This window comes from Paractinoplanes durhamensis, from assembly GCF_016862175.1.
In the GTDB taxonomy this organism is placed as follows: domain Bacteria; phylum Actinomycetota; class Actinomycetes; order Mycobacteriales; family Micromonosporaceae; genus Actinoplanes; species Actinoplanes durhamensis.
This window is the reverse complement of record NZ_BOML01000070.1, coordinates 1-55017: the sequence shown is the minus strand read 5'-3', so window position 1 is coordinate 55017 and position 55017 is coordinate 1. Positions and strand designations below refer to the sequence as shown.

Annotated in this window: 56 protein-coding genes and 1 pseudogene (1 of these 57 only partly in view); 24 read left to right on the top strand and 33 right to left on the bottom strand. The window is 71.4% G+C overall.

All coding sequences use genetic code 11. The features are described 5' to 3' along the window. Together Adu01nite_RS40865 and Adu01nite_RS40860 are read right to left on the bottom strand one after the other, a co-directional pair. Positions 1–770: the 5' portion of an SDR family oxidoreductase gene (locus Adu01nite_RS40865; protein WP_203734732.1), read on the bottom strand. It extends 4 nt beyond the left edge of the window; the window shows 770 of its 774 coding nt (coding positions 1–770); the start codon lies at positions 768–770; the stop codon falls past the left edge of the window. Continuing rightward, complete coding sequence (locus Adu01nite_RS40860) at positions 767–1957, bottom strand: acyl-CoA dehydrogenase family protein (RefSeq protein WP_203734731.1); 1191 nt, start codon at positions 1955–1957, stop codon at positions 767–769. Before Adu01nite_RS40860 ends, Adu01nite_RS40865 begins: the two co-directional genes overlap by 4 nt. 77 nt (positions 1958–2034) lie before the next feature. Here Adu01nite_RS40860 and Adu01nite_RS40855 point away from each other — a divergent pair, with 77 nt between their 5' ends. The 5 genes from Adu01nite_RS40855 to Adu01nite_RS40835 are packed head-to-tail and all read left to right on the top strand — an operon-like array spanning position 2035 to position 7585. After that, entirely contained in the window at positions 2035–3630 is a 1596-nt protein-coding gene (locus tag Adu01nite_RS40855) for a FadD3 family acyl-CoA ligase (RefSeq protein ID WP_203734730.1), read from the top strand. Then, positions 3623–4459, top strand: coding sequence for an enoyl-CoA hydratase (locus Adu01nite_RS40850; RefSeq protein WP_203734729.1), 837 nt, complete (start codon positions 3623–3625; stop codon positions 4457–4459). The genes Adu01nite_RS40855 and Adu01nite_RS40850 overlap by 8 nt, the downstream gene beginning before the upstream one ends. Continuing rightward, positions 4456–5556, top strand: a complete 1101-nt coding sequence (locus Adu01nite_RS40845; RefSeq protein WP_203734728.1) for an acyl-CoA dehydrogenase family protein — start codon at positions 4456–4458, stop codon at positions 5554–5556. Before Adu01nite_RS40850 ends, Adu01nite_RS40845 begins: the two co-directional genes overlap by 4 nt. Beyond that, positions 5553–6563: an acyl-CoA dehydrogenase family protein gene (locus Adu01nite_RS40840; RefSeq protein WP_203734727.1), complete on the top strand. Its 1011-nt coding sequence runs from the start codon at positions 5553–5555 to the stop codon at positions 6561–6563. The genes Adu01nite_RS40845 and Adu01nite_RS40840 overlap by 4 nt, the downstream gene beginning before the upstream one ends. After that, a complete protein-coding gene (locus Adu01nite_RS40835; protein ID WP_203734792.1) occupies positions 6560–7585 on the top strand; it encodes an acyl-CoA dehydrogenase family protein in 1026 nt (341 codons plus the stop codon). Before Adu01nite_RS40840 ends, Adu01nite_RS40835 begins: the two co-directional genes overlap by 4 nt. Here the strand turns inward: Adu01nite_RS40835 and Adu01nite_RS40830 are convergent. Further along, positions 7470–8504, bottom strand: coding sequence for a tetratricopeptide repeat protein (locus tag Adu01nite_RS40830; protein ID WP_239133094.1), 1035 nt, complete (start codon positions 8502–8504; stop codon positions 7470–7472). The two genes, Adu01nite_RS40835 and Adu01nite_RS40830, sit on opposite strands and share 116 nt — an antisense overlap. Positions 8505–8655: 151 nt before the next feature. Here Adu01nite_RS40830 and Adu01nite_RS40825 point away from each other — a divergent pair, with 151 nt between their 5' ends. The 3 genes from Adu01nite_RS40825 to Adu01nite_RS40815 all read left to right on the top strand — a co-directional run bounded on the left by Adu01nite_RS40825 (position 8656) and on the right by Adu01nite_RS40815 (position 10666). Then, positions 8656–9384: a hypothetical protein gene (locus Adu01nite_RS40825; RefSeq protein ID WP_203734726.1), complete on the top strand. Its 729-nt coding sequence runs from the start codon at positions 8656–8658 to the stop codon at positions 9382–9384. A 65-nt stretch (positions 9385–9449) separates the two neighbouring features. Continuing rightward, positions 9450–9845: a hypothetical protein gene (locus Adu01nite_RS40820; protein ID WP_203734725.1), complete on the top strand. Its 396-nt coding sequence runs from the start codon at positions 9450–9452 to the stop codon at positions 9843–9845. 173 nt (positions 9846–10018) lie between these two features. Beyond that, the gene (locus tag Adu01nite_RS40815; protein ID WP_203734724.1) at positions 10019–10666 is read left to right on the top strand and encodes a hypothetical protein; all 648 of its coding nucleotides are present in this window, start codon (positions 10019–10021) and stop codon (positions 10664–10666) included. Positions 10667–10670: 4 nt separating this feature from the next. Here the strand turns inward: Adu01nite_RS40815 and Adu01nite_RS40810 are convergent, their stop codons facing one another. Then, positions 10671–11078, bottom strand: coding sequence for a YkvA family protein (locus tag Adu01nite_RS40810; protein WP_203734723.1), 408 nt, complete (start codon positions 11076–11078; stop codon positions 10671–10673). A 290-nt stretch (positions 11079–11368) separates the two neighbouring features. Here Adu01nite_RS40810 and Adu01nite_RS40805 point away from each other — a divergent pair, with 290 nt between their 5' ends. Further along, positions 11369–11707, top strand: a complete 339-nt coding sequence (locus Adu01nite_RS40805) for a YnfA family protein (RefSeq protein WP_203734722.1) — start codon at positions 11369–11371, stop codon at positions 11705–11707. A gap of 6 nt (positions 11708–11713) precedes the next feature. On the opposite strand, the gene Adu01nite_RS40800 is transcribed toward Adu01nite_RS40805, so the two are convergent. The 6 genes from Adu01nite_RS40800 to hsaA all read right to left on the bottom strand — a co-directional run bounded on the left by Adu01nite_RS40800 (position 11714) and on the right by hsaA (position 16674). Next, a complete protein-coding gene (locus Adu01nite_RS40800; RefSeq protein ID WP_203734721.1) occupies positions 11714–12397 on the bottom strand; it encodes a cation efflux transmembrane domain-containing protein in 684 nt (227 codons plus the stop codon). Continuing rightward, positions 12397–12726: an ArsR/SmtB family transcription factor gene (locus tag Adu01nite_RS40795; protein WP_203734720.1), complete on the bottom strand. Its 330-nt coding sequence runs from the start codon at positions 12724–12726 to the stop codon at positions 12397–12399. Before Adu01nite_RS40795 ends, Adu01nite_RS40800 begins: the two co-directional genes overlap by 1 nt. A 506-nt stretch (positions 12727–13232) precedes the next feature. After that, a complete protein-coding gene (hsaB, locus tag Adu01nite_RS40790; protein WP_203734719.1) occupies positions 13233–13790 on the bottom strand; it encodes a 3-hydroxy-9,10-secoandrosta-1,3,5(10)-triene-9,17-dione monooxygenase reductase subunit in 558 nt (185 codons plus the stop codon). Next, positions 13787–14686 carry an iron-dependent extradiol dioxygenase HsaC gene (gene hsaC, locus Adu01nite_RS40785; RefSeq protein WP_203734718.1) on the bottom strand — a complete coding sequence of 300 codons (900 nt, stop codon included), beginning with the start codon at positions 14684–14686 and terminating at the stop codon, positions 13787–13789. The genes hsaB and hsaC overlap by 4 nt, the downstream gene beginning before the upstream one ends. Next, on the bottom strand, positions 14683–15495 hold the full coding sequence (gene hsaD, locus Adu01nite_RS40780; RefSeq protein ID WP_203734717.1) for a 4,5:9,10-diseco-3-hydroxy-5,9,17-trioxoandrosta-1(10),2-diene-4-oate hydrolase: 813 nt from the start codon (positions 15493–15495) through the stop codon (positions 14683–14685). Before hsaD ends, hsaC begins: the two co-directional genes overlap by 4 nt. Before the next feature lie 6 nt (positions 15496–15501). After that, positions 15502–16674 carry a 3-hydroxy-9,10-secoandrosta-1,3,5(10)-triene-9,17-dione monooxygenase oxygenase subunit gene (gene hsaA, locus Adu01nite_RS40775; protein ID WP_203734716.1) on the bottom strand — a complete coding sequence of 391 codons (1173 nt, stop codon included), beginning with the start codon at positions 16672–16674 and terminating at the stop codon, positions 15502–15504. Positions 16675–16749: 75 nt separating this feature from the next. Between hsaA and Adu01nite_RS40770 the strand changes: the two genes are divergently transcribed. From Adu01nite_RS40770 to Adu01nite_RS40760, 3 genes are read left to right on the top strand one after another with little or no spacing between them, the layout of a single operon-like run. Continuing rightward, positions 16750–17859, top strand: coding sequence for a 3-ketosteroid-9-alpha-monooxygenase, oxygenase component (locus Adu01nite_RS40770; RefSeq protein ID WP_203734715.1), 1110 nt, complete (start codon positions 16750–16752; stop codon positions 17857–17859). Next, positions 17856–18092, top strand: coding sequence for a hypothetical protein (locus Adu01nite_RS40765; RefSeq protein ID WP_203734714.1), 237 nt, complete (start codon positions 17856–17858; stop codon positions 18090–18092). The genes Adu01nite_RS40770 and Adu01nite_RS40765 overlap by 4 nt, the downstream gene beginning before the upstream one ends. Beyond that, positions 18092–19054: a ferredoxin--NADP reductase gene (locus Adu01nite_RS40760; protein ID WP_203734713.1), complete on the top strand. Its 963-nt coding sequence runs from the start codon at positions 18092–18094 to the stop codon at positions 19052–19054. Before Adu01nite_RS40765 ends, Adu01nite_RS40760 begins: the two co-directional genes overlap by 1 nt. Here the strand turns inward: Adu01nite_RS40760 and dmpG are convergent. The 4 genes from dmpG to Adu01nite_RS40740 are packed head-to-tail and all read right to left on the bottom strand — an operon-like array spanning position 19041 to position 23281. Then, positions 19041–20042, bottom strand: a complete 1002-nt coding sequence (gene dmpG, locus Adu01nite_RS40755) for a 4-hydroxy-2-oxovalerate aldolase (protein WP_203734712.1) — start codon at positions 20040–20042, stop codon at positions 19041–19043. The two genes, Adu01nite_RS40760 and dmpG, sit on opposite strands and share 14 nt — an antisense overlap. Beyond that, positions 20027–20896, bottom strand: a complete 870-nt coding sequence (locus tag Adu01nite_RS40750) for an acetaldehyde dehydrogenase (acetylating) (RefSeq protein WP_203734711.1) — start codon at positions 20894–20896, stop codon at positions 20027–20029. Before Adu01nite_RS40750 ends, dmpG begins: the two co-directional genes overlap by 16 nt. Continuing rightward, a complete protein-coding gene (locus tag Adu01nite_RS40745) occupies positions 20893–21717 on the bottom strand; it encodes a 2-keto-4-pentenoate hydratase (protein ID WP_203734710.1) in 825 nt (274 codons plus the stop codon). The genes Adu01nite_RS40750 and Adu01nite_RS40745 overlap by 4 nt, the downstream gene beginning before the upstream one ends. Next, complete coding sequence (locus Adu01nite_RS40740) at positions 21701–23281, bottom strand: FAD-binding protein (RefSeq protein WP_203734709.1); 1581 nt, start codon at positions 23279–23281, stop codon at positions 21701–21703. Before Adu01nite_RS40740 ends, Adu01nite_RS40745 begins: the two co-directional genes overlap by 17 nt. A gap of 54 nt (positions 23282–23335) precedes the next feature. On the opposite strand from Adu01nite_RS40740, the gene kstD reads away from it, so the two are divergent. Further along, the gene (kstD, locus tag Adu01nite_RS40735; RefSeq protein ID WP_379138585.1) at positions 23336–24973 is read left to right on the top strand and encodes a 3-oxosteroid 1-dehydrogenase; all 1638 of its coding nucleotides are present in this window, start codon (positions 23336–23338) and stop codon (positions 24971–24973) included. Beyond that, positions 24973–25776, top strand: a complete 804-nt coding sequence (locus Adu01nite_RS40730) for a MaoC/PaaZ C-terminal domain-containing protein (RefSeq protein ID WP_203734707.1) — start codon at positions 24973–24975, stop codon at positions 25774–25776. The genes kstD and Adu01nite_RS40730 overlap by 1 nt, the downstream gene beginning before the upstream one ends. On the opposite strand, the gene Adu01nite_RS40725 is transcribed toward Adu01nite_RS40730, so the two are convergent. The 5 genes and pseudogenes from Adu01nite_RS40725 to Adu01nite_RS40710 form a co-directional block, all read right to left on the bottom strand. After that, a complete protein-coding gene (locus Adu01nite_RS40725) occupies positions 25763–26890 on the bottom strand; it encodes a lipid-transfer protein (protein ID WP_203734706.1) in 1128 nt (375 codons plus the stop codon). The two genes, Adu01nite_RS40730 and Adu01nite_RS40725, sit on opposite strands and share 14 nt — an antisense overlap. Beyond that, positions 26887–27240 (bottom strand): MaoC/PaaZ C-terminal domain-containing protein, encoded by a 354-nt coding sequence (locus Adu01nite_RS48245; RefSeq protein ID WP_239133101.1) that lies wholly within the window; start codon positions 27238–27240, stop codon positions 26887–26889. Before Adu01nite_RS48245 ends, Adu01nite_RS40725 begins: the two co-directional genes overlap by 4 nt. Before the next feature lie 12 nt (positions 27241–27252). After that, a pseudogene (locus tag Adu01nite_RS40720) lies at positions 27253–28101 on the bottom strand (bifunctional MaoC family dehydratase N-terminal/OB-fold nucleic acid binding domain-containing protein); the annotation flags it as partial. After that, positions 28098–29231, bottom strand: a complete 1134-nt coding sequence (locus Adu01nite_RS40715) for an acyl-CoA dehydrogenase family protein (RefSeq protein WP_203734791.1) — start codon at positions 29229–29231, stop codon at positions 28098–28100. The pseudogene Adu01nite_RS40720 and the gene Adu01nite_RS40715, both read right to left, overlap by 4 nt. Next, positions 29216–30190, bottom strand: a complete 975-nt coding sequence (locus Adu01nite_RS40710; RefSeq protein ID WP_203734704.1) for an acyl-CoA dehydrogenase family protein — start codon at positions 30188–30190, stop codon at positions 29216–29218. The genes Adu01nite_RS40715 and Adu01nite_RS40710 overlap by 16 nt, the downstream gene beginning before the upstream one ends. Positions 30191–30298: 108 nt before the next feature. Between Adu01nite_RS40710 and kstR the strand changes: the two genes are divergently transcribed. Continuing rightward, positions 30299–30907 (top strand): cholesterol catabolism transcriptional regulator KstR, encoded by a 609-nt coding sequence (kstR, locus tag Adu01nite_RS40705; RefSeq protein ID WP_203734703.1) that lies wholly within the window; start codon positions 30299–30301, stop codon positions 30905–30907. 3 nt (positions 30908–30910) lie between these two features. Here kstR and Adu01nite_RS40700 read toward each other — a convergent pair whose 3' ends face one another. Beyond that, entirely contained in the window at positions 30911–31342 is a 432-nt protein-coding gene (locus Adu01nite_RS40700) for a type II toxin-antitoxin system Rv0910 family toxin (RefSeq protein WP_203734702.1), read from the bottom strand. Positions 31343–31430: 88 nt separating this feature from the next. Between Adu01nite_RS40700 and Adu01nite_RS40695 the strand changes: the two genes are divergently transcribed. Then, a complete protein-coding gene (locus tag Adu01nite_RS40695; RefSeq protein ID WP_203734701.1) occupies positions 31431–32084 on the top strand; it encodes a PaaI family thioesterase in 654 nt (217 codons plus the stop codon). A gap of 6 nt (positions 32085–32090) precedes the next feature. Here the strand turns inward: Adu01nite_RS40695 and Adu01nite_RS40690 are convergent, their stop codons facing one another. The 8 genes from Adu01nite_RS40690 to Adu01nite_RS40655 form a co-directional block, all read right to left on the bottom strand. After that, positions 32091–33446: a beta-xylosidase gene (locus Adu01nite_RS40690; protein WP_203734700.1), complete on the bottom strand. Its 1356-nt coding sequence runs from the start codon at positions 33444–33446 to the stop codon at positions 32091–32093. Between the two features lie 151 nt (positions 33447–33597). Then, on the bottom strand, positions 33598–35874 hold the full coding sequence (locus Adu01nite_RS40685; protein WP_203734699.1) for a beta-glucosidase family protein: 2277 nt from the start codon (positions 35872–35874) through the stop codon (positions 33598–33600). 11 nt (positions 35875–35885) lie between these two features. Further along, positions 35886–36887 carry a hypothetical protein gene (locus tag Adu01nite_RS40680; RefSeq protein ID WP_203734698.1) on the bottom strand — a complete coding sequence of 334 codons (1002 nt, stop codon included), beginning with the start codon at positions 36885–36887 and terminating at the stop codon, positions 35886–35888. Next, on the bottom strand, positions 36884–38185 hold the full coding sequence (locus tag Adu01nite_RS40675) for a family 4 glycosyl hydrolase (RefSeq protein WP_203734697.1): 1302 nt from the start codon (positions 38183–38185) through the stop codon (positions 36884–36886). Before Adu01nite_RS40675 ends, Adu01nite_RS40680 begins: the two co-directional genes overlap by 4 nt. A 6-nt stretch (positions 38186–38191) precedes the next feature. Further along, positions 38192–38941 carry a 6-phosphogluconolactonase gene (locus Adu01nite_RS40670; RefSeq protein WP_203734696.1) on the bottom strand — a complete coding sequence of 250 codons (750 nt, stop codon included), beginning with the start codon at positions 38939–38941 and terminating at the stop codon, positions 38192–38194. A 4-nt stretch (positions 38942–38945) separates the two neighbouring features. After that, a complete protein-coding gene (locus Adu01nite_RS40665; RefSeq protein WP_203734695.1) occupies positions 38946–39746 on the bottom strand; it encodes a carbohydrate ABC transporter permease in 801 nt (266 codons plus the stop codon). 14 nt (positions 39747–39760) lie between these two features. Beyond that, positions 39761–40681, bottom strand: a complete 921-nt coding sequence (locus Adu01nite_RS40660) for a carbohydrate ABC transporter permease (protein ID WP_239133093.1) — start codon at positions 40679–40681, stop codon at positions 39761–39763. A 2-nt stretch (positions 40682–40683) separates the two neighbouring features. Beyond that, on the bottom strand, positions 40684–42036 hold the full coding sequence (locus Adu01nite_RS40655; protein WP_203734694.1) for an ABC transporter substrate-binding protein: 1353 nt from the start codon (positions 42034–42036) through the stop codon (positions 40684–40686). 139 nt (positions 42037–42175) lie between these two features. On the opposite strand from Adu01nite_RS40655, the gene Adu01nite_RS40650 reads away from it, so the two are divergent. Next, complete coding sequence (locus Adu01nite_RS40650; protein ID WP_203734693.1) at positions 42176–42892, top strand: GntR family transcriptional regulator; 717 nt, start codon at positions 42176–42178, stop codon at positions 42890–42892. A 4-nt stretch (positions 42893–42896) separates the two neighbouring features. On the opposite strand, the gene Adu01nite_RS40645 is transcribed toward Adu01nite_RS40650, so the two are convergent. The 4 genes from Adu01nite_RS40645 to Adu01nite_RS40630 are packed head-to-tail and all read right to left on the bottom strand — an operon-like array spanning position 42897 to position 47894. Then, on the bottom strand, positions 42897–44030 hold the full coding sequence (locus Adu01nite_RS40645; RefSeq protein WP_203734692.1) for a glutamate--cysteine ligase: 1134 nt from the start codon (positions 44028–44030) through the stop codon (positions 42897–42899). Between the two features lie 5 nt (positions 44031–44035). Further along, entirely contained in the window at positions 44036–45898 is a 1863-nt protein-coding gene (locus Adu01nite_RS40640; protein ID WP_203734691.1) for a HEAT repeat domain-containing protein, read from the bottom strand. A 1-nt stretch (position 45899) separates the two neighbouring features. Then, positions 45900–46955, bottom strand: a complete 1056-nt coding sequence (locus tag Adu01nite_RS40635) for an NAD(P)-binding domain-containing protein (RefSeq protein WP_203734690.1) — start codon at positions 46953–46955, stop codon at positions 45900–45902. 39 nt (positions 46956–46994) lie between these two features. After that, a complete protein-coding gene (locus Adu01nite_RS40630; protein WP_203734689.1) occupies positions 46995–47894 on the bottom strand; it encodes a LysR family transcriptional regulator in 900 nt (299 codons plus the stop codon). An 84-nt stretch (positions 47895–47978) separates the two neighbouring features. Between Adu01nite_RS40630 and Adu01nite_RS40625 the strand changes: the two genes are divergently transcribed. The 5 genes from Adu01nite_RS40625 to Adu01nite_RS40605 all read left to right on the top strand — a co-directional run bounded on the left by Adu01nite_RS40625 (position 47979) and on the right by Adu01nite_RS40605 (position 52339). After that, positions 47979–48827: an NAD-dependent epimerase/dehydratase family protein gene (locus Adu01nite_RS40625; RefSeq protein WP_203734688.1), complete on the top strand. Its 849-nt coding sequence runs from the start codon at positions 47979–47981 to the stop codon at positions 48825–48827. Positions 48828–49314: 487 nt separating this feature from the next. After that, on the top strand, positions 49315–49617 hold the full coding sequence (locus Adu01nite_RS40620) for a MerR family transcriptional regulator (RefSeq protein WP_203734687.1): 303 nt from the start codon (positions 49315–49317) through the stop codon (positions 49615–49617). Between the two features lie 99 nt (positions 49618–49716). Then, complete coding sequence (locus Adu01nite_RS40615; protein WP_203734686.1) at positions 49717–50649, top strand: MetQ/NlpA family ABC transporter substrate-binding protein; 933 nt, start codon at positions 49717–49719, stop codon at positions 50647–50649. Beyond that, positions 50650–51678, top strand: a complete 1029-nt coding sequence (locus Adu01nite_RS40610; RefSeq protein WP_239133092.1) for a methionine ABC transporter ATP-binding protein — start codon at positions 50650–50652, stop codon at positions 51676–51678. It begins immediately after the preceding gene. Between the two features lies 1 nt (position 51679). Then, on the top strand, positions 51680–52339 hold the full coding sequence (locus Adu01nite_RS40605; protein ID WP_203734685.1) for a methionine ABC transporter permease: 660 nt from the start codon (positions 51680–51682) through the stop codon (positions 52337–52339). 6 nt (positions 52340–52345) lie between these two features. On the opposite strand, the gene Adu01nite_RS40600 is transcribed toward Adu01nite_RS40605, so the two are convergent. Continuing rightward, positions 52346–53371, bottom strand: coding sequence for an LLM class flavin-dependent oxidoreductase (locus tag Adu01nite_RS40600; RefSeq protein WP_203734684.1), 1026 nt, complete (start codon positions 53369–53371; stop codon positions 52346–52348). 88 nt (positions 53372–53459) lie between these two features. On the opposite strand from Adu01nite_RS40600, the gene Adu01nite_RS40595 reads away from it, so the two are divergent. Beyond that, on the top strand, positions 53460–54182 hold the full coding sequence (locus tag Adu01nite_RS40595) for a glutathione S-transferase C-terminal domain-containing protein (protein WP_203734683.1): 723 nt from the start codon (positions 53460–53462) through the stop codon (positions 54180–54182). Between the two features lie 12 nt (positions 54183–54194). Further along, a partial coding sequence (locus Adu01nite_RS40590) for an MFS transporter (protein ID WP_203734682.1) occupies positions 54195–55017 on the top strand: 823 nt, incomplete at its 3' end.

Below are 55017 nucleotides of genomic sequence, written 5' to 3'. Positions count from 1 at the left end.
GGATGCTGACTGCTCACCGAGATCACCTCGCCGGTGAGGTAGGACGAATAGTCGCTGGCCAGGAACGCCACCACGGTCGCCACCTCCCACGGCTGCGCGGCCCGCCCGAACGCCTCCCGCCGGGCCAGCTCGGCCAGCTCGGGCTCGCTCATCACCCTGCTCAGGAACGGATGCTCGGCGAGGCTCGGCGCCACCGCGTTGACCCGGATGCCGTGCCCGGCCACGTCGAGCGCGACGCATCGGGTGAACGCCATGACCCCGGCCTTCGCCGCCGCGTAGTGCGCCTGCCCGGCCTGCGCCCGCCAGCCCAGCACCGAGGCGTTGTTGACCACCACCCCGCCGTCACCCTGCGCGATCATCTGCCGCAGCGCGGCCCGGGTGCAGCGAAAAGTGCCGCTCAGCGTGACATCGAGGACCCGCTCCCACTCACTGTCGGTCATCTCGGTGACCGCCCGCCGGCCGCCCAGCCCGGCGTTGTTGATCATCACATCGATCCGCCCGAACTCCTCGGCCGCCCCCGCCACCAGCCCACGCACGGCATCGTCATCGGTGACATCACAGACCAGGGTCAAAACCTTTTTCCCGTACGCCTCCGTCAGCCGAACGCCCGCCTCCGCAAGCCGCCGCTCGTGGTTGTCGCTGATCACCACCAGGGCGCCCTCGACCAGACATCGCTCGGCGATGGCAGCTCCGATCCCGGTGCCGGCCGCCGCGGTCACCACGACGACCTTCCCGTCGAGGAGCCCGTGCCCGGCCGGCGGGGCGATCACCGGCGGTCCTGGCGGGGCAGGCCGAGGACCCGCTCGGCGAGGATGCCGCGCTGGATCTCGTTGGAGCCGCCGTAGATGGTGTCGGCCCGGCTGAACAGGAACAGCCGCCGCCAGCGGTCGGCCTCGTCGTCGCCGGGCGCGGCGGCCACCCCGCGCGGCCCGAGCACGGTCATCGCCAGCTCGCCGAGCCCCTGCCGCCACCGCGACCAGAGCAGCTTGATCACCGTCGCGGTGCCGGCCGCGGGCGGCGCGGCCAGCACCCGCAGGGTGTGCGCCCGCAGCACGGTCAGGTCGATCCAGGCCCGGGTCAGCCGCTCGCGGACGGCCGGGTCGTCGGCCACGCCGGTGCGCCGGGCCAGCGCCACCAGGTCGTCGAGATCACGCTGGAAGCCGACCTGCTGCCCGACGGTGGCCGCGCCGCGCTCGAAGCCGAGCGTCGCCATCGCCACCCGCCAGCCCTGGCCGGGCTCCCCCACCACCAGGTCGCGCTCGGTGCGCGCCTCGTCGAAGAAGACCTCGTTGAACTCGCTGTCCCCGGTGAGCTGCCGGATCGGCCGCACCGTGATCCCGGCCTGGCGCATCGGCACGAGCAGATAGGACAGCCCGGCGTGCCGGGACGCCCCGTCGGGGACCGGCGCGGTGCGGACCAGCATGAAACACCAGTCGGCCACGTGCGCGAGCGACGTCCACACCTTCTGCCCGGTGATCACCCACTGGTCGCCGTCGAGCCGGGCGCGGGTGGTGACCGCGGCCAGGTCGGAGCCGGCCCCGGGCTCGGAGTAGCCCTGGCACCACAGCTCGGTGGCCGTGGCGATCCCGGGCAGGAACCGCTGCCGCTGCGCGGGCGTGCCGAGCGCGATGAGCGTGGGCCCGACCATGGTGAGCCCGATGTGGTCGACCCGGCCGGGGGCACCGGACCGTGCGTATTCCTCGTGGAAGATCACCTGCCGCGCCAGCGACGCGCCCTGCCCGCCGTGCTCGGCCGGCCAGGCCAGGGTGGACCAGCCCGCCGCGGCCAGCCGTCGGGCGAACTCCGAGCGCTGCTCGAAGGCCTCATTTTCCCGGCCGGCGCCACCCGCACCGCGCAGATCGTCGGTGACATTGGCGGCGAACCAGTCCCGGATCTCGCGCCGGAACTCCCGGTCTTCGTCCACTGGCGTCGCCTCCTGCTCCACGCGTACGCTCACCCTACCAAGCACTTGCTTGGTTTCGCATCCACTGTTCTGGATCTTCGAGAGGCAGTGCTGGATCTTCAGGAGGGCTGGTGGACTCGACGATTCCGGCCGCCATAACCAGCGCGGCCCGTGCGTTCGGTTCGTCGCCGGCCCTGGTCGAGCCGGGCGCCGAGCGGCTCGACTACGAGCAACTCCTCGCCGAGGTTCGCCGGGTGGCACGGGCCCTGATCGCCGCCGGATTGCAGCCGGGCGACCGCCTGGCGCTCTGGGCGCCGAACTCCGCGCAGTGGGTGCTGGCCGCGCTCGGCGCGAGCTACGCCGGCGTCACCCTGGTGCCGGTCAACACCCGGTTCACCGGCGTCGAGGCGCTCGACGTGATCCGGCGCAGCGGCGCCCGTGGTCTGGTCGTGGTCGGCCCGTTCCTCGGCACCGACCGGCTCGCGGCCCTGCGCGCCGCCGCCGCGGGCTCACCACTTGCCGGCCCTGACGTCCAGCTCCCCGCGGGCACACCACTTCCCGGCCATGACGTCCAGCTCCCCGCGGGCACACCGCTTCCCGGCCTGATCGTCCAGCTCCCCGGCGGCTGGCCCGAGTTTCTGGCCGGCGGCGACGCGATCGACGATCGGGAGGCCGACGCCCGCGCCGCCGCGGTGGAGCCCGACGCGGTCGCCGACATCCTCTTCACATCGGGCACGACCGGCCGCAGCAAGGGCGTGATGAGCGCGCACCGGCAGTCTTTGGCGGTGGCCGCCGCCTGGGCCGGCATCGCCGGGTTGACCCCCGACGACCGCTACCTGGTGGTCAACCCGTTCTTCCACAGCTTCGGCCTCAAGGCCGGCATCCTGGCCTGCGTGGTCAGCGGCGCCACCATCGTGCCGCAGGCGGTGTTCGACGTGCCGCGCACGCGGGCGCTGATCGGCGCCGAACGGATCACCGTGCTGCCCGGCCCGCCCACCCTCTACACCAGCCTGATGGACCACCCCGACGCCGACCGGGCCGACCTGGCGAGCCTGCGCCTCGCGGTGACCGGCGCGGCCACCGTCCCGCCGGCCCTGGTCGACCGGATGCGCAAGGAGCTGGGCGCCGACGTGCTCACCGCGTACGGGCTGACCGAGGCGGTGGTGGCCACCATGTGCCGGCCCGGCGACGACGCGCGAACCGTGGCTGAGACCTGCGGGCGGGCCGCCGCCGGCTTCGAAGTGCGGATCGCGGAGTCCGGTGGGGAAGTGTTGCTGCGCGGGCCCAACATGATGCTCGGCTACCTGGACGACCCGGACGCCACCGCCGCCGCGATCGACGCCGACGGGTGGCTGCACACCGGCGACATCGGCCGGCTCGACGACAACGGCTACCTGACGATCACCGACCGGCTCAAGGACATGTATATCTGCGGCGGCTTCAACGTCTACCCGGCCGAGGTGGAGCGCGCCCTGGCCGCGCTGCCCGGGGTGGCCGAGTCCGCGGTGATCGGGGTCGCCGACGCCCGGCTCGGCGAGGTCGGCAAGGCGTTCGTGGTGGGCCGCCCCGGCCACCCGCTCACCGAGCCCGAGGTGATCGAGTTCTGCCGGGGCCGGCTGGCCGGCTACAAGGTGCCGCGCTCGGTCGAGCTGCGCGCCGAGCTGCCGCACAACGCCTCCGGCAAGGTCCTCAAATACCTGCTGCGGACGGAGGCGGCCGATGGCTGACGAGGTGCGCTACGAACGCCGCGGCGTGGTCGCGCTGGTGACGATGAACCGGCCGCGCTACCGCAACGCGCAGAACTCGGCGATGACGTACGCCCTGGACGCCGCGTTCACCCGGGCCGTCGACGACGACGAGGTCCGGGTGATCGTGCTGGCCGGGGCGGGCGAGCACTTCTCGGCCGGCCACGACATCGGCACCCCCGAGCGGGACGCCGACATCGAGTTCCCCCGGCGCGCGGCGATCTGGTGGGACCACACCGGCAAGGAAGGTGCCGACCGCCGCTACGCCCGCGAGGTCGAGGTCTACCTCGGCATGTGCCGGCGGTGGCGGGAGATCCCGAAACCGGTGATCGCCATGGTGCAGGGTGCCTGCATCGCCGGCGGCCTGATGCTGGCCTGGGTGTGCGACCTGATCGTGGCGGCCGAGGACGCGTTCTTCGCCGACCCGGTGCTGCGGATGGGCATCCCCGGCGTCGAGTATTTCGCGCATCCGTGGATGCTCGGCCCCCGCTTCGCCCGCGAGGTGCTGTTCACCGGCGACCGCTTCGACGCCCGCCGGGCGTACGAGATCGGCATGGTCAATCGCGTGGTGCCGCGCGCCGAGCTCGAGCCCGCGGTGCTCGCGCTGGCCGAGCGGATCGCCGCGATGCCGCCGTTCGGCCTCGCCCTGGCCAAGCGCGCGGTCAACCAGTGCGAGGACCTGATGGGCATGCGAGCCGGCATGGACTCGGTCTTCGGCCTGCACCACGTCGCGCACGCGCACAACGCCGAGGTCACCGGCAACCCCCTCGCCGGCCTCGACCCGGCCGCCATGAAGAAAGCCTCCTCATGAACCTCGACCTGCCCGCGGAGGCCGTCGCCTTCCGGGCCGAGGTGCGCGCCTGGCTGGCCGCGAACGTCCCGGCCGAGCCGCTGCCCAGCGTCGACACCCCGGCCGGCGACGCCGCGCACCGCGCCTGGGAGCACCGGCTGGCCGACGCGGGCCTCGCGGTGGTGTCCTGGCCGGAGCGCTACGGTGGCCGGGCCGTCCCGCCGCTGCACGCCCTGCTGTTCGACGAGGAGTACCACGCCGCCCACGCCCCGGCCCGGATCGGCCAGAACGGCCTGTTCCTGCTCGCCCCGACCCTGCTCGCGCACGGCACGCCGGAGCAGCGCGACCGCATCCTGCCGCCGATGGCCCGGGCCGACCAGGTGTGGGCGCAGGCCTGGTCCGAGCCGGAGGCCGGCAGCGACCTGGCCGCCATCCGCTCCCGGGCCCAGCGCGCCGAGGGTGGCTGGCTGTTGTCCGGCCAGAAGACGTGGAGTTCGCGCGCGGTGGTGGCCGACCGGGCGTTCGGGTTGTTCCGCTCCGACCCCGGCGCCGGTCGGCATCGCGGTCTCACCTACCTGATGTTCGACCTGCGCGCCCCCGGGGTGACCGTGCGGCCGATCCGGCAGCTCGACGGCGACCCCGGCTTCGCCGAGATCTTCCTGGACGACGTGTTCGTCCCCGACGCGGACGTGATCGGCGAGCCCGGCGACGGCTGGCGGGTGGCGATGAGCACCGCCGGGCACGAGCGCGGCCTCAGCCTGCGCGCCCCCGGCCGGTTCATGGCCGCCGCCCAGCGCCTGATCGAGCTGTGGCCGGAGCACGAGGAGCAGGCCCTGCGGGATCGGGTCGTGGATGCTTGGATCGGCGCCCAGGCGTACCGGATGCGCGCCTTCGCCGCCCTCGACTCCCCCGCCGAGGCGAGCTTCACCAAGCTGTTCTGGTCCGAGCTGGACGTGTCCCTGCACGAGACCGCGCTCGACCTGCTCGGCCCGCACGCCGAGACCGACGCGGCGTGGACCGACGGCTATCTGTTCGCCCTGGCCGGCCCGATCTACGCGGGCACCAACGAGATCCAGCGCGGCATCCTCGCCCAGCGCGTGCTCGGACTCCCTCGATGAAGCTCGTCCCCTCCCCCGAGCAGACCGATTTCGCGGCCGCGCTGCACGACCTTCTGTCCGCGGCCGCGGTGCCGGACGCCGCCGCCAGCTGGGCGGCCGGCGACCACGCCCCCATCCGGCAGATCTGGTCCCGGCTGGCCGAGGCCGGGGTAACCGCACTGGCCGTCCCGGCCCGCTGCGGTGGCCTCGACGCCACCCCGGCCGACCTGGTCATCGCCGCCGAAGAGCTGGGCCGCCACGCATTCCCCGGCCCGGTCGCCGAGTGCCTCGCGGCCGTACCGACCCTCCTGGCCGCCCTCAGCGAGACGGACCTCAACGACACGACGGGTCGCCGCTCGGCGACGCCCGGTCGCTGGCTGTCCGACCTGGCCGCCGGCCGTGTCCTGGCGACCCTGGCCGCACCGCCGTGGCTGCCCTACGCCGCCGACGCGGACGCCGCCGACCTGGTGCTGCTCGCCGACCGGGACGAGGTCGGCGTGGCCCGCCCCGGCGCGGCTCACGCCTCGATGGACCACACCCGGCGCCTGTTCGAGGTCTCCCCGGCCGGCCCGCGGACGCCGTGCCCCGCGATCGGCCGCGCCCTCGACTTGGGCGCGCTCGTGTGCGCCGCCCAGCTGCTGGGCGCCGGCCGGGCGTTGCTCGAGGCGGCGGTGTCCCATGCGCGGGCCCGGGTCCAGTTCGGCCGTCCGATCGGCTCGTTCCAGGCCATTCAGCAGCAACTGGCCGACGTCGCGGTCGGCCTGGAGTTCGCCCGGCCGCTGCTGCACGCGGCCGCGGTGACGATGGCCGCCCGGGACGTCTCGGCCGCCAAGGTGGCCTGCTCGGACGCGGCGTGCCGGGCCGCCCGGGTGGCGCTGCAGGTGCACGGCGCGATCGGCTACACGCAGGAGCACGACCTGGGCCGCCGGCTGACGAAGGTGCGGGCGCTGAGCCTGGCCTGGGGCACCCCGGCGGACCACCGCGCCCGGGTGATGGCGGAGCTGACCAAGGGGGCCGCATGGAACTGACCGAGGAGCACCGGGCACTGCGCGACGCCGTACGCGGCCTGTTGTCGGGGTATTCCACCCGGGTGGCGGTCGAGCAGGAGGCCGGGTTCGACGCCGGCCTCTGGCAGCGGCTGTGCAAGGAGATCGGGGTGGCGGGTCTGGCCGTGCCGGAGTCGTACGGCGGTGCCGGAGCTTCCCTGCTCGAATCGGTCGTGGTTCTTGCTGAATGGGGGCGGGCGCTTACCCCCGGGCCGATGCTGGGCTGCGGGGTGCTCGCCACCCAGGTGCTTCTGCGCGCCGGTGATGCGGAAGCCTGCGAACGCCTCCTGCCGGGCATCTGCGCCGGCGACCGGATCGCCGCGCTGGCCTGGCAGGGCGATGTCTCCGCTGACGGCGGGCGGCTGACCGGCGAGGCCCAGCAGGTGCTCGACGCCGAGGCCGCGGAGGTCCTGCTGGTGGTGGCGGGTGGGGCGCTCTGGGAGGTGGATATATCCGAGGTCACGGTGCAGGCAGCCGACGTGCTCGACTCGACCCGGCGGCTGGCCTTGGTCGGGCTGGCCGACGTGCCGGGGCGTCGCGTCGGGGGCGACGATGGTCTGGGGCCGTGGCTGCGCGACTTGGCCTGTGTAGCGCTCAGTGCTGAGCAGGTGGGGGCGGCGGCTAAGGCCTTTGAGGCCACCCATGAGTATGTGCAGCAGCGGGTCCAGTTCGGGCGGCCGATCGGGTCGTTCCAAGTTTTGCAGCATCGCCTGGCCGAGGCATATCTTCGGTTGGAGGCGGCTACTACGGCCTCGTGGACTGCGGCGGAGGCATTCGTCGCTGGATCGCCCTCGGCTTCGACGCTGGCTGGGATGGCCAAGGTTTACTGCTCGGAGGCTCTGCAGGCGGTTGCTGCTGAGATGGTTCAGATGCATGGCGGGCTGGCGATCACCTGGGAGCACGACGCTCATTTGTATCTGCGTCGCTCGTACGCATCTGCTCAGCTCTTCGGGTCGCCTGCCTTTTATCTTGACCGGTTGGGGTCGGCGCTTCTTGCTGGTTGAAGACCTTGAAGGCTCTGCCCTCAAACTCCCGGCCGAGCGCTCGGAGACCGGCCGAGGTGGGTGGGTGGGCCGGTTTGGGCGGTCTGCTCGCGGCCAAGGTGTCTCCGCCCTCCGCGGCCTGGCGGAAGTGTCGCTCGGCACCGGTCAGGTCGCCTTGGCTTTCGAGCAGGTTCGCGAGGTTGTGGTGTGCGTGCGTGTCGCCGAGCTCTGCGCCTGCCCGGTAGGCGGCTTCGGCAGCCGCATCGTCTTCCAAGACATCGGCGTATAGGTTTCCCAGCGGAACCATGCTTTCGGTTTCGCCCAACTCCATGCCGCGCAGGAACACTCGGCGCCCCTCCTCCACACGCCCGGTCTCCACCAGCAGGCTGCCTAGGTCCGCGCGGGCCGAGGGGTAAAGCTCCGCTGCGGCGCGCAGGGCAGGCTCGAGGGAAGGGTCGAGGCTCGTGCACCACCGCCAGCAGGCCAGCACCGCTGCGGCCAGGTTGTTGCCCGCTGCCTCGGCGCGTTCCATCGCTTCGAAGGCTGCGGGACGCTCACCCTGCTCCCGCAGGGAGAAGGCCAGTGAGACGGCGCCGGCGCTGTCGCCAGCCCGCTCGGCCTGTTCGTACGCGCGCATCGCGCCGGCCAGGTCGCCGAGGTCGTCCAGCACCATGCCGAGGTTCAGCCACGCATCGGTCTCGCCACGCTCGAGGGCAAGCTCGTAGGCGTCCACCGCCTCCGTCAAGCGTCCCTGCCCAGCCAGGCTGTTGCCGAGGTTGAACGCGCCGGCGGCCTCGCCTAGCTCCGACACCCGCCGGAAGCAGTACTCTGCGCCTTCGGCCTCGTCGCTGTCCGCGAGGTCGCACCCGATGCTGAGCAGTTCGTCAACATCGGAGGTCGCCTGCGCCTGGCGCAGCAACCGAGCTGAGGTCGTCTCCACGATCTTGATCGTGCCTCACGTGGCCGCCGATGCGCGAACGAGAAAGCACTGGTCGAACGCCGCGAATCGCGGAAACCGGTGTTGATCAACGATTAGCGTGCGACCAGTGCGCGAGATCGCAGGGGGGGCAAACGTGCCGGGTAGCGTTGCAGTGGGGCCGTCCGGGCTGATCGTCCGGGAGGGCGATCTCGTCGAGGCGAGCGGCCCGGTCGAGGCAGGTTCGAGGATGTGCTCGCCGGCCCCGGACCCCCTCCTGTTCGACACTCCCTGCCGGTGGGGCATCCAGGTCCCGGGCGTCGAACCGACGCCCGGCGCGACAGTGCGCGGGCGGTGGCACCCGGGCCGGCTGTCCGACATCCAGCGGATGCCGTACTCGCCCCCGTCGACCGGCCGGCTCGGGGATCCCGATATGCCGCCGGACACCCCGCCGTGCCCGGCACCCGCCGGTGGTTGGCGCGACGGCGAGGACTGGTCCGACGAGCCGGTCCGCGACTACGTACGCGCACATGCCGAGCAGTTCGCCGAGCCGTTCGCGACCCACGTCGGGAACGCCCGCGTCCTGGTGGTCGAGGTGGTCAGCGGCGACGTGGACCAGGCCCGCGCGGCGTTGCGGGCGATGTACACCGGCAACCTCTGCGTGGTCGGTGTACCCGGCGGGCACAGCATCGCCGCCGAGGACAGGCTGCAGGCCACCACCGGCGAAGCAATCGGGGCGCTGATGGACGGGACCGGCCAGTCGGGCATCTACCTGGCCGGCTCGGAGAACGGCAGGATGCGGGTGATGATGGTCCAGTTGACCGAGCCCCTGTACGACAAGCTGGCCGCGATCGGCCTCGACCACCTGATCCTCGACCCATGGATCCGCCCGGTCACCCCGTGACCAGCTGGGTGGTGTGCGACGGAAGCTGTACCAGCCCCGTCGTGGCGGTAGTGAATGATCGTGAGATGCCCTTCTTGGTCGATGTTTGTGTCGTCTTCTTCGCCCGCCAAGGCTTGCCTTCGCCCGTCAGAGCGGCCGCTGAGCAACAACGGCTCGTCCCCGGCGAACGGGTCGAGGTCGTCCTACGTGCGGGAGTTGGTTTCGACGATGGCGATCTCACCGAACGAGGATGGTTCTTCGACACAGACGCGTTTTCCGCGCGCCTCGCGGTATGGGCTGAGCTGCTCGCCAACGGTCCGTGGACCGAACAGTTCGCCTTCCGGCCGACATTCGAGCTGGTTGCCCGCCACGTGTATGGCGAACTCGCTCCCGAGGTCCCCGGCCTGGCCTTCGTGGAACTCGAAGACCGTACATACGGCAGCCGCACCCGCTATGCGCCCGTACCTTGGTCAGTGAGCTAGCAAGACTCGTCCGCTTGCGCTCACATTGCTGGTCTGCGTCGTATGGTTTGGCCGTGCCTAGCCGTGGGGTTCGTCTTCGTTCTGTCGATACGAATCCGTCCGAGTGGCCCAGCCGCCTTCTGCCCTCTCGGGCCTCGCGGGGCGCGGAGCGGTTCGCCAAGTGCGCCACCGTCGTGACGAAGCTGTACAGCCTGCATCTGGACACCGGGGCGCCGCTGCTGGCGCAGACCTCCTGGGCTCGATTCATCCCGGTCGAGATGTCTGTCTCGGGAGCCGCGCGCTTCTCCGGCGTTGCCATGACGGCCTCCCTGGGCTTGGGCGAGGTGCATGACGCGCCCTACGACCCGGCGGTGCTCGAACTCCCGGACCATGAGCGGCGGCCCGCGATCCTCGACTGGTTGCAGGATCACCTGCTGCAACTCGCCGCGTCGCTGGACTGGGACACCGGGCCGCTGGAGGCCGCTTACCAAGCCTGCCTTCGCGACGGGTGCCGGTTCCGGCAAACCGGGGCGCCGAAAGCCAGCGCGGACCGCCGGTACCGAGCGCACGTCGAGTTCGAGATCGACGGCGAGGGCGACGGCTGGTCTTGGGTGGAGGTGAAGGACCCGGCGGGCGCCGTGATCCTGCGTAGTGAGCGACGGGACAGCCCGGCATCCATCACGGCATCGGGCCGGGTACGGCGTTCCGTGCGCTGGCAGGGAGCCGAGGTCACCTGGATGCCGTGGGTCGATGACATTGCCCCGAAGGGCTACGAAGAGTGGGTCGGGCACGTCGAGCGCCTGGCGCTGGAGGACGGGAAGCTGCCAGGCGCTACGGCCTGATCGGTCAGCGGTCGAGGCCGGTGAGGCGGGTCAAGGCGGCGAAGCCCTCGTCGGTTCCGGGCCAGTGCCGGTGGACGGCGTCCAGGCCGGCTCGGCGGACGGTGGAGCGCAGCACGACCATCGTGATGATGGCGTCGTCGGCGTAGCCGAGAACGGGGATGAAGTCGGGGATCAGGTCGAACGGGAGCGCCAGGTAGGCGAGGAGCAGGCCGAGGCGAACCCGGACGCCGCGCGGCAGGTTCCGGTCGGCGGCGAGGCGGCGCAGCAGCCTCAGCAGGTCGGGCAGAAGCCGTAGCGCTTCGGTGAGCTGCGACTTGCCCGGCCTGGCGGCCAGCAGCACGATCAGCAGAACGACCCAGGTCAGCAGCAGTGCCACGCCGACGCCGATCAGGGTTTGCCACCACCAGGCCAAGACACTTCACCATCCTCGTTGCCGACCGTCGAACGGCCGGTGCGGCCAGCCGAGTTCGACGACCTGTTCGCCTCCGCGCTGCGCGCCCAGTACCGGCCGTCGCCCACGACGCTACGCCGGGAGCTCGATCCGGCGACGGAACGCTGCGGCTGGACATCGAGGTGCCACCCGAACACGTAGCGGTCCTCGACGCCCTCGCCCGGCGGGCCACCGCCGGCATCCGCCCGTGACCGGCCTGCGCAGCCATTCGGCACCATCGCCGATGATCATCCGACGGTAGGTTGCCGAACATGACCGTAGCCCGTTCCATCCTGCTGTTCGTCCTGGCCGCGTTAGCCGAGATCGGTGGCTGCTGGCTCATCTGGCAGGGCTGGCGAGAGCACCGCGGCCTCTGGTGGATCGCCGCCGGCGTGGTCGCGCTCGGCGCCTACGGTTTCGTAGCCACGCTGCAGCCGGACGCCAACTTCGGCCGCATCCTGGCCGCCTACGGCGGCATCTTCGTAGCCGGCTCACTGGCCTGGGGCATGGTCGTCGACAAGTTCCGCCCCGACCGCTGGGACATGATCGGCGCCACCATCTGCCTACTGGGCGTCGCCGTCATCATGTACGCCCCCCGAGCCACCCCCTGACGAAACTCAGTGGTCGCCGCCGCAGCACCCGGTAGCGGCGGAGACGGGCGCAGCCGCGCAACAGCTGTCACCCTTCCAGGCCGCACGGCCTTCCTTGACCGCCACCGCAGCGATGACAAGTGCGGCGATCGGGTCGGCCCAGCTCCACCCGAAGAGGCTGTTGACCGCGAGGCCGACAAGCAGGACCGCGGACAGATAGGTGCACAGAAGAGTCTGTTTGGAGTCGGCGACCGCGGTCCGGGACCCGAGCTCACGCCCGGCACGGCGCTGAGCCCAGGACAGGCCGGGCATCACCGCGAGCGACACCGCGGCAAGAACGAGACCGACGGTCGAATGCCCGGCGTGCGCGTCCCCAAGCAGGGCACGGACGGATTCAACGGTGACGTAGGCGGCAAGCGCGAAGAACGAAACCGCGATGATCCGCAGCGCGACCTTCTCCCGGGCCTCAGGATCACGGCCGGCGAACTGCCAGGCGACCGCCGCAGCCGACGAGACCTCGATAACGGAGTCCAGCCCGAACCCGATGAGCGCGGTCGAGCCGGCGGCTGCTCCGGCGCTGATGGCAACGACGGCCTCGACCACGTTGTAGGTGATGGTCGCCGCCACCAGCAGCCGGATCCGACGGCCGAGCAGCGCCCGGCGACCAGCGTCCGGGCCGGCTGCGGAAAGCGAGATCAGCGGCAGGTCCATCAGCAGCAGCCCTTGGCGGCGGAGTCCGGGCAGGCAGCCGGGTCAACCGCAAGAACAAGACCGAGCAGGTCATCCAAGGCGTGCCGAATGCGACTGTCGGCGAGCTCATAGCGGGTACGCCGCCCCTCCGGCACGGCCACAACAAGACCACAGCCACGAAGACAGGCAAGGTGATTGGACAGATTCTGCCGGGTCACCCCAAGCGAGTCGGCCAGCTCAGCCGGATACCCAGGCGCCACCCGAAGCGAAAGCAACAGCCGAGCCCGAGTGGCATCCGACAGAGCATGGCCAAACCGAGCAAGAACCTGACCATGCGCAACAGTCTCCACGCCAGGGACAGTACACCAGATCCTGTATTCAGAAACCGATGTACAGTCCAGAAATCTAACGCGGGCCTTCGCGACGAGCAGGAGTCCACGGTGCTGAATCCGCGAGCCTCACAGCCGCGGGAACGACCCAAGCTCGCAAACCCGACCCGAGTGTCCTACCGTGACCACCCACCCAGACCCCACCCCAAAGCGCAAGGGAAGCTGGACCTTCGGCCGCAACCGGCACGGTCTCGCTCGCGTAACCCCGCACCAGGCCGGGCCCGCCCAAGAGACTCCCGCACAGAGACCACAGCGCGGCAGCCAGACCACCCACCCGCCAGGTGACCGCTCACCCTGACCAGGCACCCAGCGGCCGGCGACCCATCGCCAAGCCGCCGCGGGCTCCCCCGCGAGGTTGAGGGCCGGGGTGCCCACTCACGGCATAGAAACGCTCCACCCGCCGTGAGTGGGCACCCCGGCCCTCAGCCGTCCTCCCGCAAGAAAGCCCAACCCACAAAGCAGACAGCTCAAATCCAATCGGTATGCCGAGGCCAGGCAAGAAGAGTGTCAACGACTTCAGGCGAAACGCTGGGCGAGACCGGCCCAGCAGTGCGATAACGGCCTTTGAAGAACAACAGCGGCCCATCCACGCCGCACGAGCCGAGCGCCTGCACTCGACCGACCACGATCGAGTGATCCCCGCCCGGATGCACCGCCTCGACCGAGCAAGAAGCCCAGGTCAACGCACCATGCAGGATCGGCACCCCGCCCGGCGCCGGCGTCCACTCCACCCCGGCGAACTTGTCGGCCCGCCGCGTGCCGAACGCCCGGGACAGCTCGTGATGCCCCTCGGCCAAGACATTGACGCAGAACAGGCCAACCCGCTGGATCCGGCGCCACGTGTCCGACGTCGACTGTGGGCAGAACAGCACCAGCGGCGGGTCCAGGGACAGTGGGGTGAAGGCCTGGCAGGCGAAACCGGCCGGGCCGTCCTCGTCGGCTGTCGTGACGATCGTGACGCCGGTGCAGAAGTGGCCGAACACCCGGCGGAACTCCCGGGTGTCCACCGCCGGGACGGTGGTCACCCGGCCCTCAGGAACCGATGACCCCACACGCTGTGCGCGGTGGTCTGGCGGGCCACCCAGGTCTCGTCGTCCACCGTCCGGCCGCCGTACCCGTACTCGATGTCGAAGCCGCTCGGGGTGCGCACGTAGAACGAGATCATGTCGTCGTTCGCGTGCCGGCCCAGGGTGGAGATCATCGGGGCTTTGTTCTTGGCGCAGCGGTCGATGGCCAAACCTACGTCGTCGATCGACGATGTCTCGGTCATCAGGTGGATCAGGCCGCTGGGGGCGGGGATCGGGGCCAGCGCGACGCTGTGGTGGCGGGGGCTGCAGCCGAGGAAGCGCATCCACAGCGGCTCGTCGGTGTGCGGCAGGCCGACGTGTTCGGGGACCAGGCGCATCGTGTCGCGCAGGCGGAAGCCGAGGATCTCGGTCCAGAAGTGCAGGGACGCCGCGTCGTCGAAGGCGGGCAGCACGACGTGGCCCATGCCCTGGTCGCCGGTGACGAACCTGGTGCCGTAGTTGCTCAGCGCCGGGCGGGTGTCCAGGGCGGCGCCGCAGAAGAACTCCAACCGGTTGCCGGACGGGTCGTCGACGCTGATCATCTCGGCCACCCGGCGGACGGCGAGGTCGTCGGGGCCGGCCGGTTTGAACGCCACGCCGGCCGCGTCCAGGGCGCCGGCCAGCCGGCCCAGGGCGGCCGGGTCGGCCAGCTCCCAGCCGCTGGCGGCCAGGCGGTCGCGGTCGCCGGGGACCACCACGATGCGGGCCGGCAGGTCGTCCATGCGCAGGTAGACGGCCGTCGGGTCGGGGCCTCGGCCCTCGGTCATGCCCAGCACCTTGACGCCGAACTCGCGCCAGGCGGGGACGTCGGTTGCCTCGACCCGCAGGTAGCCGAGGGATCGGATGAGACTCACGGCCTGTCCCCTTCCAGGAAGTCGAATGCCAGGCGGTTGAACTCGTCGAATTTCTCCAGGTGGGCCCAGTGGCCGCAGCCGCCGAAGACGTGCAGCCGGCAGCGCCGGATGAGCTTGAGCGCGACCAGGGCGCCGTCCAGCGGGTTGACCCGGTCCTCGCGGCCCCACACGAGCAGCACCTCGTTGCGGAGGCGATGGGCGTCGCGCCAGAGCAGGCCGTCCTCGTAGCGGGCCGGGTCGGTGAAGGAGGCGCCCATCTCGCGCAGGGCGCGAAGGGCGGCCGGGGTGGTGGCGGCGGCGAGGCGTTCGTCGATCAGCTCGTCGGTGATCAGGGAGGGATTGAAGACGAGGGTACGGAGGAAGCCGGCCATCCGTTCCCGGGTGGGGCCGGCCCCGAACGCACCCAGTCGTTTGACGCCCTCGGTCGGGTCGGCGGCGAACACGTTGAGGCTGAGACCGCCGGGGCCCATCAGCAGGAGCCGGCCGGCCCGGGACGGGTGGCGCAGCGCGAACCGGACCGCGGTGCCGCCGCCGAGCGAGTTGCCGATCAGGTCGACCCGGTCGAGGCCGAGCTCGTCGAGCTGGGCGGCGAGGGCGTCGGCCGAGTGGGTGAAGTACTGCGAAGTGATCGGACCCAGCTCGGAGCGGCCGTAGCCGGGCTGGTCGACGGCGATCGTGTCGAAGCGTTTGGCGAAGACCGGGATCGTACGGCCGAAGTTGCTCCAGGCCGACGCTCCCGGACCACCGCCGTGCAGGAGGACGACCGGGGTGCCGCCGGTCGGGCCGGCCCGGTGGAAGTGGAGTGTCATGCCGCCTCAGACCATCGCGTCGGCGACGGACAGGCCGAATTCGCCGCGCCCGTACATGGACAGGGCCCGTTCGGGGTCGTTGATGGCGTGCACGCGGCCGGCGTGCGCGTCGCGCCAGAAGCGCTGGATCGGGTGGCTCGTGTAGATCGCGCGGCCGCCCGAATTCTCGAAGAGCCGGTCCACGGCCTGGATCGACAACTCGGTGCCGTGGACCTGGTCACGGCGTACCCGCAAGCGCAGTTGCATTGGCAGTTTCTCGCCGGCGGTGACCAGGGTCATCAGCTCGCGCATGTTGGCGGTCAGCGCGAGCCAGGCGGCGTCGATGTCGGCGGCGGCGCGGGCGACCCGCACCTGCGAGTAGGGGTCCTCGGCGGCGCGCACCCCGGCGTAGGCGGCGCGGACCCGTTCGCGCATATAAGTCACGTGCGCGTCGTACGCCCCGGTGGCCATGCCGATGATCGGGGTGGTGATCGTGTACGGGAAGATCGAACCGTACGGGATCCGGTAGAGCGGGGCCGTGTTCAGCTCCTGGCCTGGGCAGATGCAGCGGGCCGTGTCGCCGAAGCTGAGTGACCGGTAGGTCGGGACGAACGCGTCGGTGACCACGATGTCGTTGCTGCCGGTGCCGCGCAGGCCGATCGTGTGCCAGACGTCCTCGATGGTGTAGTCGGCGGCGGGCAGCAGGAACGTCCGGAAGTCGGCGGGCGCATCGCCCTCACCGGGGACGATGCCGCCGAGCAGGACCCAGCTCGCGTGGTCGCTTCCGGACGAGAAGCTCCAGCGGCCGCTCACCCGGTACCCGCCGTCGACCTGCTTGATCCTGCCGGTGGGGGCGTACGACGAGGACATCAGCGTGCCCGGGTCGTCGCCCCACACGTCCTGCTGGGCCTGGTCGGGGAAGAGCGCCATCTGCCAGTTGTGCACGCCGATCACCGAGCTGATCCAGCCGGTCGAGCCGCACGCCGCGGCGATGTCGCGCACGCAGCCGAAGAACGTGGCCGGGTCGGCCTCGAAGCCGCCGAACCGGGCCGGCTGCAGCAGCCGGAAGAAGCCGGTGGCGGCGAGGGACTTGACCGTCTCGGCGGACACCTGCCGGCGATCCTCGGCCTCCTGTGCTCGGTCGCGTAGAACCGGTAACAGCTCTCGTACGCCCGAGGTGACCGCTTCGGTGCCCTCCATGAGATCCCTCCGCTGGCTTGGCTGGCGAGTTCGACGGTCCCTATACTAGAACACGTTCTACCTAAGGGGCTACAGATGAGCGATGCGCGCACCATTGACCCTGGAGTACTCCCGGCCCGGTTCGCCCGCGGCTGGCACTGTCTCGGGCTGGCCGACTCGTTCCGGGACGGTAAGCCGCACGCGATCGAGGCGTTCGGCACCAAGCTCGTGGTCTTCGCCGACTCGGCGGGGGCGCTGCACGTGCTCGACGGCTACTGCCGGCACATGGGCGGCGACCTCACGATGGGCACGATCAAGGGCGACGAGATCGCCTGCCCGTTCCACGACTGGCGGTGGCGGGGCGACGGGCGGTGCGCCTCGGTGCCGTACGCGCATCGCGTGCCCGTGCGGGCGAAGACGAGGTCGTGGCACACGCAGGAGGAGAACCGGCAGCTGTTCGTCTGGAACGACCCGCAACAGAGGCCGCCGGACGTCGCGATCCCGCGGATCGACGGCGCGTTCTCCGACGACTGGTCGGCCTGGACCTGGGATTCGATCCGGATCGACGGCGCCAACTGCCGCGAAGTGATCGACAACGTCGTCGACATGGCGCACTTCTTCTACATCCACTTCGCCTTCCCGACGTTCTTCAAGAACGTCCTCGAGGGGCAGGTGGCGTCGCAGTTCCTGCAGACCCGGCCGCGGCCGGACGTGCCGATCACGGCGAAGCAGTCGGGGGACGCGACGCTGCGCTCGGAGGCCGCCTACTACGGGCCGTCCTACATGATCGATTACCTGTTCAACAACTATCGCGGGCTCGAGATCGAGTCGGTGCTGATCAACTGCCACTACCCGGTGTCGGCCAACTCGTTCGTCCTCCAGTGGGGGGTCATCGTCAAGCGGCTGCCGGGGCTGAGCACCGAGCAGGCCGCCAAGGCGGCGGCGAAGTTCGCCAAGGGCATCGGGATCGGGTTCGAGCAGGACGTGGAGATCTGGAAGCACAAGAGCCGGATCGACAACCCGCTGCTGTGCGCCGAGGACGGGCCGGTCTACCAGCTGCGCCGGTGGTACGAGCAGTTCTACGTCGACGTCGAGGACGTCACCGAGGACATGGTGGCGCGCTACGAGTTCGAGGTCGACACCACCCGCGCGGTCGAGACGTGGACGGCCGAGGTGGCCGAGAACATGGCCCGGCAGGCGTCATGACGCTCACCGAGCGGCAGGAATACCTCGAGGGCGGGTTCGAGAAGGTGGAATGCGCCCGCTGCGAAGCCCTGGTGCGGGTGCGCAAGTCGAGCCCGCAGCAGACCAGCGTGCAGTGGACGACCGACGCCACTCGCCTCTGCGCGGCAAAACTGAACGCGCTCGTGCCGACCTGCCGAGACCTGCGCGCCAGCATCGACGACGCGGTCCGGGCGGGCAAGCTGGAGGTGAGCTGATGGCGCACCGGCTGCGCGTCGCCGAGGTCATTGCCGAAACCGCCGACGCGCACTCGCTGGTGCTGACCGTGCCGCCGGCGCTGGCCGCGACGTTCGCGTACCGCCCGGGTCAATATCTCACCGTCATCGTGCCGGGGAGCGGGGCCCGCTGCTACTCGCTGTCCAGCTCTCCGCACACCGATCAAGATCTGAAAATCACCATCAAGCGGGTACGCGACGGGCAGGCGTCCAACTGGATCTGCGATCACGTACGCGCCGGGCAGACCCTCGAACTGCTGCCGCCGGCCGGGGAGTTCTCGCCCGCGTCGCTCGACGACGACCTGTTGCTGCTGGCCGGCGGCAGTGGGATCACGCCGGTGATGGGCATCATCAAGTCGGTGCTGGCCCACGGCCGCGGCCGGCTGCACCTGATCTACGCGAACCGGGACGAGCGGTCGATCATCTTCGCCGGGGAACTGGCCGCGCTGGCCGGGGACCGGCTCACCGTGACGCATTGGCTGGACAGCGAGCGGGGCACCCCGTCCCCGGCCTCGCTGGCGGCCCTGCTTGCGCCCGGGGACGGACGGAAGGCGTACATCTGCGGACCGGAACTCTTTGTCGCGATGGCCTGCGACGCCTTGCAGCAAGCCGGAGTTTCGCCGGATCTTGTTCATGTCGAGCGCTTCGAGATCACTCCGGAGGAGACGGCCGACGCCACCCTCGAGGTCGAGATCGACGGGCAGACGCACCATCTGCCGTGGCCGGCCGGCAAGCGGATGCTCGACGTGATCATCGAGGCCGGGCTCAACCCGCCGTTCTCCTGCCGGCAGGGGCACTGCGGTGCGTGCGCGTTGCGGCTGCTGCGCGGCAAGGTCGACCTGGTCAACAACGAGGTGCTCGAGCAGGAGGACTTCGACGAGGGCTACACGCTCGCCTGCCAGGCGGTGGCCCGCAGCGACGAAGTCTCGGTCACCTATTACTGAGCTCGACGGCGATGTCGATGAGCTGGTCCTCCTGGCCGCCGACCAGGCGCCGCTCGCCCGCCTTGACCAGGATCTCGGCGCCGGAGACCTGGTAGCGCTGGGCGAGCGCGTAGGCATGCGTCAGGAAGCTGGAGTAGACGCCGGCGTAACCCATGATCAGGGCCAGGCGGTCGAGTTTGCACTCGTCCGGCATGACCGGGCGGACCACGTCCTCGGCCGCGTCGACGATGGCGAAGAAGTCGATGCCGGTGCGGATGCCGAGCTTGTCGCAGACCCCGACGAACGCCTCGACCGGGGTGTTCCCGGCGCCCGCGCCGAACCGGCGGGTGCTGCCGTCGATCTGCTTGGCACCGGCCCGCACGGCGAGGACCGAGTTGGCCACGCCGAGGCCGAGGTTCTCGTGGCCGTGGAAGCCGACCTGGGCGTCGGCGCCGAGCTCGGCCACCAGCGCGGCGACCCGGTCGCCGACCTGGTCCAGGACGAGCGCGCCGGCCGAATCCACCACGTAGACGCACTGGCAGCCGGCGTCGGCCATGATCCGGGCCTGTTTCGCCAACTCGAGAGGCGGCTGGGAGTGGGCCATCATCAGGAAGCCGACCGTCTCCAGGCCGAGCTCGCGGGCGAGGCCGAAGTGCTGTTCCGTGATGTCGGCCTCGGTGCAGTGGCTGGCGATCCGGCAGACCGTCGCGCCGTTGCCGGCCGCCGCGCGGATGTCGTCGAACAGGCCGATGCCCGGCAGCATCAGGAACGCGATCTTGGCGTTGGTCGCGGTCTCCGCCGCCGCCTTGATCAACTCTTGCTCCGGCGTGCGGCTCCGGCCGTAGGTGAACGACGAGCCGCCCAGGCCGTCGCCGTGGGTCACCTCGATCACCGGCACGCCCGCGGCGTCGAGGGCGGCGACGACCGCGGTGACTTCGGCGACGGTGAACTGGTGGCGCTTGGCGTGCGAGCCGTCCCGCAGGGACGAATCGGTTACTCGGATGTACATGTGGCCAACTCCTCGCCCACGCGGGTGGCGGCGGCGGTCATGATGTCGAGATTTCCGGCGTACGGCGGCAGGAAGTCCCCGGCCCCGGTGATCTCCAGGAAGATCGCGACGCGGCCCTGATCGAACTGCGGCTCGTTGAGCAGCCGATAGCCGGGGACGTAGCGGGCGACCTCGGCGACCATCTCCTGGATCGACTTGGTGACGGCCGCGACGTCGGCGTCCGGGCCGATCGCGCAGAACACGGTGTCCCGCATGACCAACGGAGGATCAGCAGGATTGAGTACGACGATCGCCTTACCCTTCGCCGCCCCGCCGACCGTTTCGAGGGCCCGGCCGGTGGTGCGGGTGAACTCGTCGATGTTGGCCCGGGTGCCCGGCCCGGCCGAGCGCGACGCGACGGTGGCCACGATCTCGGCGTAGCTCACCGGCGTGCACCGGGACACCGCGTAGACCATCGGGATCGTCGCCTGGCCGCCGCAGGTGATCAGGTTGAGGTTGGGCGCGCCGAGGTGTTCGCGCAGGTTGACCTCGGGCACGACCAGCGGGCCGACCACGGCCGGGGTGAGGTCGACGGCCCGGATGCCGGCCTCGGCGTAGCGCGGCGCACAGGCCCGGTGCACGGCCGCCGAGGTCGCCTCGAAGACCAGGTCGGGCAGCGGATCCTGGGCGAGCAGCCAGTCGGCACCCTTCGAGCTGGCCTCCAGGCCGAGGTCGGCGGCGCGGCGCAGCCCCGGACTGTCCGGGTCGATGCCGACCATCCAGCGCGGCTCGATCCGCTCCGAGCGCACCAGCTTGTGAAGCAGGTCGGTCCCGATGTTCCCGGACCCGACGATCGCGGCCGTCAGCTTGGTCATGCCCGCCCCTCCCGATCAGCCGAACCCGCCCGTAAACCCGGAGCGTCCCGGAAGGACAGCCGGACCTCGCCGAGGCCGGTGAACTCGGCTCGGAACTCGTCGCCCGGGGCGGCGTCCACGGCTCGGGCACAGGCGCCGGGCAGCACCAGGTGGCCGGCGCGCAGCCGGACCCCGAAGCCGGCGACCGTGCGGGCCAGCCAGGCCACCGCGGTCACCGGGTTGCCGAGAACCGCGTCGGATCGGCCCTGGGCGACCGGTTCGCCGTTCTGGAAGAGCACCGCGTCGATCCCACGCGGGTCGATCTCGTGCGGCGGCACCCGGCCGACGCCGATGACGAAGCCGGCCGACGAGGCGTTGTCGGCGATCGTGTCGGCCAGGCTGATCCTCCAATCCCGGATGCGGCTGTCGATCAGCTCGATCGACGGCGCGAACGCCTCGGTCGCGGCCAGCACGTCGTCCTCGGTGCAGCCCTCCCCCGGCAGGTCGGCGCCGAGCAGGAAGGCCACCTCGATCTCGACCCGCGGGTAGCAGTAACGCTTCGCGTCGGCCGGCTCGGTCTCGGACAGCCGCATGTCGGCCATCAGGTGCCCGTAGTCGGGTTCGTCGACGCCCATCATCTGCTGCATCGCCTTCGACGACAGGCCGACCTTGTGCCCGACGACCACACCAGCGCGGCGGCGGATGTTGCCGAGCTGGATCGCGTAGGCGTCGGCGGCCGTCATGCCGGGCCACTCCCGCGTCAGGGGCGCGATCGGGGCCCGGTCGCGCTCGGCGACCCGCAGCCGATCGGCGAGGGCAAGGCGATCAGCCTCGGTGAGCATGCAGACCTCCCCGGTCCGAAATGGCGGCGCTGCGTCCGGCCCGGCGCCCGGAGAAGACGCAGTCGGCCAGCGAGAGCCCACTGACATAGCTGCGGGAGCAGATCCCGACCGCGGTCCGCCCGGCGGCATAGAGCCCGGCCACCCCGAGCACCTGCCCGGTGTCCTCATCGACCCGCAGACCACCGAGCGTGAGCATCGGCGCCGGCACAGCGGTCCGGTTCCGCACGGAGACATCAATCAGGGAGTACGGCGGGGTAGCGAGCGGACGCACCAGGCCGGCGGGCTTTCCGGCGGGGTCCGGGGTCGCCGCCACGCCCACCGGCGCGGCCGGCTGATACGCCGCGAGGGTGGTGGCCAGGCCGGTGGGGTCGATGCCGGCTCGGCGGGCGGCGGCCTCCGGGGTTCGGCCGGTGGTGCGGCCGGCGGTCAGCAGCCATATAGCCTGCCAGCGCTGGAACCACAGGGTTTGCGACCACACCTGGCGGCGGCATTCGGCCAGGACCGCGGCGTCGAGCAGGAGCCAGGCCTTCGCGTCCGGCGAGCGCAGGATCGCCTCGCCGATCGCCGCGCCGTAGCGGGACTCGTCGCAGACCCGGTGGCCGTTTCGGTCGACCAGCAGGCCGCCGAGCATCGCTGACGGCGGCGACAGGAAGCGCCAGATCGTGACCCGGTCGAGGTGGGCGGTGGACGCGCCGGCCTCGACGCCGAGGCGGATGCCCGAGCCGTCGTCGCCCGGCGTGCCCAGTCGCAGGCCGCCTCGGTAGTCCGGGGCGTGTTCGCGCATCATCGTGCGGTTGAAGACGAAACCGCCCGCGCAGAGCACCACCCCGCCGCGCGCGGCGATCCGCAGCGGGCGGCCGTAGCGCCGCTCCAGCCAGGTGACCGGGCGGTGCAGCGCGCGGCCCACCGGCGGCAGGTACAGGGCCGGCTTCACCGACCAGCGGTGCAGCACGCGGTGCGCCAGGGCCGGGAAACCACGCAGCGTGCGGCACTCGACGCCGGTCACCCGGCCGCCGGAGTCGGTGACCAGGTGCTCGACGCGGGTCTGGGTGTGCACCGCGACGCCGCGGGCGCGGGCGGCGGCGGTCAGCCGGGCGGCCAGCACCCGCCCGGAGGTGCCGCGGGCGAGAACCCGGTGCCCGCGCGGCGTCGATCCCTCACTGTCGGAGACGTACAGGTAGTGGCGGTTGGTGGGATAGGACGTCTTGTAGGGGCACCGGCGCGCGTCGAACGGCACGCCCAGGCCGGACAGCCACTCGATCATCCCGGCGCTCTGCTCGCAGAACCGGCGCAGGGTGCCGGCCGCGACCACGTCGCCGACCTCCTCGCGCAGATAGCCGGCCATCGCCGCCGGGGTGTCGGTGACCCCGGCCTCGCGCTGCTGCTGAGTGCCGCCACCTGCGTAGACGATCCCGCCGGAGATCGCGGTGGCGCCGCCGCCGGTGAACCGGTCGAGCACGATCACCCGGGCGCCCGCGTCGGCGGCCTCGATGGCGGCGCAGGCACCCGCAGCGCCGAAGCCGACCACCACGACGTCGGCCGACTCGTCCCAGGAATCGTTCACCGGACCTCCGTAGTGGTGGCGGACAGGCAAGAACTATAACCTGTTCTAGTGACGATGACCGAGGACGAGTTCGACGTTGTCGTGGTCGGCAGCGGTGGCGCGGGCATGGTCGCGGCGCTCGCCGCGGCGCACCACGGGTTGACGGCGGTCGTGCTGGAAAAGGCTGACAGCTACGGCGGATCCACCGCGAGGTCGGGCGGCGGTCTGTGGATGCCGGGCAATGACGTGCTGACCCGGGCCGGCATCGGCGGTGACGCGCGCACCTACCTGGCGCACGTCGCCGGCGCCGACGCCACGCCCGAGCGGCAGAACGCGTTCCTGTCGGCCGCACCCGAGGTGCTGGCCTTCATCCGGGCGCACACCCCGCTCGACTTCGCCTGGGTGCCGGGCTATCCCGACTACTACCCGGAAGCGCCGGGCGGCCGCCCCGAAGGCCGCAGCATCGAGCCGAAACCGCTGGACGCCCGCCTGATCGGGCCCGACCTGGCGGCCCTGGCCACGCCCTACCGGGCCGCGCCGGACGGGGTCGCGGTCACCCAGGTCGACTACCGATGGCTGTCGCTGGGCCTGCGGCATCCGCGGTCGGTCAGCACCGGGGCGCGGCTGGCTGCCCGCGGCCTGATCGCAAGGCTGAGCGGCCGCCGAAAGCTCACCATGGGCCAGGCACTGGCCGCCGGCCTCCGAGCCGGACTGCGCGCCGCCGACGTTCCGGTGCGGCTCGGCACGCCGATGACCGACCTGGTGGTCGAGAACGGCCGGGTGGCCGGCGTCCGGGTGGCCGAGGAAAGCCAGGTGACCGGGGTCCGGGTGGGCGACACCACGGTAAGCGCCAGGAAGGGCGTGCTGCTGGCCAGCGGCGGCTTCGAGCAGAACGAAGCGATGCGCCGGAAATATCAGGACATCGGGGTCGAGTGGACCGTCGGGGCGGCCGGTAACACCGGGGACGGCATCGAGGCGGGTGAGCGGCTCGGCGCCGCGCTCGACCTGATGGACGAGGCGTGGTGGGGGCCGTCGATCCCGCTCACCGGTGGACCGTACTTCTGCCTCGCCGAGCGCAACCAACCCGGCTGCCTGCTGGTCGACGCGACCGGGCGGAGGTTCGTCAACGAGGCGGCGCCCTACGCGGACGCGGTGCACGCGATGTTCGAAGCGCAGCTACCCGCCTGGCTGGTGGCCGACCAGACCTACCGGGACCGCTACCTGTTCGCCGGCCGCGGCCCGCGGGCCCGGCTGCCGCGCCGCTGGTTCGACGCGGGCGTCGCACACCGGGCCGATTCGCTGGACGCACTGGCCGACCGGATCGGCGTCCCGGCGCAGGCGCTGGGCGACACCGTGCGGCGGTTCAACGGGTTCGCGGCGAGCGGCCGGGACGACGACTTCCACCGTGGCGACTCGGCCTACGACCGCTACTACGGCGACCCACGGCAGCGACCCAACCCCTGCTTGGGCGCGCTGGTGAGGCCGCCGTTCTACGCGTTCCGGATGGTGCCCGGCGACCTCGGCACCAAGGGCGGCCTGCGCACCGACGAGCGGGCCCGGGTGCTGCGCCCGGACGGCACGGCGATCCCCGGCCTGTACGCGGCGGGCAACGCGACCGCCGCGGTGATGGGCCGCAGCTACGCGGGCGCGGGCGCGACCCTGGGCCCGGCGCTCACTTTCGGATATCTGGCCGCGCGAGACATGGAGAGCTGATGCCGATCGACCCCGCCCGCGCCGTCGGCGCCGAGCTGCCGAGCCGCGACCTCAGCTGGGACAGCACCGACGTGCTGCTCTACCACCTGGCCGTCGGCGCCGGCGAGCTTCCCTACGTGTACGAGGACGCCCTCTGCGGCGTGCTCCCCAGCTTCGCCACGGTCGCCACCACGCTGGGCGACACCGAACCGCCGACGGTCCGGATGCCCGGCGTCGACGTCGACCTGGCCCGGGTCGTGCACGGCCGCCAGGAGATCGAGCTGCACCAGCCGATCCCGGTGAAGGGCCGGTGCCGGGCCCGCTCGCGGATCGCCGCCGTCTACGACAAGGGCACCGCCGCGATCGTCGTCACCGAGACCACCACCGACCTGTTCACCAGCCGGATCAGCATCTTCGTCAAGGGCGAGGGCGGGTTCGGCGGCGACCGCGGCCCGGACACCCGGGTGCCGCTGCCCGACCGGGAGCCGGACGCCGAGGTGCGCACGCCGACCGACCCGCGGCAGGCGCTCTGGTACCGGCTTCTGGGCGACCGCAACCCGCTGCACGTCGATCCGGCGTTCGCGGCCCGGGCCGGGTTCCCCCGCCCGATCCTGCACGGCCTCTGCACGTACGCCATGGTGCTGAAGGCGGCGATCGGCACCGAACCGGACCGGGTGGCGAGCTATCGGGCCCGCTTCGCCGGGGTGGTCTTCCCGGGCGACACCCTGCACACCCGGGTCTGGCGCGAGGACGGCCGGCTGGTCCTGCAGGCGAGCGTCGGCGACCGCCCGGTCCTCTCCGACGCGGTGGTCACGCTCCGCTGAGGATCAACCCGCTGGTCGGCACCCCGGTGCCCGCCGTGACCAGCACCGGACCGTCGCCGGGGATCTGGTTCACCGCGGTGCCGCGGACCTGCCGCACGGCCTCGGCGATGCCGTTCATGCCATGGATGTACGCCTCCCCCAGCTGCCCGCCGTTCGGGTTGATCGGCAGCCGATCGTCGGCGATGAGATGCCGGGCTTCGCCACGACCGCAAAACCCCAGTTCCTCCAACTGCATCAGCACGTACGGGGTGAAGTGGTCATAGAGCACGGCGGTGCGTACGTCGCCGGGCGTGAATCCGGACTGCCCCCACAGCTGGCGGGCCACCACCCCCATCTCCGGCAGCGCGGCCACGTCGTCGCGGTAGTAGCTGGTCATCACGAACTGGTCGGTCCCGCTGCCCTGGGCGGCCGCGCAGATCACCGCGGGCGGCCGGCGCAGATCGCGGGCCCGCTCGGCGGACGTGATCACGAGCGCGACCGCGCCGTCGCTCTCCTGGCAGCAGTCGAGCAGCCGCAACGGTTCGGCGATCCAGCGCGAGGCCCGATGGTCGTCGAGGGTGATCGGCCGCCGGTAGAACCAGGCGGCCGGATTGGTGGCCGCATACCGCCGGGCCGCCACCGAGACCCGGCCGAGGTCGTCGGTGGTGGCGCCGTAATCATGCATATAACGCCGCGCCACCATCGCCACCATCGCGGCCGGGGTGGCCAGCCCCATCGGGTAGTGCCAGCTCGCGTCGAGCCCGGGCGGCGTGGTGGCCTGCCCGAACCGGCGGCCCGACCGCTCGTTGAGTGCGCGGTAGCAGACCACCGTCGAAGCGATCCCGGTCGCGACGGCGAGCACGGCCTGCTGCACGACCGCGCAGGCGGCGCCCCCGCCGTACCCGATCCGGCTGAGAAAGGTCAGCTCGCCGGCGCCGATCTCCCGGGCCACCGCGATCTCGGCGTTGTCGTCCATGGTGAAGGTGGTCAGCCCGTCGACGTCGGACGGTTGCAGCCCGGCGTCGTCGAGGGCGGCCCGGACGGCTTCGACGGCGAGGCGGAGTTCGCTGCGCCCGGAGTCCTTGGCGAATTCGGTGGCGCCGATCCCGGCGATCGCCGTCGCCCGGGCGATCATGACGCCATCCGGACGGTGCCGGCCACGTGCTCGCCGGTCCCGGTCCGCCCGGTGACCGCGACGTCGCGGCCGCGGGCCTGCCCGGTGAAGGTGAGCGTGTCGTACGGATAGCAGGGCGCGCCGAGCCGGATCTCGATGCCGCGCAGCACCGCGGCCGGCCCGGCCCAGTCGGTGACGTAGCGCTGCACCAGCCCGGTGGTGGTGAGGATGTTGAGGAAGATGTCCCGGCTGCCGCGGCGCACGGCCGCGTCCCGGTCGTGGTGCACGTCCTGGAAGTCCCGGGTGGCCAGGGCGGTGCTGACGATGACGGTCGGGGTGACGGCGAGCTCCCACGGCGGCAGGTCGGCCAGCCCGGCCGGCGTCCAGGCGGGCAGGCCGTCCACGATGCAGGCCCGCACCTCGCCCCCGATCCGCACCTCGTCCGGCCGCACACCGCGCAGCTCCCCCACCATCCGCACCCCTTCGTCCAGGTCGACCAGGGCGACCACGACCGGCGACCGGCGGCCCGGCAGCGGCGGATGGCGGTGCACCACATAGCTGTGGATGCGCCCGGTGCCGGCCGCCACCACGTACGACGGCTTGAGCGCGCCGCACCGCGGGCAGGCCGGCCCGGGCGGGTGGCGCAGCGCCCCGCAGTCGCCGCAGCTCTGGATGCGCAGCTCCCCGGCTTCGAGGCCGGCCCAGAAGAAGGCGGTGTCGAGGCCGACGACCGGCCGGATCGGCTCGGCCGGGGACGCGGGCGGCGTGGCGCCGGGCCGGAACTTGAGGATCCGGAACCGCATCTCGGCGACCGGCTCACCGGCCACCTCCCAGATGCTCTCAGTGTTGACGAACCAGCCCTCGCCGAGCGCGGTGCGCTTCGGCCCGGCCACGTCGAGGAGCCGGCCGCGCACCGCCACCACCTCCCCCACCCGCAGGTAGCGGTGGTAGGTCTGGGCACAGTCGGTGGCCACCACCGACGTGTAGCCGGCCGCGTCGAGCACCGCCGACATCTCGTGCAGCGGATCGGCATCGGGCCGGGCCCTCAGCCCGCGCATGGTCCACACCTGCGCCATCGCGGGCGGGGCCAGGCCGTCCCGCTCGTAGACCGGGTTGTCGTCGCCGATCGCGGCCAGCCAGTCGCGGATCGCCGGGAGGTTGACCGGGTCGCGGGCGAGCCGGGCCGGCGACAGCCCGAGCGCGGCGATCCGCTCCGCGGCCTCGGCGATCATCGCGGCACCCGCGGCAGGCCGAGCCCGGCGGACGCGATGATCTCCCGCTGGATCTCGTTCACCCCGCCGCCGAAGGTCAGCACCAGGTTGCGTTTGGCCTGCACGTCCAGCCAGGTGAGCAGGTCGGCGGTGGCCGGGTCGGCCGGGTCGCCGTGCCGCCAGACCACCTCCTCGAGCTCCTGGCCGATCCGCAGCAGCCGCTCGGAGGAGAAGACCTTGGTGGCGGAGGCGTCGGCGGGGCTCGGCTCGGCCCCGGTCACCTGCCAGTTGAGCAGCTCGTTCACCCGCATCGCGATGGTGGCGTGGTCGAGGGCGCGGCGCACGTCGGGCGTGTCGTGGGTGACCGCCCACGCGCGTACCCGATCGATGAAGGCGCCGAACCGCCCGGCCGGACCGAGCATCACCCGCTCGTGGTTGAGCTGGGTGGTCAGCAGCCGCCAGCCGGCGTTCTCGGCGCCGACCCGGCGGGACACCGGCACCCGCACGTCGCTGAGGTAGACCGAGTTGACGTGGTGCGCGCCGTCGCAGGTGATGATCGGCGTCCACGAGTAGCCGGGGTCGGTGGTGTCGACGATGAGGACGCTGAGGCCGCGGTGCCGGGGCGCGTCCGGGTCGGTGCGGCAGGCCAGCCACAGGTAGTCGGCGTCGTGCGCGCCGGTGGTGAAGGTCTTCTGCCCGTTCACCACGTACTCGTCGCCGTCGCGGACCGCGCGGGTGCGCAGCGCCGCGAGATCGGTCCCGGCCTCCGGCTCGGTGTAGCCGATCGCGAAGTGCAGCTCGCCGGCCAGGATCGGCGGCAGGAAGAACTCCTGCTGCTCGGGCGAGCCGTGCGCGAGCAGCGTCGGCGCCACCGTCTGCAGCGTGACGGCGGGCAGCGGGACGTCGGCGCGGGCCGCCTCGTTCACGAAGATCTGCTGCTCGACCGGGCCGAGCCCGCCGCCCCCGAACCGCTTCGGAAAACCGAGGCCGAGCCACCCGTCCCGCCCGAGCCGCCGCACGAGGTCGCGATAAACCGTCCCGTGCCGCTCCCGCAGGAGCACGGCCCGCTCTTCGAGGGACAAAATTCCTTGGAGGTACGTCCTGAGCCGCGCCCGAAGCGCATGCTGCTCGTCGGTCAGGTCGATGAACACCATGCGCTCCCGAGGTGGCGGACCAGGTCGCGGACCAGGGCGGTGTGCCGGTGCAGCGGGTAGTCGGCGGCCAGGCCGAGCCCGCCGTGCAGGTGGTGGCAGACCCGCAGGGCCGGCAGGGCCTCGCGGCCGAGCCAGTACGCGGCGACCCCCAGGTCGTCGTCGCGCCCCCGGTCCACGCCCCAACTGGCGGCGAGGGCGGCCAGGTGCATCGTGCGGGAGGCGACGTAGACGTCGGCGATCTCCTGGGCGACCGCCTGGAAGGTGGCGAGCGGCCGGCCGAACTGGTGCCGGTCGCGCACGTGGTCGGCGGTCATCCGCAGCGCACCGGCCAGCGCACCGTCGCCGAGGGCGCAGGCGCCGGCCACGGCGTACCGGAAAAGGTCGGCCTCGGGGTCGGCCAGCGGCTCGGCCGGGACGTCGTCGAGCCGCAGCGCGAACTCGTCCGCCCCCGACGAGGTCGGGATCCGGGTCAGGGTCACGCCGGGCGCGGCCGGATCGACGAGGGCGACGCCCGGGGTGCCAACCGGGATCAGCACGCGGTAGGCCCGGTCGGCGGCCGGGACCGCTCGGCACGTGCCGGTGAGCCGGCCGTCCGGCGCGGCCCGGACCTGCGCGCTCAGGGCGGCGGTCAGTATTCGCCCCTCGAGGACCGGCGGGAGCAGGTCGCGCTGCTGGGCGGGGCTGCCCCAGCGCGCCACCGGGAGGACCCCGAGCGCCAGGGTGGACCAGGCCGGCACCAGGGCGGCGTGCCGGCCGATCTCGGTGAGCAGCAGGCCGGTCTCGGTCGCGCCCAGCCCGGCGCCGCCCAGCTCGGCCGGCACCGCGAGGCCGAGCAGCCCGGCCTGGCCGAGCGACTTCCACAGCCGGTCGGGGGTGCCGTCGTGGCCGGCCAGCACCTCGCCGGCGAGGCGGACGATCGCCTCCTGGGTGTCGTCGAGATCGAAATCCGGACCCATGCCGCCATTAGAACATGTTTCAGTTTGCGGAGAACAGGCGTCGCCGCAACAGGTTGTCAACATGGCGTTGCTAGGCTGGCGACAGGATTCAGGCCGCGAGAGGTAACGATGGCAGCACCGAGAACGAATACCAGTGCCGGCGCACTCGACAGCGATCAGGGCTCGGCCGCGCAGCGGGACCGGCGGCGCCGGATCCTCGAGGCGACGCTGCAGTTGGCGTCCAAGGGCGGCTACGACGCGGTGCAGATGCGCACCGTCGCGGAGCGGGCGGAGGTGGCCCTCGGCACGCTCTACCGCTACTTCCCGTCGAAGATCCACCTGCTGGTGTCGGCGCTGGCCCTGGAGCTGGAGAAGATCCAGGACAAGCTGGAGCGCAAGCCGATCCCCGGCGACACCCCGCACGAGCGGATGCAGTTCGTGCTCAGCCGGGTGACCCGGGCGATGCAGCGCGAGCCGCTGCTCACCGAGGCGATGACCCGGGCCTTCATGTTCGCCGACCCGTCCGCGAGCGCCGAGGTCAACGCGGTCGCGCGGCTGATGGAGGACATGTTCACCCGGGCCATGACCGACGGCGAGCCGACCGCCGACGACCAGGCGAAGGCCCGGGTCATCGGCGACGTGTGGCTGTCCAACCTGGTGGCCTGGGTGACCCGCCGCGCCTCGGCGAACGACGTGGTCAACCATTTGGAGCTGGCCAGCCGGCTGCTCCTGCGCTGAGCCCTACTCCACCAGGGCGACCAGCTTGGCGAGGGCCTGCTGACCGGCGGCACCGGCCTGCTTCTCGAGCATGCCGGCCATCGGGCCCTTCAGCGCCGGGCCGATGAACTCCATCTCGTAGGTGATGTGCGAGCCGCTGTCGCTCGGCTCGACGACGAAGAGGTTCTTCGCCTTGACGCCCATCGGGCCGTCGCCGTTCTGCTCGAGCCGGCCCGGCGCGTCGGCGGTGGTGACCCGCCAGGCCATCTCGGCGGGCATGCCCATCAGCTTGACCCGCTGCTTGTAGGTCGTGCCCTCGGCGAGCGTCGCCGGGACGTCACCGGTGAATCCCTCGTGCATCGTGTTCCATTCCGGGACCCGGGACGGGGTCGACAGGACTTCCCAGATCCGCTGCGGATCCGCCTTGGCATCGGCCTCAACGGTCACCTTGGCCATCGCGCGCCTCCTCCTTCAGAGCAACTAGAACAGGTTATAGCAGTGTGACTTGATTCACTAGCTCTGCGCTGCCCGGCAGCGGGCGGCGATGCTGTTCTCTGTGGAGGACTTCAAAGAAACGCGGCGCGCGGCGGTCACCGAGTTGGGCGACGCGCTGCGGGAGCTGGTCGAGCGGGCAACCGCCACCGAGATGCCGGCCGGCGATCTGCTCGCGGCGGCCGCCGAGATCCGGGCGGTGGCCGGGCGGCTCGGCGAGCGGGTGCGCGGCCGGTCCACCCCGGCCAGCGCGGACGACCTGCTCGGCAGGGTCCGGATGTACAACCCGGTGACCGGCGGCGGGAGCGCGCTCGCGCCGCCGCTGCGCATCGAGACGGCCGGCGGCACGTCGATCGGGTGGTGCACGCTGGGCCTGGCCTTCGAGGGGCCGCCCCGGTTCGCGCACGGCGGGGTCAGCGCGATGCTGCTCGACCAGATCCTCGGCCACGCCGTGGTGGCCTCCGGCAATCCGGGAATGACCGTCCGGTTGGACACCGCCTACCGGGCGCCGGTGCCGCTGCTGACCCCGCTGCGGCTCACCGCCGAGGTGGTCGCGGTGGAGGGCCGCCGGGTGACCGCGACCGGCACCATCGCGACCGCGGCGGAACCGGACACGATCCTGGTCACCGCGTTCGGGAAGTTCATGGGCCTGCGGCCCGAACAGACGCGGCGTCTGTTCGGGCCGGTGCTGCAGGCGGAAGCCTGACGCGGCCTACGGCGTGAGGGTCACCGCGTACGCGTCCTTGTTGCTCGCCCAGTTGACCGAGACGGTGATCGCGCCGCCGCTGACCGTCGCCCGCGCGTTGGACACCACGGTCGGCGCGCTCACGTAGGCGTTTGTCGACGGCAACCGCTCCACCAGGACGTTCACCGTGGTGCCGGTGACCAGCCAGGACGGGATGCCGGTGTAGCGGATGTCGATCGTGCCCTGGGCGCCGCCGGCCTTGGCGCCGTAGACCGCGATCGACTTACGCGCCGACGAGTCCTGGAACACGGTGCCGTCGTGGCCGGCGCTCTCGGTGATCTTCGTGCGCTGGCCGGTCTGGTCGGCGTAGCGCTTGTAGACCCACCACTGCCCCATCGGCTGGTTCGCGTTCGCGGTGACCAGCCAGCCGAACGTGTCGTACAGCGACGGCGTCTGGCCGACCATCCCCCAGTTGGCCCGGGCGCCGTCGCAGTTGCAGCGTTCGAGCCGGGCGATGTACCAGGCCGAGGGGCCGGGCTGCTGCTCGTCACCGAACGCGCCGTACTCGTTGACCGAGGTGCCGCTGATCGTGATGCCGCGTGACGAGAGCATCCCGGACAGGTTGGCCCAGTCGACGGCCGGGTCGCCGGGCAGGTCGTGCCAGCTCATGATGTTCGGCACGACGTTGTTGGCCTTCACGTAGTCGAGGTAGGTGGTCCACCACGAGTTGGACGTGGTCGGCACCCCGGCGTAGCTGGGCCCCTCGATCACCGCGCCCGGGATGGCCGCCCGCACCAGCTGGGTGCCGCGCCGGATCATCTCCAGGTACTGGCTCTGGGTGCGGCCCCAGAAGAAGATGTTCGGCTCGTTCCACAGGTCCCAGCGCACGTCGCTGCCGGTCATGCCGTTGGCCTTGGCGTCGGCGATCAGCTGGTTGACGAAGTTGGTGTACTCCGTCCAGTTGCTGCTGTCGCCGGGCCAGCGCGGCACCGTGCAGACCCCGTCCGAGCCCCACATGCCGGACAGCAGCAGGCTGAACCGCGCGCCGGTGGCCTTGGCCCGGGCGTAGTAGGCCTTGATGAAGTTCCACCGCGCCGTGTAGCCGCCGTTGACGTACCCGCCGTTCGGGCACCCTATCTGCGACCCGCCGGCCCGCATCACCTTCACTTTGATCTGGCTCTGCAGCGACGACGACGGGGTCGCGCCGTTCTGCGAGATGCCGTAGATGAAGCCGGACGCCCGGTAGGTGGGCGTCCCGCCGTAGGTGGCCATGTCGACGGTCATCGTCTCGGCCGCGGCCAGCGCGGGCAGCGCCGGCTGAGCGATCAGGGCGACGACGAGCAACACGGGCACGGCCAGCAGCCGGCCCAGTCGTTTCAGCATCTGCCAACTCCTTCGGGGATGACCCGCCGTGGGAGTTGACCGACTTTGACCGGCCCAGCGGAAAAAGGTTTCCTCAACCTACGAAGGAGCATTTACCGATGTCAATAGTGTTACCGGAGTGTTGCTCGGAAACACCTAGGAAACTGGTTTCCTAACGGTAGCCCTGGGTGAAACGCGAGGCGCCGAGCTTCAGCAGGTCCTCGTCGGGCACCAGGGGCGCGAGCTTCGGGTCGTCGGGCAGGTCGATGCTCGTGCGCAACCGGATGTCGCGCGAGGACGCGCCGACCTCGATCACGAACTCGCCGCCCTCCCGGCGCCAGGCCCCGAATTTCCCGTCGCCACGGCCGGCCGCGACGTCCCAGTACGCGAAGTCGCGATCGTCAAGCGCGAAGGTCACCCGTACGCTGTCGCCGGGATTGATCTTGATCTTTTCGAAGCCGCGGAGCTCGCGCAGCGGGCGGCGGACCGCGGCGTCCGGATCGCCGACGTAGAGCTGGACGATCTCCTGGCCGGCGACGGTGCCGGTGTTGGTGACCGTGCACGAGACCTGCACGGCGTCGCCGATCAGCACGTCGAGGTCGGTGTAGGCGAACGTCGTGTAGGACAGGCCGTGGCCGAACGGGTAGCGGACCTCGCGGCGGAGCGCGTCGTACCAGCGGTAGCCGATGAACACCCCCTCGCCGTAGAGGACCGTGCCGCGCTCACCGGTCCACGTCACGTAGGCGGGGGTGTCCTCGACGGCCAGTGGGAACGTCTCGGCGATCTTGCCGGACGGGTTGACCCGGCCGAGCAGGACGTCGACGACCGCGCCCGCGCCGGCCTGCCCGGGCAGCCACGCCTCGACGATCGCGTCGGCCCGGTCGTGCCACGGGTCCATGGTCACCGCCGCGCCGTTCGACAGCACCACGACGAGGGTCGCTTCCAGGCCGGCCAGACGCTCGATGAGGGCGACCTGGTCGGCGGGCAGCGCCAGGGTGGTCCGGTCGTCGGCCTCCTGCTCGAAGGCGAGCGGCAGGCCGGCGAACACCACGATCACCTCGGCGCCGGCGGCGACCGCGGCGGCCTCGTCGATGAGCCGGCCGGCCTGGGCGGAGAGCGGGCCGGCCGCGACGCGTTCGGCCGCGGCGGCCAGGCGCAGCGCCTCGGCGAGCGCGGCCGACCGGCGGGCCGGCCCCCGGCCGTCGTCGACGAACGGGCTGTCGTGCGCGTCGAGGTAGGCGCGCAGGTCGTCCTGGTAGGCGTTCATCGGCTTGTGGACGTAGCCGGGCGCGTAGCCGAGCCGGTCGCCGTAGACCTCGCTGAGCAGGTCGAGGGCGTTGTCGACGCGGGTCGGGTCGACCCCGGAGGAGCCGCCGCCCTGGATGCGGGCGTGCGCGGCGAACGCGCCGACGACGGCGATCCGGCCTTTTTTCAACGGCAGCGCTGCGTTTTCGTTGCGCAACAGGGTCACGCAGCCAGCGGCCGCCTCGCGGGCGAGCGCGTGGTGCTCGTCGGCGCGCAGCAGAGCGAGCTGCTCGGCGGACAACCGGCGACCGGGCGGCACGCCGAGGTCGACGATCGGGCCGTTGACCAGGTCCGGGCCCGGGTAGGCCCGCTCGACCAGGCGCAGCACCCGGCGGGCGGCCCCGTCGACGACGCTCTCCGGGAGTTCGCCCGAGCGGACGGCGGCGACGATCTCGGCGTCGGTCACCCCGCCGGTGCCGGGCATCTCCAGGTCGAGGCCGGCGGCCAGGGCGCGGACCCGGTGGTGCACGGCGTTCCAGTCGGAGACGACCAGGCCCTCGTACCCCCACTCGTCGCGCAGGATCTCGGTGAGCAGCCACCGGTTCTCCGAGGCGTGCACCCCGTGCAGCCGGTTGTAGGAGCACATCACCGTCCACGGGTCGGCGGTCTTGACGACCCGCTCGAAGGCGGCGAGATAGATCTCCCGGAGCGTACGTTCGTCGGCCTCCACCGAGATCCGGGTCCGCTCGATCTCCTGGTTGTTGGCCGCGAAGTGCTTGAGCGACGCCCCGACGCCGGTCTCCTGCAGGCCGCGCACGTAGGCGGCGCCCAGCTCGCCGGCGAGCATCGGGTCCTCGGCGAAGTACTCGAAGTTGCGCCCGCACAGCGGGGACCGCTTCATGTTGACGCCCGGCCCGAGCACGACCTGGACGCCCTCGGCCCGGGCCTCCGCGCCGATCGCCGCCGCCACCCGGCGGACCAGGTCGCGGTCCCAGGAGGCGCCCATCGCCGAGGCGGTCGGGAAGCCGGTGGCCGGCACCCACACCATGTCGACGCCGGTCTCCTTGCGCAGCCCGTGCGGGCCGTCGCCGACCTCGATCGCGGGGATGCCGAGCCGGTCGATCGTCTCGGTGTACCAGTCGTCGTGCCCGGAGAGCAGGGACGCCTTCTCTTCCAGGGTGAGGGCGTCGACGTCGTACTTCATCGCGGAGTCCTTCAGGTCGTGAGGAAGTCGTCGGGGTGCGCGCCGCGCACCCGGGTGAGCAGGTCGGGGCCGATGTCGAGGCCGCCCTCGGCGAGCGCGTCGAGGACGACGCCGCTGAGCGGGGACGCGTCGGCGACGACCACCCGGGCGGCGGGAGCGACCCGGGCGAGCTCGGCGGTGAGCGCGTCGCGCATGGCCGGGTGTTCCGAGGTGGCGACCGAGCCGTTGAGCAGCACCGGCAGGTCACCGGAGGCGAGGTCGACGCCGGCCCGGCGGGTGCACCACTCGGCGTACCGGACGAACGCTTCGGCCTGGGTGCCGACGATGTCGCGGGCGACCGGGTCGCCGTCGCCGGCCGCGGCGAGGACGAGTCGCGCCGCCCGCCACAGGTCGGTCGCCGGGCGCGCGCCGAACCGGCGGGTGAACTCGTGGCGCAGGTGCCAGCCGTCGGCGACGCCGTAGAAGGTGCACATCGCGTCGGTGAGGCTGGTGGCCGGGCCGCTTCCCATCCAGGCCAGCGCCACCGCGCGCAGGGCGGCGTTGCCGAGGCCGCCGCCGCCGAGGTGGTCGAAGACGAAGAAGCCGGAGTGTTCCTCGCGGCCGTCCTTCGCGCGGGCGGCGACGGCCGGGCCGGTGCCGACGGTGATCGACACGGCGACGCCCGAGCCGTCGAGCAGGCGCAGCGAGGCGTAGGCGTCGTTCTTGACGCTCAGCCGGCCCAGCTCCGGGAAGCGGGACCGTAGCTGCTCGTCCCAGAACACCGCGTCCTCGGGGTAGTCGACGCCGGCGATCCGGAACGCGGCCGAGGCGAGGTCCCCGGCGGTGAGGCCGGCCCGGTGCAGGGCGAGCTCGACGGCGCCGAAGACGGACTCCAGGGCCTCGGCGACGCTGTCCGCCCCGTACATGTCGCCGTTTCCGCCGCGGCCGCGGCCCAGGACGGTGCCCTCGGCGTCGGTGACGAGGGCGACCGTCTTGGAGTTTCCGGCGTCGACCGCCAGGTACGCGCGGGTCACTTGAGCAGACGCTCCGGCAGGTAGGCGCGGTGGGCGTTCGCCATCTCGTCGTAAAGCTCCTCGGCGACGGCGAGCGTCGGCACCATCGGGTTGGCCGCGAGCGCCCGGATGCCGTCCGCCCGGTTGCCCTTCCAGGCGGCCTCGGCGGCGAGATATTGGAACTCGGCCAGCTGCTGCACGAGACCGCGGACCGCGTGCGGGAGCGGCTTCTGCGGCAGCGGCCGCACGCCCTGCCCGTCCACCGTGCACCACATCTCGACCACGACGTCGTCGTCGAAGCCGGGCAGCGCTTTTTTGTAGTTGGGCAGGTTGACCGGGAGGCGGGCGGCTTTGTCGTTGTAGTAGGCGCTCATCACGTCGATGGCCAGTTCGAGCTCGTGAATCCCGCCGCGGGAGCGAGCCGGATCAAGCGAAGGGACCTCGACCCGGGTCTGCTCCTCGTAGTGCTGCCAGTAGCCGGGCAGGGCGGCGAGCAGGTCCTCGGCGCGGGTGGTGCGGGCGCCCTGCAGCTCGCGGAGGACCTCCTCGCGGAAGTAGTAGTACTGGAAGTAGTCGGCCGGCACCGAACGCATGGTGACCGCCAGGCGCAGCATCCGCTTGGCGTGCACGGAGAGCGTCGGGTCGTCCCTACGCGCCTCCCACGCCGCGTCGAGCAGCGGCATCAGGTCCCGGCCCTCGTAGGTGTGCTCGTAGGACCAGCAGTTGTGGTTGACGCCGGCCATCACGATGTTCGCCTTGGCCGGGTCGAGGCCGGCCGCGTGCAGCACGGTCTTCGGGAAGACGATCGGGCCCTCGCACATCGACCAGATCGTGCGGTCGGTGAAGCGGGTGACCGCCTGCGAGACGATGTTGACCGGGTTCGTGTAGTTGAAGATGACCGCGTTCGGCGCGACCGCGTCGAGGTCGCGGATGATGTCCTCGTAGATGTGGATCGAGCGCAGCGACATGAAGAACCCGCCCGGGCCCTGGGTCTCCTGGCCGATCACGCCGTGCTTGAGCGGGATGCGCTCGTCGAGGGCGCGGGCCGCGAAGTCGCCGGGGCGGAAGCTGGCGAGGACGGCGTCGGCGTCGGTCAGCGCGGCCCGCCGGTCGGTGGTCGAGGAGATCCTGATGTCCAGGCCCTCGGCCGCCGCGATCTTGCGGGCGATCGTCTCGACGGCGTGCAGCCGGTCCGGGTTCACGTCCTGGATGACGATCTCGGAGCCGTCGAATTCCTTGCCGTGGGCCAGGATCGACGCCATGGTGCCGGCCCCGCGAGAGGACCCGCCGCCGATGTAGACGAGCTTGATGGCTGCCATTTCTCGTTAAATCCCTTCGAAAGCTGCGCGGTCGGCGATGAGCGTGGGGTTCTTGCATTCGACGACGATGGTGGCGGGCCAGTCCGGTTCGTAGGCTTTAGCAGCTTTTATGCGTTGATAAGCCGCATGCTTGTGCGAACCGGACACGATCATGATCACCTCGCGGGATGAGCCGGCGATCGTGTCGATGCCGACGGTCACCCCCTGGGTGGGCACCATGTCCAGGCTCGTGAACTCGGGGAACGTCCCCATGTTGTCCCGCCGGGTCGCCTCGCCCAGCGTCGTCACGTGGGTCCGGGCGTCCCGCGGCGTGCCGGGCTGGTTGAACGCGATGTGCCCGTCGCGGGCGCCGGTGGCCAGCAGGAACAGGTCGATCCCGCCGGCCGCGGCGATCGCGTCGTCGTAGCGGTCCGGCTCGGCCGGGTCCGGCGCCCAGATCTCCATGTCCTGCCCGATCGGCGCGACGATCTGGCGCTGCGCGAAACCCAGGCACGAGTAGGACAGCTCCGGCGCGACCCGGCGCGAGCCGTCCGGCTCGACGTAGTCGTCCATCATCACGATCACCAGCCGGGACAGGTCCACACCGCGGGCGGCGTGCCCGGCCAGGGCCCGGTAGACCGGCATCGGGGTGCGGCCGCTCGGGCAACCGAGCAGGAACGGCCGGCCGGGCGCGGCGGCCAGGCGATCGAGGATCGTCGCGGCCACCTCGGCACCGACCGCGTCGGCGTCGGGCAGCACAAGGGGTTGAAGTGACACTTGCTTACTCCTTGATCGCGCCGGCGAGCATGCCCGAGATGAACTTGCGCTGGAACGCCACGTACAGCACGAGTACGGGCGCCGCGACGATCAGCCCACCGGCGGCCATCAGATTGATCTGGGTTACGTATTTGCCCTGGAAGACGCCGAGCGCGACGGTCGCCGTCTGGTTCTCGCCGTGCAGGAACACCAGGGACAGGAAGTAGTCGTTCCAGGTCCACATGAAGCTGAGCAGGATCAGCGTGTAGATCGCCGGCCGGGCCATCGGGGCGGCCATCGACCGCAGCATGCGCAGCGGGCCGGCGCCGTCCATCTCGGCCGACTCGAACGCCGAGCGCGGCAGCGCCCGGAACGCGGCCCGCATCCAGAAGACGCCGAACGGCACGCCCATGCCCAGGTGGATCAGGATGATGCCGGGCAGGGTGTTGGTCAGCCCGAGCGTCCGGAACTGGTAGTAGAGCGGGACGATGATCGCCTCGAGGGAGATCATCATGCCGAGCAGCACGATCGGGAACAGCACTCTGTCCCCGACCACGCCGAGGACGCCGAACGCGTACCCGCCGAGCAGCGCGAGCAGCACCTGCCCGGCGACCACGCACACCGCGATGATCATCGAGACCGCCATCGCCCGGGAGAACCCGGCGTCGCGCCAGGCGGTGGCGAAGTTGTCCCACTGGAAGTCGGCGATCCCGACCGGCTTGCCGGAGCGGTCCGGGCTGAGCGCCGAGGTCACGAAGGTGCCGATCGGGAAGAGCACGATCAGCGCCATGAGCGTCAGGACGACGTAGTTCACGGCGCGTTCCATCTTCGAGATCATGGTCAGTCCCTCTCCGAGACGCGGGTGATGACGACCGCGATGACCAGGCACAGCAGGGCCATCACCACGCCGATCGCGGCCGCCAGCCCGATCTGCGGGTTCTGGAACGCGGCCTTGTAGAGCGCCACCGCCGGGGTGAGCGTCGACGTGCCCGGACCGCCGTGGGTGGTGATCCAGACCAGGTCGAACGTGCGCAGCGACGCGGTGATCGTGAGGGTCAGCGCGATCGCCAGCTGCCCGCGCAGCCCGGGAAGCGTCACCGCGAAGAACTCGCGGACCGGGCCGGCGCCGTCCATCCGGGCCGCCTCGTACAGCTCGGGGGCGATCGCCGACGTACCGGAGATGAACAGCACCATGCAGAACCCGAAGGTCACCCACGTGCCGATCAGGCCCAGCGCCGGCAGCGCCCAGGTGAAGTCGCCGAGCCAGGTCTTCGCGAACGAGTCCAGCCCGACCGCGCGCAATGCCTGGTTGAGCGGGCCGTCCGGCGCGTAGATCCGCTTGAAGACCAGCGCGATGACCACGGTCGTCATCACCTGCGGCAGGAAGAAGATCCACCGGTAGACCGCCATGCCCGGCTGCTTCGCCCGGGTGAGCAGCGCCGCCGACAACAGGCCGAGGACGATGGGCAACAGGGCGAAGAAGCCGATCAGGACGAGTACGTGACCGAAGGTCGACCGCAGCACCGGGTCGGTCACGAACGAGACGTAGTTGTCGAACCCCACCCAGGTCGACGCGCTGACCCCGTCCCACTTGAAGAAGGAGTACTGCACCGACTGGCCCAGCGGGACGAGTACGACCAGGGCGTACACGGCCAGCGGAAGGGCGGCGAAGGCGAGGCCGACCCACCGCGTCCTGCGCCGCAGGGGGCGGCGCCGGACGACGGCGGCCTGGGCAGGTCGGATCTGGGCGGGGGCGGGCACGGTCAGCCCTGCTGAGCCAGGAAGGCGTCGCGGTCCTTGTCGACGGCGGCGGTGAACTTGTCGGCGGTCAGCTTGCCGGCGAAGACCAGCTGCAGGTTCTGGCCGATGGTGTCCAGCATGGTCGGGCTGGACCAGTCGAAGTAGGGCACGTAGCCGTCGTCCGAGTCGAGCTTCGCGGCGGCCGCCGACTCGCCGGTCAGGCTGAGCGAGGTGGCCGGCACCTTGACGTCCGGCGACATGGCCGGGACGAGTCCCTTGTCCACGGCGGCCTGGCCGGCCTCCGGCGACATCATGTAGTCGAGGAACGCGGCGGCGACGTCCGGGTGCGCGCTCTTCGACGAGATCACCATGGCGCCCGGCGCGGCCCCCACGCCGACCGTGGTGCTCCCGCTCTGCTGCGGCAGCTGCACGTAGCCGAAGTGCCCCTGCTGCGCGGCGCTGAGGCCGAGCGAGCCGGTGTACTCCCAGCGGAACACGCCCTTGCCGCCGACGTAGTTGGCGACCGCGGTCTGGTAGTCGATGCCCTCGAAGCTCTTCGGGAACCACCCCGCGTCGGCCCACTTCTTGACCAGGGTGATCGCCTCGGTCATCCCGACGTCGGCCGCCTTCACCGACGGGTCGTCGTAGATGTAGTCGTTGAGCTTCTTCTTGTCGGCCAGCAGGGCCTGCACCCCGAGGAGCACGGTGGTCGAGCTGTCCAGGCTGCCGTACTCGAACGGCACCTCACCGGCGGCCTTGGCCTTCACCGCGGCGGCCTCGAGCTCGGCGAGGCTCTGCGGCGGGTCGATCCCGAGGGTCTTGAGCTTGTCGGCGTTGTAATAAAGGCCGATCAGCGACGTACGGGCCATCGGGGTGGAGAACCACGAACCCGAGCCCATCGTCTTGAAGTCCGTGCTGAACTTGTTCTGCCGGGCGATCGTCGTCGGGACCTCGGTGTCCCAGTTGTAGGCCTTGGCGTACGCGTCGAGGTTGCGCACCAGGTTGCCCTTGGCGAGGGTGCCGAGCGACTGCCAGCCGTTGTTCGCGGTGGCGATGTCCGGCCCGCCGGCGTCCTGCAGCTGAAGGTTGAGGGTGGAGTTGAGCTGACCCCAGTCCTCGGTGGTGCGCTGGATCGTGACGTTGGGGTATTTGGTCTGGAAGCCGGTGATCACGTTCTTGATCCACTCGCCCTCGGCCGCACCCCAGAAGTCGGTGAGCTTGAGGGTCACGGTGCCGGCGCCGGCGATGTCGGTCGAGACGGTCGAGGGGGCGGCGTCGCTCTTGCCGGTCGTGCCGCCGCCCGGCGAGCAGGCGGCCAGGCCCAGGCTCAGCGCAAGGCCGGCGGCAACTCCCGCGATTGCTTTAGGAACGCTCATCTTCACTCCGTTGTGTCGCTCGGACCACGTCCGGGGGTCCGTGACTCCGGACACTAATCGTTCCTATACCAGTTAGTCCAGTGCTGAACCAGGAACGGCAACTGGTCCCACCAACGAGATAACTGGTACTCTGCTCGGCGTGACGACAGGGACCGCTTCGACGCACGCCTATGAGGCGCTGACCCGCGACCTCACCGTCGGCCGCTACGCCCCCGGCTCGCGGCTGCCCGGCGAGCGCGACCTGGCCACCCAGCTGGGGGTCAGCCGGGCCACCCTGCGGCTGGCGCTGAGCCGCCTCGAACAGGAGGGCACGCTGCAGCGTTCGGCCCAGCGCGGCTGGTTCGTCCCCACCCAGGTGATCGGCGAGCCGCCCAGCACGCTGCAGTCGTTCACCGAGATGGCCCGGGCCCGCGGCCTGCGCCCGACCGCCCGGGTGATGCGCCAGGAGGTCCGCCCGGCGAGCATGGACGAGGCCACCAAGCTGCGCATCGCCCCGGCCGCCCCGGTGATCGAGATCGACCGCCTGCGCGGCATGGACGGCACCCCGGTCTGCTTCGACGTGGTGGTCTTCCCGGAAAACCGGGCCGCCGACCTGGCCACCGCCGACCTGACCGACGTCTCGCTCTACGACGAGTTGCAGCGCTGCGGCATCGAGGTCCACCGCAGCGCCTACACGCTGATGGCGGAGAGCGCCGACGCCGAGCTGGCCCGCCTGCTGGGCATCACGGCCGGCGCCCCGGTCCTGGTCGGCGACGAGATCGCCTACACCGCCGACGGCACCCCGGTGCTGATCGGCCACAACAAGTACCGGGGCGACGCCTACCGCTTCGAGGCCGACCTGTTCCGCCGGGCCTGACGGCTCAGGTGGGGCGGCCCTCGCGCAGCTCGCGGACCAGGGCGGCGACGACCGCCTTCAGGCTTCCGTTGTTGGCGGCGGCTACTCGCAGCTGGCGCTGGTAGCTGGCGCCGCGGTCGGCGATGTCGTGCAGGTCGGTCAGCTCCGCGGCGCAGCCGAGTGCCTCGGCGATCGGCTCCAACGTCGGCAGCAGCGCGTCCAGGTCCTCGGTGACCAGACGTTCGTCGCCCGCCGCGTTCCGGATGATGATGGCGTCCATGCCGTAGCGGGCGGTGCGCCACTTGTTCTCGCGGACGAACCACGGCTGCAGCACCGGCACGTCCTGGCCCGCGTCGAGCAGGCGGGAGAAGTGCTCGACCAGGCACTGGGTCAGGGCGGCGATCGCGCCGATCTCGCGGGTGGTGGGGATGCCGTCGAACGTGCGGACCTCGATCGTGCCCCACTTCGGGGCCGGGCGGATGTCCCAGCGCAGCTCGTTCAGTTCCTCGATGACGCCGGTGTGCTGCAGGTCGGCGACCATCGACTCGTACTGTGCCCACTCGGTGAAATGCGGCGGCAGGCCGGCCGTCGGCAGCTGCTGGAACATCAGCGCCCGGTTCGACGCGTAGCCGGTGTTCTCCCCCGCCCAGAACGGGCTCGACGCGCTCAGCGCCTGGAAGTGCGGCAGGTAGGTGAGCAGGCCGTCGATGATCGGCAGCACCTTGCGGCGGTCCTCGACCGCGACGTGCACGTGGACGCCCCAGATCATCATCTGCCGGCCCCACCAGCGGGTCCGGTCGATGAGCGTCTCGTAGCGCGGCTTGTCCGGCGTGACCTGCTGCTGGAACCACTGGCTGAACGGGTGGGTGCCGGACGACATCAGGTCGACGCCCATCGGCTCGGCCAGCTCGCCGACCCGCTCGACCAGGCGGGTGAGGTCGTCGACGGCGTGCCGGACCCGGTGGTGCGGCGCGCTGACCAGCTCGACGGTGTTGGTGAGCAGCTCGTTCGTCACGTGCGGGAACCCGTCCGCGGCGCCGACCTTCGAGAGCAGCTCGGGGGCGGCGGGGCTCAGCTCGCCGCTGCGCCGGTCGACGCACGCCACTTCCCATTCGATCCCCAGCCGCGAACGCTGCGACGGAGCGAACTCGATGGCCATTACCGTCAGGCTATCCCGATAGGCCCAGGGGGGATAGGCGATAGCAGGGTGATAGCCGCCGCTTGGAGGCGTTCGTCCTCCTCGAAGACGTGCCAGCCGCCGAAGTAGGCCAGGCGTTTCGGGCTGTCCAGCACGGCGCGGGCGATCGGGTGGGCGGGCTCGGCGGCGGGGCCGATCGCGGCCAGGTAGCCCAGCGCGGCGGTCATCACCGGTGCACAGACGCCCTCGGCCAGCGGCCGGGCCACCTCGGTGAGCGTGGCGACGGCGACGGACGGGTCGGCGGTGACGCGGTAGTGGGCGTAGGCGGCTTCCGTCCGTACCCAATCGGACCTGTCCTTGGTCAGTTGGCGCAGCCGGTCGGCCTCGGCGGCGGCGAGCGGGCCGAGAGCACCGAGTTTGCGCAGCTCCTGCTGGTTCGTGGCGGGGGTCAGCGCGGCCAGCGCGAGCTCCGGGTCGCCGGTGACCCGCCAATACGCCCACGCCGCGGCCGGCAGCGCCGCATGTCGTCGCAGGTCAGCGGCGGCAGCGTCGGCGGCGGCCGGGCCGATGTCGCCGAGCGCGGTCGCCGCGGTCGCCTCGAGGTTCGGCCGGCCCAGCAGCGCCACCAGCTGCGGCGCCGCCGGCGCGGACGCCGCACCCCAGGCGCCGAGCAGCCGGCAGAGGGCGTGCGAGGAGCCGACCCGCACGGCCGGCACCAGGGTGGCCGCGTGCGCGGCGAGCGGGATCAGGGCCTCATCGACGGACGGCATCTCGAAACCGTGCCATTCGCCCGGTCGCGTGGTGCAGAAGCCGGGGTTCGGGCCGAAGCCGAGCCGCGGGCCGGCCAGCCGTTCCCGGATCGGGGTGAGGCAGCGAGGGTCGCCGAGGCGGGCCAGCCCCCACACCGCGGCGTCACCGTCGGCCGTGTGGTTGCCGGCCAGGGCGGCGAGGGCGTCGGCCGCGGCCGGGTACGGGACGCAGGCCAGCAGGCCGGCCGCCTGGAAGCGGATCCCGGCGTCGTCGTCGGCGAGCCGGCCGAGGAGGAAGTCGTGCACGGACGGCGCGACGGCCCGCCACTCGGCGAGCAGGGCGGCCGCCTGCCGCAGGCCGGAATCACCGCCCACGGCCACCGCGAAGCGGGCCGAGGCGACCGGATCATGATGCAGCAGCCGGCCGGTGCGCGGGGTGATCGACTTGCTGAACCAGGCCGAGCCGGTCCACGCGGCGAGGCCGGGGTCGCGGATCGCGGCCAGCAGCTGCGGCACCCGCGCCGGCGGCAGGTCCGGTTCGGTGCGGGCGAGCGCGTGCGTGGCGGCGAGGCCGGTCTGCACGTCGGGGTCGTCGAGCAGGTCGTGCAGCAGCGCCCGGATGTCGGCGGCGTCGCGGTGCCGTTCGAGCAGCACCCCGAGCGCGGCGATGAGATCCCAGCGGGTGATCCGGTCCTGCTCGACCTGCCAGCGCCGCCGGATCGCCGCGGTGACGGCCGGCTGCGGCAGGCCGGCCCGGCTCAGCAGTCGGGTCGCCTCGCGCCGCACCTCCGGGTCGGGGTCGTCGATCAGGGTGATCAGCCGCGGGAACGCCTGCTCCAGGGCGGCCGGCCAGGCCTTGTCGACCCATTTCGGCTCCACCGTGCCGGCCTCGTGGACGAGATCGCGGATCAGCTCGACGATCTGCGGCCGGTGGTGGACGGCCCGGCCGGCGGCGAGGTCGGCGAGGAACGGCAGGGTGGCCGGCGCGGCCGAGCAGATCCAGCCGCCCTGGTGGTAGACGGCCGCGTCCAGCTCGCCCAGCGCGGCCCTCGCCGTTTCGGCATCGTCGCTCGCGCAGTCGGCCAACCACCCGGGCACGTCGGTCGCCGGGCCGTAGTTGTGCTCCAGGTCATCCCACACGTCACCTTTGTACGGGCACCCGCAGGTATTTGACCAATGCGGCGACCGCCTCCCGGCCGGCCCGGTTGGCGCCGACGGTGGACTGCGACGGGCCGAAGCCGATCAGGTGGATGCGCGGGTCGGCGGCGACCTGGGTGCCGGTCATCCGGATGCCGCCGAGCTCGTTGCGCAGGCCCAGCGGGTCGAGGTGGGCGAGGGCGGCCTTGAAGCCGGTGGCCCACAGGATCGCGTCGACCGACGTGAACGAACCGTCGGCCTCTCGTACTCCGTAGGGCTCGATCGCGGTGAACATCGGCCGGCGGTCGAGTGCACCCCGGCTTCGCGCGGCCAGGGCGTAGGGCGTCCAGGCCAGCTCGGTGTAGGAGACGACACTGCCGGTCGGGCGGCCCGCCTCGACGTCGGCCACCACCTTCGCGATGATCTCGCGGCCCGCGCCCTCCGGTTCGAAGGCGCCGTCCCGGAAGATCGGCTCGCGGCGGGTGTACCAGAGCGTGGTGGCGACCCGGGAGATCTCCTCCAGCTGCTGGAGGGCGGAGATCCCGCCGCCGACCACCGCGACCCGCAGGCCGGCGAACCGCTCGGCGGACACGTAGTCGCGGGTGTGCAGCTGGAGCCCGGCGAACGTCTCCTGCCCCGGGTAGTACGGGCGCACCGGATTGGTCCAGGTGCCGGTCGCGTTGATGACTGCCCGGGCTGCCCAGGTCCCCTGATCGGTCTCGACGAGAAGTTCCCGGTCCGGCCCCGGGCGTACCGCAATAACTTGAACCGGACGTTTGATGGGCAGGCCGGCTTGGTCCTCGAAGGCCGCGAAATAGCGGGGCACGGCGGTGCGGCTGGGCTCGTCCGGGTCGAGCGGCGGCTTGGCGAAACCGGGCAGGTCGAAGATCCCGTTGACGGTCGCCATCCGGAGCGACTCCCAGCGCTCCCGCCAGGCACCGCCCGGCGCCGGCGCGGCGTCGAGGATGACGAAGTCGCCGTCGAACCCGCGCCGCTTCAGGTGGTAACCGGCCGAGAGACCCGCCTGACCACCGCCGATGACCACCACTGACGTCCGCACAGTCCGGCAAACTTACTTGTATCGGCAAGTATTCCCGGGTCAGTACCGGTCGCGGCGGACCACGTGCTCGTCGAGCAGGTCGAGGAACGCCCGCGTCGCCCGGGTCGGCTCGCCGGCGTTCAGCCTGGCCAGGGCCAGGGTCCACGGCTCGGCGGGCGGGTCGAGCGCGACCGGCACCACCCCGGCGCCGTCCTCCGACGCCAGCGGCGGGACCAGCGCCACCCCGATCCCGGACGCCACGTACTCCGGGATCGACGTCAGCTCGATCACCTCGACCGCGACGTCACGACCGAGCCCGGCCCGGCGGAAGGCGTCGTCGGTGCGGACCCGGTTGCAGAAGCCGGGCGGCAGGTCGACGAACTGCTCGGCGGCGATCTCGGCGAGGGCGACCGGCCCGGCCCCGGCGAGCCGATGCCCCTCCGGCACGAGCAGCCGCGGCCCGAACGTGGCGATCGGTTCGAGGTGCAGGTCGGGGATGTCGGTCGAGGAGACGCCGACGAACGCCACGTCCAGGCGGTGCGAGCGCAACCCGTCGAGCAGCCCGTCGGTGCCGCGCGCGTCGGTCCGCAGGCCCAGGTGCACGCCGGGGTGCCGCTGCCGGAACACGCGCACCATCGACCGCACGTCGACCGCGGTGAGCGCGGACAGCGTGCCGATCCGCAGGCTCCCGGTCAGCCCGTCGCGCAGGCCGTCGACCGCGGCGCGGGCCTGGTCGAGCGAGTCCAGCGCGCGGCGCGCCTCGGGCAGCAGCGCATGGCCGGCCTCGGTGAGCTCGACCCGGGTGGTGCTGCGGTCGAACAGCGGCGCGCCGAGCGCCTTTTCGAGGGCCCGGATGCTCGCCGACACGGTCGACTGCACCGCGTGCGTGCGCCGGGCCGCCCGGGTGAAGTTGAGCTCCTCGGCGACGGCCACGAAGAACTGCAGCTGGCGTTGTTCCACGCGACGAGCGTAATCGCCGAGGGCGATGAGGGAAATCGGAACTATTCGTTTCCGGCGAACGCCCCGCCGCGCCAAGCTGGTGGCATGAAGATCTTCCTGACCGGCGCGACCGGCTACATCGGTTCGGCCCTGCACCCCGCGCTGGTTTCGGCCGGACATCAGGTCACGGCCCTGGTCCGAAACCCCGAAAAAGCTGATTCGGTACGCGGTGAAGCAGTCACGCCCGTGGTGGCGGACATGCGCGACCGCGACGAGATCCGCCGGCTCGCCGCGGCCGCCGACGCGGTGATCGCGACCGCCTCGCCCGGTGACGAGACCAGCGCCGCGGCCGACCACGAGTTCGTCGACGCCGTCCTCGAGGGCCTCGTCCCCGGCGGCACGTTCCTGCGCACCGGCGGCGTCTGGGTCTACGGATCGGGCGACGACATCACCGAGGAGTCTCCGCTCGACCCGCCCGCCCTGGTCGCCTGGCGGACCGAGCTCGACGCCCGCGCGCTCGCCGCTCCCGGCATCCGCTCGCTGCGGGTCGAGCCCGGCATCGTCTACGGCCACCGCGGCGGCATCCCCAACCTGGTGGTGAGCGACCCCCGGCACCTGATCGGCCCGGGCACCCAGCGCTGGACCACGATCCACGTCGACGACCTGGCCGCGCTGTACGTGGCGGTCCTCGAACGCGGCGTGGCCGGCCAGCACTATCTAGGGGTGAGCGGTGACAACCCGACGGTCCGCGAGCTGGCTTCGGCGGCGCTCGGCGCCGAGCCTTCGCCGGAGGACCCCGCGAAAACGGTCGCCCGGCTTGGCGGCTTCGGCGCGGCCCTGCTTCTCGACCAGCAGGCGAGCGGCGAGAAGGCCCGCCGCGAGCTGAGCTGGAAGCCGTCCCGCCCGTCCCTTCTTGAGGAGATCACCACCGGCGGCTACGCCCCCTCCGTCTAGACCAGGGTCGACACGCCGAGAAAATCTGGGTCCAAAGTCCTAGATATTCTCGCCGGGGTCGGTTAACGTTCCTGGTGTTGAGAAACGAGATCAGTGGATCACGCTGACGAAGATGACCGAGCGTCAAGCAGGGCCCCGGAGCCAGTTCCGCGGCTCGCTCGGCATGACAATCGCCGGACGTGATGAGGCCATGAAGTTGCGTGGGGCTTCATCACCGGCGGGCAGCACCACAGAAATTGTTGGCAGTAGAGGAAAGGGAGGGCTTAACACCGTTGGATCGCCCGCAACCAGGTCGTTCTTCAGCCCTGGAGCGGACACCGCAGTTTCCATCGAACGAAAGGTGGTCTCCGGTCACGCTTATGCGATCCTCGCGCCTGCCGCTGATGGCGGTCGGTGCGGATACCTCAAGTAGATGGTGTTTCTAACCCACAACCCTGGGCCCCGGCGCTTCCTGCGCCGGGGCCCTCGTTCATGGAGAGATGCGTATATGGCCCCTTCCGACGACATGTTCGGCGACGAGGACTACCCGGCTTACACGATGGGCCGTGCTGCGGAGATCACCGGCGCCTCGCCGGACTTCCTGCGCCGGCTCGACGAGGAAAAGCTGATCACCCCGTTCCGCTCCGGCGGCGGGCATCGGCGCTACTCCCGCTACCAGCTGCGGCTGGCCGCGCGGGCCCGCGAGATGGTCGAGAGTGGCACCGCCCTGGAGGCCGCCTGCCGGATCATCATCCTCGAGGACCAGCTCGCGGAGGCGCTGCGGCAGAACGAGAACTACAAGCGTTCGTAACATCGATGAACGATAGTGTCAGCTGACACATTTATCCTATGGGATTTGTAGGTTAATCTCGGCGTCGTCCGCATCCACCGGCGACCCCGGAGCACCGTCATGTCTGAGTCCACCCCGTCCGATCCCCAGCTTCCCGCCCGGCAGCGCAGCCGTAAGCCCTGGATCGTGGCGGCCGCCGCGGTCGTCGTCGTAGCGGCGGGCGTCATCACGTTCGCCGCCACCCGCGGATCCGACGACCCGAAGACCGTCAGCATCGGCGTCACCGACGCCTCGCAGCCGTACTGGAAGACCTACGCCGACCTGGCCAAGCAGAAGCTGGACGTGACGGTTTCGTTCGTCAACTTCAACGACTACAGCCAGCCGAACCCGGCGCTGAAGCAGAAGCAGCTCGACCTCAACGAGTTCCAGCACATCCAGTACCTCGCGAACTACAACGTCACCGCGAAGGATGACCTGCAGCCGATCGGCGCCACTGCCGTCTACCCGCTGCCGCTCTACTCGCTGAACTACAAGTCGGCGACCGAGCTGCCCGCGAACGCCAAGGTCGCGATCCCGAACGACGCCATCAACCAGGCCCGCGGCCTGCTGGTGCTGCAGTCGGCCGGGCTGGTCACGCTGAAGAACGGCGGCAGCGCCTTCTCCAGCACCACCGACATCGACACCAAGAAGGTCGACGTGGTGACGCTCGACGCGTCGCAGACCGCGGGCGCGCTCAAGAGCGGCTCGGTGGCGGCGGCGATCGTCAACAACAACTACGCCACCAGCGCCGGGCTGCCCAAGACCGCCGCGGTGTTCCAGGACGACCCGGCCAGCTCCAGCGCCGCGCCGTACGTCAACATCTTCGTCGCCCGGGCCGCCGACAAGGACAACGCGACCTACCTGAAGCTGGCCGAGCTCTACCAGGACCCGACCGTGCAGGCCGGCGTCCAGGAGTCCAACGGCGGCACCGCGGTCTTCCGCACCGTTCCCCCGGCCGAGCTGCAGAGCCTGCTGAAGACGGTGCAGGACCAGGCCGTCGCGGCGGGGAAGTAGGTGTCGCACGTCCGCCTGAGTCACGTCACCAAGACCTTCAGCCGCGGCCGCGGTGACGAGGTCGTCGCCCTGGACGACGTCAGCATCGACGTCGCCCGGGGCGAGGTGTTCGGCGTGATCGGCCAGTCCGGCGCCGGCAAGAGCACGCTGATCCGGCTGATCAACGGCCTCGAAGCGCCGACCATCGGCGAGGTGCACGTCGGCGACCAGGAGATCACCGCACTGTCCGAACGCGACCGGCGGGCCGTCCGCCGGGACATCGGGATGATCTTCCAGCAGTTCAACCTCTTCCGGTCCCGGACGGTGGCCGGCAACGTCGCGTACCCACTCAAGGTGGCCGGCGTCGACCGCGCCGAACGCGACCGGCGGGTGGCCCGGCTGCTCGACTTCGTGGGCCTGCTCGACCGCGCCCACGACCACCCGGAACGGCTCTCCGGCGGTCAGAAGCAGCGGGTCGGGATCGCCCGGGCGCTGGCCACCGAACCGTCGCTGCTGCTCGCCGACGAGGCCACCAGCGCGCTCGACCCGCGGACCACGGCCGAGGTGCTGGCCCTGCTCGGCCGGGTCAACCGCGAGCTGGGCGTGACCATCGTGCTGATCACCCACGAGCTCGACGTGATCCGCGCGGTGGCCGACCGGGTCGCGGTGATGGACGGCGGCCGGATCGCCGAGACCGGCACGGTCTACGACGTGTTCGCCAACCCGACGACCACCGCGGCCGCCGACTTCGTCCGGGGCGCGCTGCGCGACCGGCCGTCGGCCGAGACCCTGCAACGGCTGCGCCGCTCGCACCGCGGCCGGATCGTCACCGTGGCGGTCCGCGACCGCACCGGCTTCCAGACCGCGCTGGCCACGACGTTCCTCGCGCACCACGTCGCCGCCGACATCATCTTCGGCGGCATCAGCGAGCTGCAGGAACGGGCGGTCGGCAGCCTCACCTTCGAGCTGACCGGCGACGCCGGCGAGATCGACGCGGCGCTGGCCGCGCTGCGCACCGACGGCGTCGACGTGACCGAGGAGAAGGGCTGACGTGGACGAGTTCCTCAGCAACCTGCCGGTCTTCCGCGAGGCGATCGGGCAGACCTTCTACATCGTCGCCATCTCGGTCGTCGTCGGCGGGCTGCTCGGCCTCGCCCTCGGCCTGGTCCTCTACGCCACCCGGCCGGGCAGCCTGATGGCCGATCGGGCCGTCTTCATCGCGGTCAACATCCTGGTCAACGTCGTACGCCCGATCCCGTTCGTCATCTTTCTCACCGCCATCCAGCCGCTGATGCTGGTGGCGATCGGCACGACGATCGGCACCAACGCGGTCACCTTCGCGCTGTCGCTGGCGGCCGCGTTCGCGGTCAGCCGGATCATCGAGCAGAACCTGCTCGCGGTCGAGCCGGGCGTCATCGAGGCGGCCCGGGCGGCCGGCGCCCGGCCGATCAGCATCCTGCTGACCGTGGTCGTCCCCGAGGCGCTCGGCCCGGTCATCCTCGGCTACACGTTCATCTTCGTCGGCGTGGTGGACATGTCCGCCCAGGCGGGGTTGTTCGGTGGCGGCGGCCTCGGCGACTTCGCGGTCACCTACGGCTCCCAGCGCTACAACTGGCCGGTCGTCTACATCACCGTCGCCACCATCATCGTCATCGTCCAGGCCGGCCAGTTCGCCGGCAACTACCTGGCGCGGCGGGCCCTGCGCCGCTGAGCTTTGTTACCCCAGCGGCCGGCTCGGGATGTCCCGGCGCAGCACCGGCGCGACCTCCGACTGGAACAACTCCAGCGTCGCCCGGTGCTGCTTGTCGGTCAGCCCGTCGCCGTCGGCGTGCAGGTGCATCACCTCGTGCCCGAACTCGGCGTGGTAGCGGCCCACCTTGTCGATGATCTGCTGCGGGCTGCCGACCAGGATCGAGCTTCGCTCGATCGCATCCTCCAGGGTCGGGAACACCGGCTCGACGCCGACCGAGCGGAACAGCGCGATCCGGGCATCGAAGATCGGCCGGTACGTCTCGATCGCCTCCTGCGACGTACGCGCCGCGTAGAACCCGGCACTGCCCGCGCCGACCAGCGCATCGGCCGGGTCGTGGCGGTAGTGCGCCCAGCGCTCCCGGTAGTAGCGGATCAACTCGGCGTACGGCTCGATCGGGTTGGTCACGTTGGCCGAGAAGAGCGGATCGCCGTACCTGGCGGCCAGGTCGACGCTCTCCCGGCTGGTGGCGCTGCCGTGCCAGACCCGGATCGGCTGCTGCAGCGGCCGCGGCCAGGTCTCCGCGTCGGTGAGCGACGGCCGGAACTTCCCCGCCCACGTCACCTTGGGTTCGCGCCAGAGCCGGCGGAACAGCTCGTAGCTCTCCCGGTTGCGGTCCCACTGGTCCTCGGCGGTGACGTGGAACAGCTTCGCCTGGGCGGCACCGTTGCCCTTGCCGATGATCAGTTCGAGCCGCCCGTCGGAGAGGTTGTCCAGGGTCGAGTAGTCCTCGAACGCCCGCACCGGGTCGAGCAGGCTGAGCGTGGTCACCGCCGTGAAGAGCTTGATCCGGGAGGTACGGGCGGCGATGTGGCTGAGCACGACCGGCGGCGAGGACGAGATGAACGGACGCTCGTGCCGCTCCCCCACCCCGTACCCGTCAAATCCCAGATCTTCGGCGAGCACGGCGTTCTCGACCACCTCGCGCAGCCGGGCACGGGCCGACTTCGCCGGGTCGTGGTGGGTGATCAGGGTGATGAGCAGGAATTTCATCTTCACCTCCGGGTAGCAGACCCTCTTTTCCTATAGCTAGAATAGGATTTAGGCAAGGGGCCCGCGAGCTCGGTGAGGAGAACCTCCCATGACGCTTCATCTGTCCGAACGCACCCGCCTGGCCGGCCCGGTCGACGTGGCGCGCTACGGCGAATACACCACACCGGCCGAGGTGACCTTCACCGGCCGGATCACCGACGACGCACCGTTCACCGTGCGGCCGTCGCGCTATCACGTCTACGGCGGCCGGTTCTGCCCGGATTCGCACCGGGTGGCGATCATCCGCGAGCTGGCCGGCATCCAGCACCTGGTGACGATGTCGTATGTCGACGATCGCCGCGACGGCCGCGGCTGGGCGTTCCGGGAGCGCCACGGGCCCGACCCGGTCAACGGTTTCACCCTGCTGCGCGAGGCGTACGAGGCGACCGAGGAGGGCTACACCGGGCACGTCGCGGTGCCGACCCTGTGGGACCGGTTCGGGGTGCGGGTGGTCAGCAACGACGCCACCGCGATCGGCATCGACCTCGCCACCCGCTTCCGCCACCTGGCGATCGACCCGGTCGACACCTACCCGGCGGCCCTGCGGGCGAAGATCGAAGAGCTTGCCCGATGTACGAGCCTGGCGGAGCTCGACGCCCGGCTCGCCGACGCCGACTACCTGGTCGGCGGCGTGCTGACGGATGCCGACATCCGGCTGTGGGTGACCCTGGTCCGCCACGACGACCTGCACACCTACCCGAACCTGTGGCGCTACGCCCGCGCCCTCCTGAAGATCCCGGCCTTCCGCGACACCACCGACTTCGGCTTCTAGCCCCCACCCCCGGTGGCGCCGGACACCGTCTACGTGCGATGGGTCTGGTGCCGGGCCGTCCTGCACCGCGGCTGGTGGCTGGCGACCAGCGTCTACCTGGTGGTCGACGCCCGGCTGACGGCCTCGCAGCTGGCGCTGATCGGCGTCGCCCAGGCCGCCGTCGCCCTGCTGTTCGAGGTCCCGGCCGGCGTCGTAGCCGACACGCTCAGCCGCAAATACTCGCTGGTCGTCGCACACCTGCTGATGGGCGCCGCGATGGTCCTGACCGGCCTGGTCACCGATTTCGGCCCCTTGGTGGCCACCCAGATGCTGTGGGGCCTGTCGTGGACGTTCGCCGGCGGCGCCGACGTGGCCTGGATCAGCGACGAACTCGGCGACCCGGCCCGGGTCCCGCAGGTGCTGATCCGAGCCGAACAGGCCCAGCTGCTCGGCACCGTAGCCGGCCTGACGGCCATCGGCAGCCTGGCCTGGCTGATTGGCCGCGCCCCGGCGATGGTGCTGGCCGGCGCGGCCATGCTGCTCCTCGGCCTGTACGTCGCGATCCGCTTCCCCGAGCGGCATTTCACCCCGGCGTGGTCCGCTGCCCCGAAGATCCTGGCCCGCGGCGCCGGGTTGGTCCGCGGCAGCCGCGCGCTGCTCGCCGCCTTCGCCGCGACGTTCCTGGTGAGCGGCGTGTCCGACGCGTTCGGCCGGCTCTATCCGCTGCGCCTGGCCACCCTCGCCCCGGCGCTCGACCCGATCGTCTGGTTCACCGCCCTGGGCGTGCTGATGTGCCTGCTCGGAGCGGCCGCCCTGCGCATCGCACAACGCCGGATCGACGGCCCCGACACCGCCC

Coding starts and splice junctions, on each gene's coding strand:
- Adu01nite_RS40850 (WP_203734729.1), top strand. CDS start 3,623: ATGGCTGACGAGGTGCGCTACGAACGCCGCGGCGTGGTCGCGCTGGTG.
- Adu01nite_RS40845 (WP_203734728.1), top strand. CDS start 4,456: ATGAACCTCGACCTGCCCGCGGAGGCCGTCGCCTTCCGGGCCGAGGTG.
- Adu01nite_RS40840 (WP_203734727.1), top strand. CDS start 5,553: ATGAAGCTCGTCCCCTCCCCCGAGCAGACCGATTTCGCGGCCGCGCTG.
- Adu01nite_RS40820 (WP_203734725.1), top strand. CDS start 9,450: ATGCCCTTCTTGGTCGATGTTTGTGTCGTCTTCTTCGCCCGCCAAGGC.
- Adu01nite_RS40805 (WP_203734722.1), top strand. CDS start 11,369: ATGACCGTAGCCCGTTCCATCCTGCTGTTCGTCCTGGCCGCGTTAGCC.
- Adu01nite_RS40800 (WP_203734721.1), bottom strand. CDS start 12,397: ATGGACCTGCCGCTGATCTCGCTTTCCGCAGCCGGCCCGGACGCTGGT.
- hsaD (WP_203734717.1), bottom strand. CDS start 15,495: ATGACACTCCACTTCCACCGGGCCGGCCCGACCGGCGGCACCCCGGTC.
- hsaA (WP_203734716.1), bottom strand. CDS start 16,674: ATGGAGGGCACCGAAGCGGTCACCTCGGGCGTACGAGAGCTGTTACCG.
- Adu01nite_RS40770 (WP_203734715.1), top strand. CDS start 16,750: ATGAGCGATGCGCGCACCATTGACCCTGGAGTACTCCCGGCCCGGTTC.
- Adu01nite_RS40765 (WP_203734714.1), top strand. CDS start 17,856: ATGACGCTCACCGAGCGGCAGGAATACCTCGAGGGCGGGTTCGAGAAG.
- Adu01nite_RS40760 (WP_203734713.1), top strand. CDS start 18,092: ATGGCGCACCGGCTGCGCGTCGCCGAGGTCATTGCCGAAACCGCCGAC.
- dmpG (WP_203734712.1), bottom strand. CDS start 20,042: ATGTACATCCGAGTAACCGATTCGTCCCTGCGGGACGGCTCGCACGCC.
- Adu01nite_RS40750 (WP_203734711.1), bottom strand. CDS start 20,896: ATGACCAAGCTGACGGCCGCGATCGTCGGGTCCGGGAACATCGGGACC.
- Adu01nite_RS40745 (WP_203734710.1), bottom strand. CDS start 21,717: ATGCTCACCGAGGCTGATCGCCTTGCCCTCGCCGATCGGCTGCGGGTC.
- kstD (WP_379138585.1), top strand. CDS start 23,336: ATGACCGAGGACGAGTTCGACGTTGTCGTGGTCGGCAGCGGTGGCGCG.
- Adu01nite_RS40730 (WP_203734707.1), top strand. CDS start 24,973: ATGCCGATCGACCCCGCCCGCGCCGTCGGCGCCGAGCTGCCGAGCCGC.
- Adu01nite_RS40725 (WP_203734706.1), bottom strand. CDS start 26,890: ATGATCGCCCGGGCGACGGCGATCGCCGGGATCGGCGCCACCGAATTC.
- Adu01nite_RS40710 (WP_203734704.1), bottom strand. CDS start 30,190: ATGGGTCCGGATTTCGATCTCGACGACACCCAGGAGGCGATCGTCCGC.
- kstR (WP_203734703.1), top strand. CDS start 30,299: ATGGCAGCACCGAGAACGAATACCAGTGCCGGCGCACTCGACAGCGAT.
- Adu01nite_RS40700 (WP_203734702.1), bottom strand. CDS start 31,342: ATGGCCAAGGTGACCGTTGAGGCCGATGCCAAGGCGGATCCGCAGCGG.
- Adu01nite_RS40695 (WP_203734701.1), top strand. CDS start 31,431: ATGCTGTTCTCTGTGGAGGACTTCAAAGAAACGCGGCGCGCGGCGGTC.
- Adu01nite_RS40690 (WP_203734700.1), bottom strand. CDS start 33,446: ATGCTGAAACGACTGGGCCGGCTGCTGGCCGTGCCCGTGTTGCTCGTC.
- Adu01nite_RS40685 (WP_203734699.1), bottom strand. CDS start 35,874: ATGAAGTACGACGTCGACGCCCTCACCCTGGAAGAGAAGGCGTCCCTG.
- Adu01nite_RS40675 (WP_203734697.1), bottom strand. CDS start 38,185: ATGGCAGCCATCAAGCTCGTCTACATCGGCGGCGGGTCCTCTCGCGGG.
- Adu01nite_RS40665 (WP_203734695.1), bottom strand. CDS start 39,746: ATGGAACGCGCCGTGAACTACGTCGTCCTGACGCTCATGGCGCTGATC.
- Adu01nite_RS40655 (WP_203734694.1), bottom strand. CDS start 42,036: ATGAGCGTTCCTAAAGCAATCGCGGGAGTTGCCGCCGGCCTTGCGCTG.
- Adu01nite_RS40645 (WP_203734692.1), bottom strand. CDS start 44,030: ATGGCCATCGAGTTCGCTCCGTCGCAGCGTTCGCGGCTGGGGATCGAA.
- Adu01nite_RS40625 (WP_203734688.1), top strand. CDS start 47,979: ATGAAGATCTTCCTGACCGGCGCGACCGGCTACATCGGTTCGGCCCTG.
- Adu01nite_RS40620 (WP_203734687.1), top strand. CDS start 49,315: ATGGCCCCTTCCGACGACATGTTCGGCGACGAGGACTACCCGGCTTAC.
- Adu01nite_RS40615 (WP_203734686.1), top strand. CDS start 49,717: ATGTCTGAGTCCACCCCGTCCGATCCCCAGCTTCCCGCCCGGCAGCGC.
- Adu01nite_RS40600 (WP_203734684.1), bottom strand. CDS start 53,371: ATGAAATTCCTGCTCATCACCCTGATCACCCACCACGACCCGGCGAAG.
- Adu01nite_RS40595 (WP_203734683.1), top strand. CDS start 53,460: ATGACGCTTCATCTGTCCGAACGCACCCGCCTGGCCGGCCCGGTCGAC.